General features: G+C 66.2%; 56 protein-coding genes and 1 pseudogene (1 of these 57 cut by a window edge). 29 read left to right on the top strand and 28 right to left on the bottom strand.

Going from position 1 to position 55864, the window contains the following annotated elements; genetic code table 11:
* Both secD and J0J01_RS26335 read left to right on the top strand, forming a co-directional pair.
* A protein-coding gene (gene secD, locus J0J01_RS26340) for a protein translocase subunit SecD (protein WP_296386199.1) crosses the window boundary here: on the top strand, nt 1-814 show its final stretch. 1778 nt of this gene lie to the left of the window's left edge; the window shows 814 of its 2592 coding nt (coding positions 1779-2592); its start codon lies off the left edge, out of view; its stop codon occupies nt 812-814.
* An 83-nt stretch (nt 815-897) separates the two neighbouring features.
* On the top strand, nt 898-1020 hold the full coding sequence (locus J0J01_RS26335; RefSeq protein ID WP_296386378.1) for a hypothetical protein: 123 nt from the start codon (nt 898-900) through the stop codon (nt 1018-1020).
* A 199-nt stretch (nt 1021-1219) separates the two neighbouring features.
* Here J0J01_RS26335 and J0J01_RS26330 read toward each other — a convergent pair whose 3' ends face one another.
* Both J0J01_RS26330 and J0J01_RS26325 read right to left on the bottom strand, forming a co-directional pair.
* Entirely contained in the window at nt 1220-1507 is a 288-nt protein-coding gene (locus tag J0J01_RS26330) for a DUF1330 domain-containing protein (protein ID WP_296386197.1), read from the bottom strand.
* 325 nt (nt 1508-1832) lie between these two features.
* Entirely contained in the window at nt 1833-2135 is a 303-nt protein-coding gene (locus J0J01_RS26325) for an antibiotic biosynthesis monooxygenase (RefSeq protein ID WP_296386195.1), read from the bottom strand.
* 324 nt (nt 2136-2459) lie between these two features.
* On the opposite strand from J0J01_RS26325, the gene J0J01_RS26320 reads away from it, so the two are divergent.
* Nucleotides 2460-4241 carry an adenylate/guanylate cyclase domain-containing protein gene (locus tag J0J01_RS26320; RefSeq protein ID WP_296386193.1) on the top strand — a complete coding sequence of 594 codons (1782 nt, stop codon included), beginning with the start codon at nt 2460-2462 and terminating at the stop codon, nt 4239-4241.
* An 11-nt stretch (nt 4242-4252) separates the two neighbouring features.
* Here J0J01_RS26320 and J0J01_RS26315 read toward each other — a convergent pair whose 3' ends face one another.
* On the bottom strand, nt 4253-4876 hold the full coding sequence (locus J0J01_RS26315; protein WP_296386192.1) for a 2-hydroxychromene-2-carboxylate isomerase: 624 nt from the start codon (nt 4874-4876) through the stop codon (nt 4253-4255).
* A 228-nt stretch (nt 4877-5104) separates the two neighbouring features.
* On the opposite strand from J0J01_RS26315, the pseudogene J0J01_RS26310 reads away from it, so the two are divergent.
* The 3 genes and pseudogenes from J0J01_RS26310 to J0J01_RS26300 form a co-directional block, all read left to right on the top strand.
* Nucleotides 5105-5254 (top strand): annotated as a pseudogene (locus tag J0J01_RS26310) (IS256 family transposase); the annotation flags it as partial.
* Nucleotides 5255-5843: 589 nt separating this feature from the next.
* Nucleotides 5844-6092 carry a hypothetical protein gene (locus J0J01_RS26305; RefSeq protein WP_296386190.1) on the top strand — a complete coding sequence of 83 codons (249 nt, stop codon included), beginning with the start codon at nt 5844-5846 and terminating at the stop codon, nt 6090-6092.
* Between the two features lie 395 nt (nt 6093-6487).
* Nucleotides 6488-6691 (top strand): hypothetical protein, encoded by a 204-nt coding sequence (locus J0J01_RS26300; protein WP_296386188.1) that lies wholly within the window; start codon nt 6488-6490, stop codon nt 6689-6691.
* Nucleotides 6692-6950: 259 nt separating this feature from the next.
* On the opposite strand, the gene J0J01_RS26295 is transcribed toward J0J01_RS26300, so the two are convergent.
* From J0J01_RS26295 to J0J01_RS26270, 6 genes are read right to left on the bottom strand one after another with little or no spacing between them, the layout of a single operon-like run.
* Nucleotides 6951-7268: a hypothetical protein gene (locus J0J01_RS26295; protein ID WP_296386186.1), complete on the bottom strand. Its 318-nt coding sequence runs from the start codon at nt 7266-7268 to the stop codon at nt 6951-6953.
* Between the two features lie 16 nt (nt 7269-7284).
* The gene (locus J0J01_RS26290; RefSeq protein ID WP_296386184.1) at nt 7285-8109 is read right to left on the bottom strand and encodes a hypothetical protein; all 825 of its coding nucleotides are present in this window, start codon (nt 8107-8109) and stop codon (nt 7285-7287) included.
* A gap of 4 nt (nt 8110-8113) precedes the next feature.
* Nucleotides 8114-9733: an efflux transporter outer membrane subunit gene (locus tag J0J01_RS26285; RefSeq protein WP_296386181.1), complete on the bottom strand. Its 1620-nt coding sequence runs from the start codon at nt 9731-9733 to the stop codon at nt 8114-8116.
* Nucleotides 9734-9762: 29 nt separating this feature from the next.
* The gene (locus J0J01_RS26280; RefSeq protein WP_296386179.1) at nt 9763-13002 is read right to left on the bottom strand and encodes an efflux RND transporter permease subunit; all 3240 of its coding nucleotides are present in this window, start codon (nt 13000-13002) and stop codon (nt 9763-9765) included.
* 15 nt (nt 13003-13017) lie between these two features.
* Nucleotides 13018-14217, bottom strand: a complete 1200-nt coding sequence (locus tag J0J01_RS26275) for an efflux RND transporter periplasmic adaptor subunit (protein ID WP_296386177.1) — start codon at nt 14215-14217, stop codon at nt 13018-13020.
* A gap of 53 nt (nt 14218-14270) precedes the next feature.
* The gene (locus tag J0J01_RS26270; RefSeq protein ID WP_296386175.1) at nt 14271-14984 is read right to left on the bottom strand and encodes a response regulator transcription factor; all 714 of its coding nucleotides are present in this window, start codon (nt 14982-14984) and stop codon (nt 14271-14273) included.
* Nucleotides 14985-16015: 1031 nt separating this feature from the next.
* On the opposite strand from J0J01_RS26270, the gene J0J01_RS26265 reads away from it, so the two are divergent.
* A complete protein-coding gene (locus J0J01_RS26265) occupies nt 16016-17230 on the top strand; it encodes a CoA transferase (protein ID WP_296386173.1) in 1215 nt (404 codons plus the stop codon).
* A gap of 131 nt (nt 17231-17361) precedes the next feature.
* On the opposite strand, the gene J0J01_RS26260 is transcribed toward J0J01_RS26265, so the two are convergent.
* Nucleotides 17362-18243, bottom strand: coding sequence for a CoA ester lyase (locus tag J0J01_RS26260; protein ID WP_296386171.1), 882 nt, complete (start codon nt 18241-18243; stop codon nt 17362-17364).
* Between the two features lie 2 nt (nt 18244-18245).
* A complete protein-coding gene (locus J0J01_RS26255; protein ID WP_296386169.1) occupies nt 18246-19181 on the bottom strand; it encodes a glyoxylate/hydroxypyruvate reductase A in 936 nt (311 codons plus the stop codon).
* Nucleotides 19182-19279: 98 nt separating this feature from the next.
* Here J0J01_RS26255 and J0J01_RS26250 point away from each other — a divergent pair, with 98 nt between their 5' ends.
* Nucleotides 19280-20242: an amidohydrolase family protein gene (locus tag J0J01_RS26250; RefSeq protein ID WP_296386167.1), complete on the top strand. Its 963-nt coding sequence runs from the start codon at nt 19280-19282 to the stop codon at nt 20240-20242.
* On the opposite strand, the gene J0J01_RS26245 is transcribed toward J0J01_RS26250, so the two are convergent.
* Nucleotides 20214-21056, bottom strand: a complete 843-nt coding sequence (locus J0J01_RS26245) for an N-acyl homoserine lactonase family protein (RefSeq protein WP_365738376.1) — start codon at nt 21054-21056, stop codon at nt 20214-20216. The genes J0J01_RS26250 and J0J01_RS26245 overlap by 29 nt on opposite strands.
* Nucleotides 21057-21300: 244 nt before the next feature.
* Here J0J01_RS26245 and J0J01_RS26240 point away from each other — a divergent pair, with 244 nt between their 5' ends.
* The 4 genes from J0J01_RS26240 (at nt 21301) to J0J01_RS26225 (ending at nt 25986) form a co-directional block, all read left to right on the top strand.
* Nucleotides 21301-22584 carry an aminotransferase class III-fold pyridoxal phosphate-dependent enzyme gene (locus J0J01_RS26240; RefSeq protein WP_296386165.1) on the top strand — a complete coding sequence of 428 codons (1284 nt, stop codon included), beginning with the start codon at nt 21301-21303 and terminating at the stop codon, nt 22582-22584.
* On the top strand, nt 22577-23587 hold the full coding sequence (locus tag J0J01_RS26235; protein WP_296386163.1) for a phosphotransferase: 1011 nt from the start codon (nt 22577-22579) through the stop codon (nt 23585-23587). Before J0J01_RS26240 ends, J0J01_RS26235 begins: the two co-directional genes overlap by 8 nt.
* Before the next feature lie 379 nt (nt 23588-23966).
* A complete protein-coding gene (locus tag J0J01_RS26230) occupies nt 23967-24944 on the top strand; it encodes a tripartite tricarboxylate transporter substrate binding protein (RefSeq protein WP_296386162.1) in 978 nt (325 codons plus the stop codon).
* 70 nt (nt 24945-25014) lie between these two features.
* Nucleotides 25015-25986: a tripartite tricarboxylate transporter substrate-binding protein gene (locus J0J01_RS26225; protein WP_296386160.1), complete on the top strand. Its 972-nt coding sequence runs from the start codon at nt 25015-25017 to the stop codon at nt 25984-25986.
* A 188-nt stretch (nt 25987-26174) separates the two neighbouring features.
* Here J0J01_RS26225 and J0J01_RS26220 read toward each other — a convergent pair whose 3' ends face one another.
* Genes J0J01_RS26220 through J0J01_RS26190 form a run of 7 tightly spaced genes read right to left on the bottom strand, consistent with a single transcriptional unit; the run spans nt 26175 to nt 33645 of the window.
* Nucleotides 26175-26879 carry a nitroreductase family protein gene (locus J0J01_RS26220; RefSeq protein WP_296386158.1) on the bottom strand — a complete coding sequence of 235 codons (705 nt, stop codon included), beginning with the start codon at nt 26877-26879 and terminating at the stop codon, nt 26175-26177.
* Nucleotides 26876-27262 carry a nitrile hydratase accessory protein gene (locus J0J01_RS26215; protein WP_296386156.1) on the bottom strand — a complete coding sequence of 129 codons (387 nt, stop codon included), beginning with the start codon at nt 27260-27262 and terminating at the stop codon, nt 26876-26878. Before J0J01_RS26215 ends, J0J01_RS26220 begins: the two co-directional genes overlap by 4 nt.
* Nucleotides 27259-27921 carry a nitrile hydratase subunit beta gene (nthB, locus tag J0J01_RS26210; protein ID WP_296386155.1) on the bottom strand — a complete coding sequence of 221 codons (663 nt, stop codon included), beginning with the start codon at nt 27919-27921 and terminating at the stop codon, nt 27259-27261. Before nthB ends, J0J01_RS26215 begins: the two co-directional genes overlap by 4 nt.
* Nucleotides 27918-28532 (bottom strand): nitrile hydratase subunit alpha, encoded by a 615-nt coding sequence (gene nthA / locus J0J01_RS26205; RefSeq protein WP_296386153.1) that lies wholly within the window; start codon nt 28530-28532, stop codon nt 27918-27920. Before nthA ends, nthB begins: the two co-directional genes overlap by 4 nt.
* Nucleotides 28533-28557: 25 nt before the next feature.
* The gene (locus J0J01_RS26200) at nt 28558-31512 is read right to left on the bottom strand and encodes a trifunctional glycosyltransferase/class I SAM-dependent methyltransferase/polysaccharide deacetylase (protein ID WP_296386150.1); all 2955 of its coding nucleotides are present in this window, start codon (nt 31510-31512) and stop codon (nt 28558-28560) included.
* Entirely contained in the window at nt 31506-32471 is a 966-nt protein-coding gene (locus J0J01_RS26195) for a glycosyltransferase family 2 protein (RefSeq protein WP_296386148.1), read from the bottom strand. Before J0J01_RS26195 ends, J0J01_RS26200 begins: the two co-directional genes overlap by 7 nt.
* A 46-nt stretch (nt 32472-32517) precedes the next feature.
* Nucleotides 32518-33645 (bottom strand): LLM class flavin-dependent oxidoreductase, encoded by a 1128-nt coding sequence (locus tag J0J01_RS26190; RefSeq protein ID WP_296386147.1) that lies wholly within the window; start codon nt 33643-33645, stop codon nt 32518-32520.
* Between the two features lie 118 nt (nt 33646-33763).
* Here J0J01_RS26190 and J0J01_RS26185 point away from each other — a divergent pair, with 118 nt between their 5' ends.
* From J0J01_RS26185 to J0J01_RS26160, 6 genes are read left to right on the top strand one after another with little or no spacing between them, the layout of a single operon-like run.
* A complete protein-coding gene (locus J0J01_RS26185; RefSeq protein ID WP_296386145.1) occupies nt 33764-34405 on the top strand; it encodes an outer-membrane lipoprotein carrier protein LolA in 642 nt (213 codons plus the stop codon).
* 31 nt (nt 34406-34436) lie between these two features.
* A complete protein-coding gene (locus tag J0J01_RS26180) occupies nt 34437-34961 on the top strand; it encodes a GNAT family N-acetyltransferase (RefSeq protein WP_296386143.1) in 525 nt (174 codons plus the stop codon).
* Nucleotides 34962-35002: 41 nt separating this feature from the next.
* Nucleotides 35003-35260 (top strand): type II toxin-antitoxin system Phd/YefM family antitoxin, encoded by a 258-nt coding sequence (locus J0J01_RS26175; protein ID WP_296386141.1) that lies wholly within the window; start codon nt 35003-35005, stop codon nt 35258-35260.
* Nucleotides 35260-35673 (top strand): type II toxin-antitoxin system VapC family toxin, encoded by a 414-nt coding sequence (locus J0J01_RS26170; protein WP_296386139.1) that lies wholly within the window; start codon nt 35260-35262, stop codon nt 35671-35673. The genes J0J01_RS26175 and J0J01_RS26170 overlap by 1 nt, the downstream gene beginning before the upstream one ends.
* Before the next feature lie 2 nt (nt 35674-35675).
* The gene (locus J0J01_RS26165; protein ID WP_296386137.1) at nt 35676-37211 is read left to right on the top strand and encodes an AMP-binding protein; all 1536 of its coding nucleotides are present in this window, start codon (nt 35676-35678) and stop codon (nt 37209-37211) included.
* Nucleotides 37211-38146 (top strand): DMT family transporter, encoded by a 936-nt coding sequence (locus J0J01_RS26160; protein WP_296386134.1) that lies wholly within the window; start codon nt 37211-37213, stop codon nt 38144-38146. The genes J0J01_RS26165 and J0J01_RS26160 overlap by 1 nt, the downstream gene beginning before the upstream one ends.
* Here the strand turns inward: J0J01_RS26160 and J0J01_RS26155 are convergent.
* Nucleotides 38118-38450, bottom strand: coding sequence for a YkvA family protein (locus J0J01_RS26155; protein ID WP_296386132.1), 333 nt, complete (start codon nt 38448-38450; stop codon nt 38118-38120). The two genes, J0J01_RS26160 and J0J01_RS26155, sit on opposite strands and share 29 nt — an antisense overlap.
* 79 nt (nt 38451-38529) lie before the next feature.
* On the opposite strand from J0J01_RS26155, the gene J0J01_RS26150 reads away from it, so the two are divergent.
* From J0J01_RS26150 to J0J01_RS26140, 3 genes are all read left to right on the top strand, one after another.
* Nucleotides 38530-39291 carry an SDR family NAD(P)-dependent oxidoreductase gene (locus tag J0J01_RS26150; protein WP_296386130.1) on the top strand — a complete coding sequence of 254 codons (762 nt, stop codon included), beginning with the start codon at nt 38530-38532 and terminating at the stop codon, nt 39289-39291.
* Nucleotides 39292-39736: 445 nt separating this feature from the next.
* Nucleotides 39737-40381, top strand: a complete 645-nt coding sequence (locus tag J0J01_RS26145) for a hydrolase (RefSeq protein ID WP_296386368.1) — start codon at nt 39737-39739, stop codon at nt 40379-40381.
* A 37-nt stretch (nt 40382-40418) separates the two neighbouring features.
* Nucleotides 40419-41096, top strand: a complete 678-nt coding sequence (locus J0J01_RS26140; RefSeq protein WP_296386128.1) for a hydrolase — start codon at nt 40419-40421, stop codon at nt 41094-41096.
* Between the two features lie 23 nt (nt 41097-41119).
* On the opposite strand, the gene J0J01_RS26135 is transcribed toward J0J01_RS26140, so the two are convergent.
* Both J0J01_RS26135 and J0J01_RS26130 read right to left on the bottom strand, forming a co-directional pair.
* Complete coding sequence (locus J0J01_RS26135) at nt 41120-42034, bottom strand: LysR family transcriptional regulator (RefSeq protein WP_296386126.1); 915 nt, start codon at nt 42032-42034, stop codon at nt 41120-41122.
* Between the two features lie 103 nt (nt 42035-42137).
* Entirely contained in the window at nt 42138-43577 is a 1440-nt protein-coding gene (locus J0J01_RS26130) for an alginate export family protein (RefSeq protein WP_296386124.1), read from the bottom strand.
* Nucleotides 43578-43746: 169 nt separating this feature from the next.
* Here J0J01_RS26130 and J0J01_RS26125 point away from each other — a divergent pair, with 169 nt between their 5' ends.
* Together J0J01_RS26125 and J0J01_RS26120 are read left to right on the top strand one after the other, a co-directional pair.
* On the top strand, nt 43747-44043 hold the full coding sequence (locus tag J0J01_RS26125; RefSeq protein WP_296386122.1) for a putative quinol monooxygenase: 297 nt from the start codon (nt 43747-43749) through the stop codon (nt 44041-44043).
* A gap of 30 nt (nt 44044-44073) precedes the next feature.
* The gene (locus J0J01_RS26120; protein ID WP_296386120.1) at nt 44074-44925 is read left to right on the top strand and encodes a pirin family protein; all 852 of its coding nucleotides are present in this window, start codon (nt 44074-44076) and stop codon (nt 44923-44925) included.
* Nucleotides 44926-44978: 53 nt separating this feature from the next.
* Here J0J01_RS26120 and J0J01_RS26115 read toward each other — a convergent pair whose 3' ends face one another.
* From J0J01_RS26115 to J0J01_RS32780, 6 genes are read right to left on the bottom strand one after another with little or no spacing between them, the layout of a single operon-like run.
* Nucleotides 44979-45629 (bottom strand): hypothetical protein, encoded by a 651-nt coding sequence (locus tag J0J01_RS26115; protein WP_296386118.1) that lies wholly within the window; start codon nt 45627-45629, stop codon nt 44979-44981.
* Nucleotides 45630-45642: 13 nt separating this feature from the next.
* On the bottom strand, nt 45643-46611 hold the full coding sequence (locus J0J01_RS26110) for an ornithine cyclodeaminase family protein (protein ID WP_296386116.1): 969 nt from the start codon (nt 46609-46611) through the stop codon (nt 45643-45645).
* Entirely contained in the window at nt 46611-47537 is a 927-nt protein-coding gene (locus tag J0J01_RS26105) for a hypothetical protein (RefSeq protein WP_296386114.1), read from the bottom strand. The genes J0J01_RS26110 and J0J01_RS26105 overlap by 1 nt, the downstream gene beginning before the upstream one ends.
* 5 nt (nt 47538-47542) lie before the next feature.
* Nucleotides 47543-48916: an MATE family efflux transporter gene (locus tag J0J01_RS26100; protein ID WP_296386112.1), complete on the bottom strand. Its 1374-nt coding sequence runs from the start codon at nt 48914-48916 to the stop codon at nt 47543-47545.
* A 3-nt stretch (nt 48917-48919) separates the two neighbouring features.
* Nucleotides 48920-49375: a chromate resistance protein ChrB domain-containing protein gene (locus J0J01_RS26095; RefSeq protein ID WP_296386110.1), complete on the bottom strand. Its 456-nt coding sequence runs from the start codon at nt 49373-49375 to the stop codon at nt 48920-48922.
* Nucleotides 49372-50310 carry a Fe-Mn family superoxide dismutase gene (locus J0J01_RS32780; protein WP_365738359.1) on the bottom strand — a complete coding sequence of 313 codons (939 nt, stop codon included), beginning with the start codon at nt 50308-50310 and terminating at the stop codon, nt 49372-49374. The genes J0J01_RS26095 and J0J01_RS32780 overlap by 4 nt, the downstream gene beginning before the upstream one ends.
* A 117-nt stretch (nt 50311-50427) precedes the next feature.
* Here J0J01_RS32780 and J0J01_RS26085 point away from each other — a divergent pair, with 117 nt between their 5' ends.
* From J0J01_RS26085 to dmeF, 6 genes are read left to right on the top strand one after another with little or no spacing between them, the layout of a single operon-like run.
* Nucleotides 50428-51396: a chromate resistance protein ChrB domain-containing protein gene (locus tag J0J01_RS26085; RefSeq protein ID WP_296386108.1), complete on the top strand. Its 969-nt coding sequence runs from the start codon at nt 50428-50430 to the stop codon at nt 51394-51396.
* Between the two features lie 2 nt (nt 51397-51398).
* Entirely contained in the window at nt 51399-52766 is a 1368-nt protein-coding gene (chrA, locus tag J0J01_RS26080; RefSeq protein WP_296386106.1) for a chromate efflux transporter, read from the top strand.
* Between the two features lie 15 nt (nt 52767-52781).
* Entirely contained in the window at nt 52782-53486 is a 705-nt protein-coding gene (locus tag J0J01_RS26075) for a superoxide dismutase (RefSeq protein WP_296386104.1), read from the top strand.
* Between the two features lies 1 nt (nt 53487).
* A complete protein-coding gene (locus J0J01_RS26070) occupies nt 53488-54480 on the top strand; it encodes a hypothetical protein (RefSeq protein WP_296386101.1) in 993 nt (330 codons plus the stop codon).
* 31 nt (nt 54481-54511) lie between these two features.
* On the top strand, nt 54512-54751 hold the full coding sequence (locus J0J01_RS26065) for a DUF3297 family protein (protein WP_296386099.1): 240 nt from the start codon (nt 54512-54514) through the stop codon (nt 54749-54751).
* A gap of 12 nt (nt 54752-54763) precedes the next feature.
* Nucleotides 54764-55717: a CDF family Co(II)/Ni(II) efflux transporter DmeF gene (gene dmeF, locus J0J01_RS26060; RefSeq protein WP_296386097.1), complete on the top strand. Its 954-nt coding sequence runs from the start codon at nt 54764-54766 to the stop codon at nt 55715-55717.
* Nucleotides 55718-55864: the final 147 nt, after the last annotated feature.

The raw sequence follows: 55864 nt of genomic DNA, 5'->3' as shown, positions 1-55864 counted from the left end.
CGGCGGAACGCTGGTCGAGGTCCGGACCGAGCAGCCGGCTCGGCTGGACACGCTGCGGGCAGGCTTGTCGAGTCTTGGGCTGGGTGAGGTCGCCTTGCAAGAAGCGGGGTCGCCCCACCAGGTGCTGGTGAGAATCGAGCGTCAGCCCGGCGACGACAAGGCTCAGGTCGAAGCCACCGAGCGCGTCAGAACGGCCCTCTCGGAAGTCGCTCCCGCTTCATCGATCGAGCGGGTCGAGGTCGTCGGTCCGAAAGTGAGCGGGGAACTGATGGAGGCCGGCATCCTGGCCGTCGTTCTGGCGGCGGTTTCGATGCTGATCTACATCTGGGTCAGGTTCGAATGGCAGTTCGCCGTCGGCGCCATCGTCACCCTCGTACTCGACGTGACGAAAACGGCCGGGCTGTTCGCCATCACGGGCATGGATTTCAATCTGACGGCAATCGCCGCGCTGCTTACCCTGATCGGCTACTCAGTGAACGACAAGGTCGTGGTCTACGACCGCATGCGCGAGAACTTGCGCGTCCACAAGAAGATGCCGCTGCGCGAGCTGATCGATCTCAGCATCAACTCGACGCTGGCGCGCAGCCTCTACACCTCGGCGACCGCACTGCTGTCGATGCTGCCGATGGCCTTGGCCGGCGGTACCGCTGTCGATAACTTCGCCATCGCCATGGTCTTCGGGATCGTGGTCGGAGCGAGTTCATCGGTCTTCATCGCCGCGCCCATCCTGCTTTTCCTCGGCGAGGGGCGCCTGCGACCAAGACCAACCGATCCGGATCGCCGGTCACGGGTCGTGTCCCCAGTGGTGGTGTAACTGTGGGAGCAAGGCCGCGCGCGAGCGCGCTATCCACTAGCGCCGGCCTTTGCGAAGACCAACCTGCAACCGAGAGACCACCGATGACCGATGAGATGATGAACCTGCGCACGCTGGTGGAGAAGACCCCGGACGCCGATGTTTTGCGCGAGATGATCGGCTTTGCCGCCGAGCGGCTGATGGAGATCGAGATCGGCGCGGGCTGACGGCGACGAGCTTGGCTTGCCGACTGGCTGCGGCCAGCGCCGACCGACACCACTTCGGCGCGGTGCGATGTCAGTTCCCGATGGCAAACCGGACACGACGCCGAGACGCCGTGATGTCGGCACGTGACCCAAGGCAGACGTCACAATCCTGGAAGTGCCATTGAGCCGCTAGGAAAGACGATGGCTCGCTCGCCGAGCCTCAGATGCCTTCGACTGCCCAAACGTCGAGCACCGCCGCGTTCTCGCGCAGCTTCTTCACCGGAATATATTCCGGTGAATTCCAGAAGCCTTTAAGCGCCTCCATAGACGGGAACTCGAATACGACCATCCGTCGACCATCGTGCTTCCCCTCCAAGGTTTCGACTTTGCCGCCTCGTATGGTGAACCTGCCACCATGAGTCTCGATGAGCGGCACGACGGCCTTGGCATAGACTTGATATTGCTCCGGATCGCTCACCGTCATATGGACCATCAGATACGCCGACATTGCCCTCTCCCCTTGCTGTCTGATCCTTATCTTGCACGACGGTAACCCGCGAAACATCTCTCGAGAGTCTAGCTTCAGGGGCACAGCGGACATCAATTGGAGGGGCAGCAATGTCCGAAACCGACCCAAACCGGACATGGCTCCGGAGCTCCGGTCTAGCAGGGCAGTTGCCCTAGCAGGCTGTTGAAAAAGTCGTCGCGATCGCGCCCTGGCGAAAGAACCGAATCCGGCGGGCCTCGGCCTTGAATCGATCGTGCGTTTCCCAGACCGATGACGAATCGACATTGCCCATGGGAGGCCTCGAAAAACCTATTTCAACAGCCTGCTAGACGACCTCGCAGATCAGAACCTCACCATCGATGGCCTCGGGCGGTGATGCCAACAGTGGCCCAAGATTTTCCCTGATCCACGGCATGAGCTTTGCCGTGGATCCTTCCGCGACGGCCTTGTTTGAGTAGAGCGAGACCGCGATGACCGTGTCATCGCTCCCGCTGACAAGATAGTAGCCCTTGAAGCCGTCCATGGCCTTCATGGCGGGCAATGCTCCGGCCTTGACGCGCTTTGCAAATTCCCCCGCCATGCCAGGCTTGCACTTGCCTCGTCTAATCGCGGCGTACAATCCGGCCATGCTGCCCCCCAAAGTTGCCGAGAAGCGACCATGCCGGCACCCAGACGGATTCGCAACAGCTACGTCGAGTGCTCCGTCAAGGTCGCACGTCGAGCGGTCGCATCGTTCAGTGTGTATGCCCATGCGCTACTATAGCGGCCGGATTTGGCCCATCGCGCCGGTTTGTGGCGCGCGCCGGCCGGGCAGCTGTCGGGGATGGACCGGACCAACGCCGAGGGCGCTGCAACTGACGCGAATGACCCGGAGCTGACATTGGTCCTAGCCTAAGAGCAACGCCCTATGCTTTGATATGTCGGACGGATCTACCGATTTCGGGAGGCCGTTTTGGCCGACAATCGCGTGGAACGGCGGCTTGCGGCAATTTTGGCGGCGGATGTTGCCGGATACAGCCGCTTGATGGGAGCGGACGAAGAAGGGGCGCTGGCTCGGCTCAAGGCCGTCAGAAAGTCTCTTATCGATCCCGCCATCACGGCGCATCGCGGATGGATGGTCAAGACGACCGGTGACGGTATGCTGGTCGAGTTCGCCAGCGCCGTTGATGCAGCGCGATTCGCCATCGAGGTCCAGCGCGGTATGGCTGAGCAAAATGCCATGGTGCCGCAGGTCAACCGGATCGAATTTCGCATCGGCATCCACGTCGGCGACATCATAGTCGATGAGAACGATATCTTTGGGGACGGCGTCAATATCGCCGCCCGCCTTGAAGGGATCGCGGAGCCCGGTGGCGTCTGCATCTCCGACGACGCGCAACGTCAGATTCGCGGCAAGGTCGATATCGCCTTTGAGGATATGGGGCCGCAGCACCTGAAAAATATCATTGAGCCGATGCGCGCGTGGCGATTGGCGAAAAGCGCGAGCGCTTCTGGGGCAACGTCGACAAAGGTGGTTGTCGAGACCACCCAAGCTCTGACGCTCCCCGACAAACCTTCCATCGCCGTCCTGCCGTTCCAGAACATGAGCGGCGATCCGGAGCAGGAATATTTCACCGACGGCATAACCGAGGACATCATTACCGCGCTCTCCAAATGGCGCTGGTTCTTCGTGATAGCGCGCAATTCAAGCTTTACCTATAAAGGCCGAGCTGTTGACGTGAAGCAGGTCGGGCGCGAACTTGGCGTGCGCTATCTGCTCGAAGGAAGCATCCGCAAGGCTGGACACAGAATTCGACTCAACGCCCAGCTGATCGACGCCACCAGCGGGGTTCACATCTGGGCCGAGCGATTCGATCGTGATTTCACGGACGTGTTCATGGTCCAAGATGAGCTGACACATCATGTCGCCGCCGCTATCGAGCCCGCCCTGTCGAAGACCGAAATTGAGCAAGCCAGACGAAAGACCCCGCCGCAGATGGCAGCTTGGGATCATTACCTGCGAGGCATGTGGCACTATTACCAGTTTACGGAGGAAGAGGTTTCCAACGCTCTTGCTTCATTCAAACGCGCAATCGACCTCGATGAATCATTTGCCGATGCGTATGCCGCTATGGCCCGAGCACTGATGGGCCGCATGATGTACTACGCCCTGGCAGAGCGCGAAGCAGGCATTGCTGAGGTGCTTCAGGTCGCAAGAAAGGCGCTATCGTTCGACAGCCAGAATATCAATGCCTACTATATCCTTTCGATCGCTAGCTCGCATTCGAACGACGCTAATGCCGGGCTTCAATTTGCGCAGTGTGCGATCCAGCTCAATGACAACTTTGCTCCAGGCTATTTCGCACTGGCAATTGCGTGCTTGTATCTGGGCCAACCAGACGACGCCTTGACTGCGATCGACCAAGCGCTGCGCCTCAACCCCAACGATCCGCAGACCTTCACTTGGCGGTCAACGAGAGCGTCGGCCCTCTACCTTCTCGAACGCTATCTCGAGGCGATCGAGTCTGCACGACAGAGCCTCGCGCTGAACCGGTATCACACCGCGATGCGCGTGCTCGCAGCCAGCTACGCGCAGCTCGGTGTGATGGACGAAGCGCGCAACGCAGTGCGCGAGCTGCTGGTATATGGGCAGGCGGATAAGACCATCGCTGCTGTCATCAAGCCGTTCATGCGTGCTGCCGATCGAGAGAGGTGGACGGAAGGGCTCCGCGCGGCTGGATTACCAGATGCTTGACTATCGATGGCCTACCCGCGCCGGACTTGGCCGTGGCGGCACCAGCTGATCGCGTCCGCCAGACGATCGTCACCCCAGAAAAGTTCGGGGCCTACCGAGAACGTTGGCGAACCAAAGATGCCCAGTTGCCGCGCGGCCCGTGTCTCGGCCGAGAGGAGGTCACTTGTCTCGTCCGCGTTGGCAATATGGAGCACCCGGTCAGGATCCTGTCCAATATCGCGCAAGCTTGAGGACAGGTTGGGTTCGCTACCCGTTTCCTCTCCCCGCTGAAGCCAACGCCGGTAAGCAGCTCGCACGAAGTCGGCGCCCCACCCCTCGTTCATGCCCACAGTCGCCACGAGATTGGCCATGATCGACTGCTTCGCCGGATAAGGTGCCGGAAGCGCAGTCGGGATCCCATACATCGCCGCCCGGCGCCCAAGGTCGCGCCACATGTACCGCATCTTCGCCGGCTTGTCGGCAAAGGGAACATGATTCATTTCCTGGAGAATCAAGAGCAGATGGAATGGACGCCATCGAAACGACAGGCCGGTCGACTGCTCCACTTCCCTGAGGCGCATCACGCTCAAGTAGGAATACGTGCTGCCCATCGAGAACCAGAAGTCGATGTGAGTGCCAGCCATGTCGATGCTCATGCGCGTCTTGCAAGTTTACGTCGGCCGACGGGGTTCGCAATGCTCATACTCATACCTCACATCTAAGCGGCACTGGCGGAGGTCTGGGGACTTGGGAGGTGGGAGGGTCGTGTCCCCAGTGGTGGTGCAACTGTGGGAGCAAGGCCGCGCGCGAGCGCGCTATCCACTAGCGCCGTAGCGAGGGAGCGGCCCTGTTGCGAAGACCAACCTGCAACCGAGAGACCACCGATGACCGATGAGATGATGAACCTGCGCACGCTGGTGGAGAAGACCCCGGACGCCGATGTTTTGCGCGAGATGATCGGCTTTGCCGCCGAGCGGCTGATGGAGATCGAGATCGGCGTGCTGACCGGAGCCAGCCATGGCGAGAAGAGCGCGGCCCGCACTCACCGCGAGAGCCTGACACGAACCAGACACCGAACGGCCGACAGCGACGATCGAACCGCCGGCCGCTCCGACCGCTGCGTCACTGCCGACCGCCGCGCCATCCCGCTCGTCCGCGGCGGCCTCAAAAGCCACCGGGCAGTGCAAACCAACCGTCTCATCGGCCGCTCGATGCCAAATCGACTGGCCTCCGAAATTCGGTGAGATATCCGGGCTAGAGCGATTTCCGAGCAGATGGAACCGCTCGCGGTTCCATCTGCTCGGAAATGCGCGCCCGGGCGTTGCTGGTTTCAGCGGGCACATTCCGTTCGGCTGATTCCAGCCGAACGGAATGTGCTCTAACGGTTCCGTTCTATCGGTTGCCGCATTCTCTTCCTTACAAAATCCTTTCAAATCAGGCTCTTGGCCTACCGAAAAGCCAAATTCCTATGCGATTCCTATGTGAAAACGGCGGCCATAAGACATAGATACGGCATGGGAAGGCAACTCATCCCTCGTACAAGCAGTGCGATCTTCGGCGGGTCGGTGGAGACGATGGGATATGGCGAGAGAAATACCACGATGGCCGCCGGATTTGGCGTGGATGATCGATGCCCTGGACTCGATACCGAACGACGCCACGTCGACCACGTTGAAGGGGCGGCTCGAGGCGGACCGCTCGAGCTGGCTGCGCCTCCAGGCATTGGCCCGCTTAGAAACGTCGTTCACCTACGGTAATGTCGTCGTCACGTTTGCTTCGCCGCCGGTTGCCGTGGAACGGTCGGCACAGCATTCGGACATGATGCCTCCGCGCTACCGAGTGTCCTTGGAGCTGACAGTCAGGAAGGATTGAGCGGTTGGTTCAAGCCTGAGCGCAATTGAGGATTAGGCGAAGGCAAAGCGCTCTAACGGGGCAACGACGCCGAGCGTGGCCCGGAAATGGCCGTTTGCGAGGTCAGCCGTATCTCTTGCGCGAAGTGCTTGGAAACTGGCTGCGGCGCGCTGTCCTGAATCATCGGGACCCCAACCCGGACCGCTACGCCGTCACGACCGAGTCCTGTACCGGCTGGCGTCGGACTATACAGTCGGCGGTGTCTTCGGCCTGCCACCCCTACCTCGTTGACGGGCAGCAGATTGATGTTTTGCACTTCGGGAGCAGAGGTCGCGTAAGGTTCAGGCAAAGAAAATTCCCTCACACGGCCTTTTTCCGGTGCCAGAACATGGACCGGGGAGATCTTGGAGGAAGCCATGCACCGTATCTGCTTGACGTTCTCCGTGTTGCTGCCGGGCGGCCGAAAGCCTGCCCGCCTGGGCGCAATCGAACGAGGCCACCAGCGCGATGCCAGGATCGACGCCGCGATCGTCCAGTGCCCGACGAACGGCGCGGCGGCGATTCCTGTGCTCGAGCGAGCGCTGCAGGACGCCAAGGTCGACCTGTCATCGCGCAGTTGAGGAGCCAGGGATGAGGTTGGCGGTTCTTGTCTGTATGGTTCTCGCCCTCGTGGCGTCGGCAGCGGTGGCGGCGGGATGCCCTGCCGGCACCAAACGGTACTGCCTGCAGACCAAGTCCGGCGTGCAGTGCTTCTGCCGCTAGAGCGGTTTCCGGTTAGATGGAGCCGCGCGGCTCCATCTAACCGGAAACGCGCGCACCGGGATGCCTGTTGCGGCAGGCACATTCCGTCCGGCTGATTCCAGCCGGACGGAATGTGCTCTAGAGGGCGCCGCGTCTCTCCGTCGTGTAAGACAAAAGCTTGCCGTCCAGAAAATCGAGGCGCGTCCGGGTGAAGAAGGGCGAGTCGGGCCCGTTCCATTCGACGATGGCGTAGTCTGCCGTGCTCGGGCCGCGCGCGGTCACGACCGTACCCGGGCAGCGCATGACCTGCACCGTCTCGTCGTAGGTCATGCCACGGCGCAGCGCAGCCAACTTGTCGGCGCTGGCACTGCACGTCGTGGCGCAGCCCGAAACCGAAACGGAGCTGCCGAGGACCAGCAGCCCCAGCGCTGGCATCAGCAGCCGCTTCGTCGTCATGTTGCGCGCTCCATCGTCAGCGGCTGCCGAAGGCAATACCCAGGCGTGCCATGATCGCCAGGTTGGCCTGCGGATCGGCCGTGCCGACGTAGGTCACGGCGAAATTGTTGGATATCGCCGTGACCACGCTGCCGGGCCGAAACTGCAGCTCGGCATTCAGCCCGAACAGGAGCGGTAAGCCGTCGCCGAGGTTGCCGACCGGTATGCGCAGGCCCAACCCCACGGTAGGATCGACGCTGAAGCGGCGGTTCTCGCCATAGAAGCCCTGCTGACCGGGGGCATTCGCCTCGCCGCCCTGCAGCACCTGGCTCCAGCTATCGAGCGTCAGGCCGCCGTAGATGTCGAACAGGGCGGCCGGAGGGCCCGAACGATCGCCGACGGGCACAGTGACTCCAAGCAGCACGGGAATCTGAAAATATTCTCTGATCGCGCGGGAGCCGAAATCGGCGGCGGTCGCGCTGGTGTTCTGGAACGACTGGTTGAAGGAGTCCCTGCCGAATCCCGATTGCAGGCCCGTCTCGACGAAAACGCCGAGCCCCAGGTGTTGCTCGTCCCGCATGTACCAAAAGAGCGGCACATGGACGCGCGCGCCCAGCAGAGGCTTGATGGAGGACGCACCGCCGGACCGGCCCGAGGTCGCACCTGGAACGTCCATCATGTCGACTGCGGTCACGCTGCCGCTTCGCGCCAACGGCGCGAAGACGCCGCCAACCGCATAGAGCTGCGTGGACAGCAGGTCGCCGGCGCGCAGGGTGCCCTGGTTTTGCGCACCGGCCGGGCAAGCCGATGCGACCGCAACCAGGCAGCTGCCGAGAGATAGCAAACGTCCGATCAATGCCATGGCGTCACCGTCCGAAGATCGAGCCCCAGGAGGATCTGGAAGGTTGGGTTGGCGCCGCGGCGCCGGGGCCGGGCGCGGCGGCCGGCGTCACGTCCGGCTCGGGCGCGGCTCGCGGCTTGTTGTCGGGCCAGGGTTGTGGCTTGGGCGGATTCTTGGGCGCCCTGCAGATCGCACGCCTGGCGGGAGTCGGATTGCCCTCGACGTCGCGGTTCCACCATCCGCCGCCCAGCGCCTGGAACAGCGCGGCGGTATCGGAGAACCGCGCGGCCCGCGCCTGGACCAGGGCGAGCGAGGCCTGCTGATAGGTCACCTCGGCGTTCAGCACCTCGAGGATGCCGGCGTCACCGGCCACCTGGCGGTTCCGCGTGATGTCGAGGCTGAGCTTCGCCGCCCGTTCCGCATTGGCCGCGGCCCGCAAGGTGAGCGCATCCGACTCGAGCGTCCGCATCGTGTCGGCGACGTTGCGGAAGGCCGTCAGGGCCGTCGATCGGTACACCGCCTTGCTCTGCTCCCAGGCCGCGATCGCGGCGCGCCGGCGAGCCAAGCTGGCGCCGCCATCGAGGACGGTCTGCGCCAAGCTCGCGCCCACCGTCACCGTCGGTCCGAGAGCATCGCTGAACAGCATGTCGAACGACGTCGCCGTCGAGCCGTAGGTCAGCCCAAACGTGAACTGGGGCAGCAGCGCCGCCGTCGTCACGCCGACCTGCGCCCCGGTGGCATGCACGTTCGCTTCCGCCGAACGGATGTCGGGCCGCTGCTCGACCATTCGCGACGGCAGGTTGGCCGGCAGCTCCTGCGGCAGGGCCAGGCTGGCAAGGTCGAAGGTCTCGGCCGGCACATGCGCCGTCGTCCGACCAGTGAGCTGCGCCAGGAGATGCCGCTGCTGGCTGAGCTGGTTGCGCAGCGGCGGCAGCGTCGCCTCGCTAAGGGCGAGAGCCGCCTCCTGCGTGGCGACGTCGGCGCGGGAGGCCTGTCCGATGGCAAATCGCCGTTGCAGCAGAGCCAGCGACTCGCGCTGGATCGTAATGGTGCGTTCGGCCGTCGCGATCTGCCCGCGCAGCGACGCCTCGGTGACCGCGGCGACGACGACGTTCGAGGTCAGCGTCAAGTAGGCGGCTTCGAGAAGGAAGCATTGCGACTCGGCCGTGGCGTCGAGGGATTCGGCGGCACGACGGGTGCCGCCCCAGATGTCCAGCAGGTAGGTGATGTTGAGCAGCCCGGTGAACAGCCCGAAGACCGAGCTGCCGCTGGCCGGCGTCGGCGACAACACGGTCGATTGCTGGTTGTGGGTGCCCGACCCCGTGGCGGTCACGAGCGGAAAGAGCGCCGCCCTCTGCGCCTTCGCATTCTCCTGCGCCAGCTTCAGGGACTGCATCGCCGCATGGATATCCGGATTGGCGACGAGCGCCTGCTGGATCAGGTCGTTCAGCGGCCGTGACTGATAGACCTGCCACCACTGGGCCGGAATATCGAGATCGGTAACGAAGCGCTGCGCATCGCCGCCGAGAACGTCCGGGATCGCGGCCGTCGTGTCCGGCGACGGCCCCGAGAGGTAGGTCTTGTCCCGCGGCGGGTCGGGACGCACGAAGTCGGGGCCGACCGTGCAGGCCGAAAGCGAGAGCATTGTACTAGCGATGAGGGAGCGACAGAGAGTCATTCCTCCACCTCCTCTTCAACGACGCGATCGGCGCTGCGCGTATACGCCTTGAGGAAGACGCTGCGCAGCGCGGGGCCGACCACAAGCAACATGATCGGACCGAGCAGCATGCCGCCCACCACCACGGTCGCCAGCGGCCGTTGCACCTGGCTGCCGATACCTTGCGAGATCGCCGCCGGAAACAAGCCGACGCCCGCGGACAGTGCCGTCATGAGCATCGGCCGCATGCGCTGCTCGGCACCGTTGAAAATGGCCTCGCTGAACGACTGCCCGCGGCTCAGCAGCTCGCGGAAATAGGTGATGTTGACGATGCCGTCCATCACCGCCACGCCGGCCAGCGAGATGAACCCGATGGCGGCCGAAACACTGAACTCCTCGCCGGCCAGATAGAGCGCGATCACGCCGCCGGCCGCCGCGAAGGGAATGCCGGCCAGTGCGACGAGGCTGTCGCGCAGCGTGTTGAACAACCCGTACAGCAGGACGAGGATCAAGATGAGCGTGATCGGGATGATGATCTCGAGGCGCTGCTTGGCCTTCTGCAGGTTCTCGAATTCGCCGGCCCAGAGGATGCGATAGCCGGTCGGCAACTGGATGTTCCGCGCGATGCGGTCCTGCGCCTCAGCGACCGTGCTGCCGAGGTCGCGGCCGCGGATGCTGAACTTGATGGGGATGAAGCGCTGGCTGCTCTCGCGGTAGACGAACGAGGCGCCGGTATCCACCGAGATGTTGGCGACCTCGCCCAACGGGACATAGGCGTTGCCGCCGCTCGGCACGGAATAGGTGACCTTGACGTCGCGAATCGCATCGATCGTATCGCGGTAGGGGCCCTGCAGGCGCACCGAGACGCCGAACTGGCGATCGCCCTCGAGCACGGTCGTGGCGTTGGTGCCGCCCATCGCGGCCTGCACGACCGTGTTGATGTCGCCGGCGTTGAGCCCGTAACGCGCCGCCTTCTCGCGATCGACGCGGATGTTGAGATTGGGCTGGCCGACGATGTGGAAGATACCGAGATCGGCGACGCCCTGGATCTGGGCCATCTCATTCCTCACCCGCTCGGCGAGGCTCTCGAGCACCTCGAGATTGGGCCCGACGATCTTGATCGAATTGGCGCCCTTAACGCCCGACAGCGCCTCCTCGATGTTGTCCTGGATGTACTGCGAGAAGTTGAAGCCGATGCCCGGCAGCTCGTCCTCGAATTCCTTCTGCAGGATGTCGGTGAGCTTTGCCTTGTCGAGGCCGGGCGGCCACTGGTCGAACGGCTTCAGGGGAGCGAACAGCTCGACGTTGGAGAACGGTGACGCGTCGCTGCCGTTGTCCGGGCGGCCGTGCTGGGAGACGACGGTCAGGACCTCGGGATGGCGCAGGAGGATGTCGCGCATCTTCTTCGAGGCGTCGATTCCGGCCTGCAGGCTGATGGTCGGCGGCATCGACGCCCTGATCCAGAAGTTGCCCTCTTCGAGTGCCGGCAGGAACTCGCTGCCCAGGCGCGTCCCGGCAAGGCCCGCCAAAACCAGGAAGGCGACGCCGATGGCGATCGGAACCGCGACCCGATTCAAGGCCCATCGCAGCACCGGCGTGTAGACGGCGCGGATGAACCGAACGAACCGCGTCTCGACCTCATCGACGTGCTGCGGCAGGACGATGGACGCGAGGACCGGCGTGACCGTGAAGGTGGCAAGCAGCGCACCGGCGAGCGCATAGGCGTAGGTGCGCGCCATCGGACCGAATATCTGCCCTTCGACGCCGCTCATCGTGAACAGCGGCAAAAATGCCGTCACCGTGATGAGGGCGGTAAAGAACACGGCGCGATCGACCTGAAGCGCGCTGACGAAGATCAGCCGCAGCCGCTCGTTCCAGAGATGCGCGCTGCCGTGGCCGCTGGTCGATGCCGTTGGATCCGGCCCCCACAGCCCCTCGCTCAGATGCGAGAGCAGCCGGCGCCGGTTGCCCTGGCTGCTCTGGAAATTGCGGAAGACGTTCTCGACCAGGATGACCGCCGAATCGATGATGATGCCGAAGTCGACCGCCCCCACCGAGAGCAGGTTGGCGTCCTCGTTGCGCGCCACCATGATCACCACGGCGAAGAACAGCGCGAACGGGATGTTGGCGCCGACGATGATCGCCGATCGCAGATCGCCCAGGAATATCCACTGGATCAGGAAGACCAGCAGGCAGCCGAAGACCAGGTTGTGGATGACGGTGCTGGTGGTGACATTCACCAGGGTGCTGCGATCGTAGTAGGGCACGACCTTGACGCCGGGCGGCAGCGTGCCGTCGGTATTGATCCGGTCGATCTCGGCCTCGACCTTGGGCAGCACCTCGTTGGTGTGCTGGGTCCGCCCCATGACGACGATCGCCGCCGCGATGTCGGGATCGTGGTCGCGCCCGGCGATGCCCAGCCGTGGCACGACGCCCACCGACACCCTGGCGACGTCCTTCACCAGGACCGGCACGCCATTGCTCTGCGACAGCACCACGTTCTCGATGTCGGTGACGCGGCGGCCCTGCGTGAGGTCTTCGCTGCCGCCGCTGTCGATCAGGCCCACGCCCCGGATGTTGACCGACTGCTGGCCGATCGTGATCTCGCGACCGCCGACATTGATGTTGGCGTTGCCGAGCGCCGTGATGATCTGCGGGATCGAGGTGCCGTAGGCTTCCAGCTTGGCGAGGTCGGCATCGACGTTGAACTGCTTGGTCGTGCCGCCCCACGAGTTGATCTGCACGACGCCCGGAATGGTGAGCAGCCGGCGCGCGACCACCCAGTCCTGCACGGTCCGAAGGTTCGTCAGCCCGAAATTGGGCGGCCCGGCGATCTGGTACCGGATGATCTCACCGACCAGGCTCGATTGCTGGATCTGCGGCACCTGGTTGCCCGGCAGATTGACGCCCTGCTGCATGTAGACGGACGCATTGGCGTAGGCGGTATTGAAGTCGATACCGTACTTGAAGGTGACGCGCACGAAGCTCAGGCCGTAGAACGAGGTCGAGCGGATGTTGACCACGCCGGGCGTCGGGTAGAGCGCGATCTCGATCGGGATCGTGTAGTACTTCTCCATCTCCTCGGCCGAAAGGCCCGGCGCCTGCGCGGTGATCTCGAGGATCACGGGAGCGGGATTGGGGTAAGCCTCGATGTTCAGGCGCGTGAACGCGAAGACGCCGACGCCCAGGAAGACCAGGACGGACAGCACGACGATCGGCCGACGCGTAAGGCCGAAGACCAGGATCGACTTCAACACGGCCGACCCCCACGCTCAATCGCTGGCACCGGCAACTCCAAACGCTTTGTTGCTGACGAAGATCGCCCCATCCGTGACCACCAGTTCGCCCGGCTGCAGACCTTCGGTGATCTGGGTCATGCCGCCCTGCTGTACCCCGGTCCGCACGGACCGCTTCTCGAAGCGGCGACGATCGGTCGTCAGCCAGACCGACATGCTGCCATCGCCCTCGCGGACGACCGCTGCGCTGGGAACGGCTATGTCCTGGAGCGGGGCGGCAATGCGGATCGTAAACGTCGCGAACATGCCGGCCCGGAGCAGACGGTCCGGGTCGCGAATCTCCGACCGCACCAGCAGGCGCCGTGTCGCGGGATCGACTTGGGCGCCGACCACGGTGATCACGCCGGCGAACTGACGATCGCCGTAGGCCGTCACGCGGACCTCGACGTCCTGCCCCGCCCGCAGCAAAGGAGCGTCCGCCTCGATCACGTTGGCAAGCATCCACATCGTCGAGGTATCGGCGACGGTGAAGGGCGCGGGCGCGTTTCCCGGCTGAACCAGCAATCCCGGCGCCGCTGTTCGCTGCGTGACGATGCCGGAGATCGGGCTGCGCACGATCAGCACCGAATCGGCCTTGCGTTCCTGGACGATCTGGTCGATCTCCTCCTCGGTCTTGCCGAAGATGCGGACCGTGTTGCGTGCCGCCCGCAGGTTGCCCTCGGCCGTTTGCTGGTCGGACCTGACCTGATCGACGTCCTTCTGGGCGCCGCCGCCGCCGCGAAAGGTCTCCGTCAGGCGCTTGAGATTGGCGTTCTGCAGCACCAGGACGCCCGCCGCCTGGATCAGGTTGGAGGTGGCCGTCAGGAGGTCCGGGCTGTCGACGGTGAACAGCACCTGCCCTTTCTCGACACGGTCCCCGACATTGGCGAAGGTGGCAATGATCCGCCCTTGATTGGGGGTGAAGACCTGCACCAGCATGTTCTGGTTGAAGTCGATGTTGCCGACCGCGCTGCGCGTCCGCTCGAAGCGGGCTTGCCCCACCGCGGCGATCTTCAGGCCTGCAACCTGCTTCTCGCTCAGGGCGACCTCGACCTTGGTCCGCTGGATATCCGCCCGCCGGCTCCGATTTTCCTTCTGTGCGGGCGCAGAGAAGGGCGGCAAATCCAGCCACCACAATGCACCCAGGCCAACAATTACGATGGCTGCTGCGCCGACTAACCTCCGACCATCGATCATGCGACGGACGAGGTGCGGTTGCCTTGACTCACTCATGTACCGAACTCACACCGCTATTGCTTGTCGATCCGGGAGGCAACCTGTTCGGCGCCGGATCCCGACCCCACAAGCATGAAACCAACGCCTCGGATCGTGTGTATAACCACGGTCGCACCCATGTCAGAGAGTTGTCGCCGCAATCGATGGATGTGCACATCGACGGTGTTGGCATCGGCCTTCGCGTCGAATCCATAGAGCTGATCGAAGAGAAACCCCCTTCGAACAACGTGCCCTTCGTGGCGCATCAGCACTTCGAGAATGAGAGCCTCGCGCAGTCGGCCTACGAAGCGATGGCTGCCGATGTTGACCTGCCGGCTCTCCGTATCGAGCGAGACATTGCCGGCATGCAGCACCTCGCCGACCATCGTGCCAGGACGGCGTGTTATGGCGTGTAGCCGCGCAATGAGCTCATCGACGGAAAATGGCTTCGCCAGATAATCGTCGGCACCCACACGCAACCCGAGCACGCGATCGTCGAGCCCGTGACGGGCGCTGATGATCAGAATCGGAAGCGCATTCCCGGCCTGCCTGAGTCGGCGCACCAGGTCCAGCCCGTCGCCATCGGGCAACCCAAGATCCAGGATGACGGCTGAGTAAGGCAGCGACGCGATCGCCTGCTCCGCTTCCTTGACGGTCTGCACGTGATCGGAAGCGATAGCCGACTTTCTCAGCTGTCCCTGAAGGACCTGCGCAAAGGCAGTGTTGTCTTCTGCGATGAGGATTCTCATCGACCCGTCTCCAATACGCGAGTCGATTAACAGCGGTGCCGATGGGGAAGCAATGAGGCAGCAGGTAAGATTCGCGTAATTCGTTAGCCGTCGTAAGATTCAAGAAAGAGTGCGCGTTGTCAGATTTGCGTAAGCCTCACTGGCGCATCGAGATCAAGCGATTCACTTCCCGGCAACGGCCGAGTGGCCGCGTCGCATTTGTCCGGCATAGGGATCAAGTGCCGGCACGCCTTCAAGCGCACGGGCAGTGGGGATACGACCTGATTACGCGCAATGCTCGACGGCATCGCAGGCCCGCCGGCACCGTTAGGTTGGCCGAGCTAACGAGTGGCAGTCCTCAATCGCGCGCACGTTTGCCAAATGCGCTGTTCAAGTGACGCCGCATGTCTTCGAGATCGGTGAAGCGCTGGGCAAAGCCCCTGAAGACATAGGTATGGCCGTCGATCTCGACCAAGTCGCCAGCCAACAGCCAGAGAGGAAACTCCAAGGGCCGAGGTCTTGACCATAGCCATTGCGGAAACACGGCGCTTAACCTTCATCCCGTCTGTCCCGAAGGTGAAGTGGTCGAGCCGAACGCTCCGTGCGAACGGCCTCACGTACCATCGCTCGATAAATCTCTGCAGCGAGCGCGTAGTTTTCGAGAGGCCGAAATTGCGCCAGCGCCTCAGCGCCCGCCTTGAGCATGGTCGGCGACACGACAATTCGGGTTCGGGAATGGTCGTCCATCCGATCAACCCTATGCAAGCACCCTTACGCCAGACTGACGAGTTGCCATGATGGAGTACGCGCGTTGTGGCGTCCCTCCGGCGCAGGCACACGCCGCGCGAGAGTAGTCAGGCGCCGAACCGCGGAGCGAATTCTCAATGAGGGTCCGATGCGGCGACCCCGGTGAAGCGAGCCGTGATAGGGTAGACGTATCGCTCTTGCCGAAAGTGACGTGCGCATTGGGAGGTGCCGCAGGGGCTGGCCAAGCTCTGCCTGCCTCAGCAGTCTGCCAGCTCGCGAAGTAGAAGTAGATAAGGAACCGCGTCGTGTCCGACAGTGCTCCCAACAACCGCCCGCTCGCCGGGCTACGGGTGATCGACATAGCCACCTACATCGCAGCGCCGTATTGCGCGACCATCATGGCGGAATTCGGCGCGGAGGTGATCAAGGTCGAGCAGCCCAAGGTCGGTGACCCGTGCCGCAGGCTCGGCACGGTCAGCGCATGTGGCGACACGCTGGTTTGGCTCTCGGAAGCGCGCAACAAGAAATCGGTGACGCTGAATCTCAAGTCGCCCAAGGGTGCGGCGATTCTCAAGAAGCTCGCCGCGAAGGCCGACGCGCTGACCGAGAACTTCCAGCCGGGCACGCTGGAAGGCTGGGGTCTCGGTTGGGACGTGCTGAGCGGCGTCAACCCGCGCCTCGTGATGCTGCGCGTCTCCGGCTACGGCCAGACCGGGCCCTACAGCCACAAGCCCGGATTCGGGCGGATCGGCAACGCCTTCGGCGGCATCTCCTTCCTGGCCGGCGATCCCGGCGGGCCGCCGGTGACACCGGGCTCGGCCACGCTCGCCGACTACATGGCCGGACTCTACGGCGCGCTCGGGGTGATGATGGCGCTGCGCGCACGCGATGCCGGCGGCCGGGGCCAGCAGATCGACATCGGGCTTTACGAGCCGATCTTCCGCATCCTCGACGAGATGGCGCCCGCCTATGACAAGGTCGGCTTCATCCGCCAGCGGATGGGCGCGGCGGCCCCCAACGTCTGTCCGCACAGCCATTACCAGACCGGTGACGGACGGTGGATCGCCATTGCCTGCACCAACGACAAGATCTTCGCGCGCATGGCCCGGCTGATGGGCCGGCCCGAGGTGGCGGGCGACGGCATCTACGGCACCGTCGCCCAGCGTGAGAAGCAGCGCGCCGCGGTCGACGGCCTCGTCGCCGATTGGGCGAAGAAGCACACGCAGCAGAAGGCCGTTCGCCTGTGTGAAACCGCGGAAGTGCCGTGCGGTATCGTGGCGTCGGTCGACGAAATCTTCCAGGACCCGCACTACGCGGCGCGCGGCAACATCGCCCGTGTGAGCGACCCGCGCGTCGGCGATCTCGCCGTTCCGAACGTGGTTCCTCGCCTCACAGGCACGCCGGGCGGTATCGATTCGCTCGGCCCCGGCCTGGGCCAGCACAATGCGGAGGTCTACGGCGGTCTGCTGGGCATGAGCGCCTTGGACTTGCGCGGCCTGGAAGCCGAAGGCGTGATCTGACGGGGCGCAGGCGACGCGCGAGCAGAATCACCTCACCCTGAGGAGCGTCGCGAAGCGGCGCGTCTCGAAGGGTGGGCCATGAACACGGTGCGTGTTGCCGCCCTTCGAGACGCCGCGCTTCGCGCGGCTCCTCAGGGTGAGGAGGTCGCCTCGTCGGCGGCGCGGACCAGGTCGAGCGTGCGCTGCGCCTTGTAGACGATCGGATAGTCGATGAAGAAGCCGTCGAGCTGGATCGACGAGGAGCCGTCGCGCTCGGCTTTCTCGAAAGCAGCGACGACGCGTCTCGCAAAGGCGATCTCCGTCTCGGTCGGCGTGAACGCGGCGTTCACCCGCTCGACTTGCGGCGGGTAGATGCACATCTTGCCCTGGAAGCCGAGCTGCCTGGCCCGCTTCGCGGAGCTCGCGAGGCCCTCGAGGTCGTTGATATGCACCCACACGGTGTCGATCGGCGCTTCGAGGCCGGCGGTGCGGGACGCCACGACCATCTCGGCGCGTGCATGCTCCAGCTCGCTCTCGGCGAGCGTCCACTCCATGTTCACGTCGAGGGTGTAGTCGCCGGCGCCGAAGGCCATGCGCTTCACCCGCGTGCCGGCGGCGGCGATGGCGCGCGCATGGGCGATGCCCTTTGCCGTTTCGATGATCGGGATGATGTCGACGCCGCCGGGCGGCAGTCCGCGCTCGCGCTCGAGCGCGCCGACCAGCCAATCGAAGGCTGCGATCTGCTCGCGGCTCTCGACCATCGGCAGGATGATGCCATCGAGGCCGGGACCGACCACCGCCACGGCGTCGCCGTAACAGAACTCGGTGTTGAAGGCGTTGACCCGGATGTATGCGCCGCCCTTGTGCGGCCTTTTCAGCGCCTCCACGACGCGCGCGCGGGTCGCGACCTTCTCGGCTTTGGCGACGGCATCCTCGAGGTCGAGGATCACGTTGTCGGCGCCGCAGTCGAAGACCTTCGCGACCTTCCGCGCATGGTTGCCGGGCGCGAACAGGAAGCTGCGGTACGCCGGCACGGTCAATAGCCTTGCGTGACGTCGATTTCCTGCAGGAGCCGTCCTCCCGCCTTCAGGCTGCGGATGTTGGCGGCGACCTCGGTGACCAGCTGGCTCACGGTCGGCCGCCGCGCCACGTGCGGCATGATCGTGACCTTGGGATGGAGCCACAGCGGGCTCTCCTGCGGCAGCGGCTCGGGCCACAGCGCGTCAAGCGCGGCGTACGAGAGCTGGCCCGAATCGAGCGCGGCGATCAGGTCTTTCTCGACCACGTGTTTGCCGCGCCCGATGTTCACCAGCATGGCTCCCTTCGGCATCAGGGCAAACGTGCGCGTGCAGAAGATGCCCTCGGTTTCCGGCGTCAGCGGCAACAGGCAGACAGCGATGTCGGTCTGGCCGAGGAATGACTCAAGCTGATCGGGGCCGTGGAAGAGGGGGACCTCTGCGGCCTCACGCGGTGAGCGAACCCACGCGGAAACCTTGAAGCCCAGCGACTGCAGGACCAGCGCCGGCGCCTTGGCCATCATGCCGAAGCCCAGGAAGCCGACGCGCCGTTGCTCCGGCCGCACGATCGGTACCCTGCGCCACTCCTTCCTCGCCTGGGCCGCCTGGTAGGCCGGCATGTCGCGATGGAGGCGCAGGACGTGCATGACGGTGTACTCCGTCATCATCGGATCGCCGCCCGATGGTTCCACCTTGCCGAGCGGGACCTTCGGCAGCTTCGGATGCTGGACGAAGCTCTCCACGCCGGCCGAACGGCTGAACATGGCCTTCAGGTTCGGGAAGGCGGGGAGCTGGTCGAAATCCGGATGCATGAACGCGAGGTATTCGATGTCCTTCAACTCGCCGGCATCGGGCCAGAAGCGAATCGGCAGATCGGGAAGCTGCTCCTTGAATGCATCGCGAAATGCCTGGGCATTGCCGATGACCTTGTCCAGGTTGACGATGAGCAGCGCCATGCAGCCTCCGGAGTGACGCCAAAGGCGACGTGTCACTCTCGATGATGATAGTGGAGAAGACTGATCGACCCAAATCGCGAGTTCCCGGAGAAACGGTCATGAGGACAATCAGGGGCGAATGGAACGAAGCGCCCGGCGCCGTCACGCTGATCGACGCTCACCACCACCTCTGGGACCTGAAGGCGAACCGTTATCCGTTTCTCACCGACCGGCCCGAGCCTCACTTCTTCCTGGGTTCGTACGAGGCGATCAAGCGCAACTATCTCCCGGAGGACTATCTGCGGGATTCATGCGCCCACAACGTCCTGACGACCGTGCATTGCGAAGCCGAGATGGATCGCACGCAGCAGGTCGCCGAAACGCGGTGGCTGACGGAAGTGAATGCACGCCACGGATTTCCCGGCGCCATTGTCGCACATGCATGGTTCCACACCGAGAATGCGGAAGAGATCCTTGCCGCCCAGTCGCAGTTTCCCCTGGTGCGCGGGATCCGGTCGAAGCCGGTGACGTCCCTCCGTCCGGGCGCCGCGACGCCGGGTGCGCCCGGCACCATGCAGGACGACAAGTGGCTGCGCGGCTTCGCACTGCTCGAGAAGTACGGGCTGTCCTGGGATCTCCGTGTCCCTTGCTGGCACCTCGCTGAAGCCGCCGAGGTTGCCCGGCAATTCCCGCGCACCCCGATCGTGCTGAATCATACCGGCTTCCCGTGGGATCGCACGGACGAGGGCCTTGCTGCATGGCGGCTAGCGATGGAGATACTGGCTCGCGAGCCGAACGTTCATGTCAAGGTCTCCGAGTTCGGCTTGAAGGACAGCGCTTGGGAGTACGAGTCAAACCGGCGCGTCGTCATGGAAGCGATCGCGATTTTCGGCATGGAACGGTGCATCTTCGCGAGCAATTTCCCGGTCGCCGGATTGCGGGTCGATTACGGCACGCTCGTCAGCTCTCTCGATCGGATGCTCTCGGGCTATTCGCAAGCCGATCGAGACCGCTTCTTCTGGAAGAATGCCGCGGCGTTCTACCGTCTCTCGGTCACGAAACCGGCGGCACATCAAGTCTGACAACGACGCCTTCGAGGTCCTTCGAGGGCGCCGGATAGCGTTCCATGACCAGCGGATCATGGCCCGGGATGATGTGCTTCGGAGACTCGGCAAGCGCGCGAAGCTTGTCGTAGCCTTCGACCATCTCGCCGACATGGAACGCGGTCGGGAAGACCCGGCCGGTCTCCATATGCTCGTAGTAGTGGCTGGTGTCCGAAGCCAGCACGACCCGGCCGCGGGCGGTCGCGACCCGCACGCACTGCAGCCCGGCCGTATGGCCGCCGATATGATGCACGCTGATGCCCGGCACGAGCTCGGCCGATCCGCAGTGAAAGCGGACGCGATCCTTGAAGACCAGCTTCACCATGCCGACGACGTCATCGACTTCGTAGCCGTGGTTGAAGCGGCCATGGCGCATGTACCGGCCGGTCGCGTAGCTCATCTCCGCATCCTGGAGATGGAATCGCGCTGCCGGAAAATCGAAGAATGTGCCCACATGGTCGTAGTGCATGTGGGTGATGATCACGTCCTTCACGGTCGCGGCCCGGACACCCAGGAGGGCCAATCCCGCACTCGGGGTTCGGAGGAACGTGCGTTTGCGCTGCTGCGCCATGGCCGCGCTGAAGCCGGTGTCGACGACGAACGTCCGCTCTGCATTGCGGATCGGCCAGACGAAGTAGTCCATCGGCATCGGCGCATCGTGCGGATCGCCGCCGATGAAGTTGCCGCTGCGCGTCCCCTCGCGCGTTGCGTACTTGATGGCATAGACCTCGTAGACTTCCCGACTCATGGCGGTCCTTCGAGCGGCCCGGCTTGACCAGATCTCCAGCACCACCGGGTCGATCGTACAGGCTATTGCCGGCCTTCGCGAACGCGAAGGACCGCGAGCGCGCGAAATTCATTGGGAAGTGCTGCCCTCGACGCAAAGTCTGTGGAGCGCCGTCGAGCGCAAGGACGTGCCGGGCGTGGTTGCGCCGGTCACCGAAGGGCGATCGTCGCGCCCGCTTGAAGGACTCATGTTCCGGCTTCCGGCAGTGCTATGGTCGCGCCCGCCGTCGATGAGAAACCAAGGGCCGACCATGAGTTCAGCGACACTTGCCGTTCGCCGTGACCGCGCGTTGGGGGCCGGCGCCCCGCTGTTCTACGACGCGCCCCTGCACATCGTGCGGGGCGAGGGCGTTTACGTGTACGATGCCGACGGTCGCCGCTACGTCGACATGTACAACAACGTGCCCTGCGTCGGTCACGCCAACCCCGATGTCGTCGAGGCGATGGCCCGCCAGCAGGCCACGCTCAACGTCCACAGCCGCTATCTGCACGAAGGCATCGTCGCCTTCGCCGAGCGCCTGGCGGGTCTGCACGGCCCCACCATCGAGAGTGTGATCTTCAGTTGCTCCGGCACGGAAGCCAACGAGGTGGCGCTCCGCATGGCGCGGCTCGCGACCGGAAAGACCGGCATCGTCTGCACCAACGCGACCTATCACGGCAACAGCGAGGCGGTCGCCAAGCTCAATCGGATCGGTGTAGGCCGCAACGCGGCCGGCGACGTCTGCGCCATTCCCTTCCCGGAGATGCTGCGCCCGCTGGTGCCCGGCGCCAGCGAAGCCGACCTCACGGAGGCCTATCTCGACCGCCTGCGCGAGGCGATCGCGACTCTCGAGAAGGACGGCGCGGGCTTCGCCGGGCTGATCGTGTGCTCGATCCTGGCCAACGAGGGATTGCCCGACATCCCGCGAGGCTTCATGCCGCGCGCCGCGGAGATCGTGCGCGCCGCCGGCGGCGTGGTGATCGCCGACGAGGTCCAGGCCGGCTACTGCCGCACCGGCCGCTGGTGGGGCTACGACGTCACCGGCTTCACGCCCGACATCGTCGTGACCGGCAAGCCGATGGGCAACGGCCTGCCGCTGGCGGCGACCGCCGCGAGCCGCGCGCTGGTCGAAGGCTTCCGCAGTGCCACGCGCTATTTCAACACCTTCGCCTCGAGCCCGTTGCAGGCGGCGGTCGGCATGGCGGTGGTCGACGTCATCGAGCGCGACGGCTTGGCCGAGAACGTCGCCAAGGTGGGGGCGTTCCTGAAATCGGCGCTCAGCCAGCGCAAGGGACGCTTCGCCTCGGTCGCCGATGTCCGCGGCCACGGCCTCTTCATCGGCGTCGAGATCGCCAAGACCGACGCGGCCCGGACACCCGATATGGACAAGGCGGTCGAGGTCATCAATCGCCTGAAGGACAGGGGCTTCCTGACGAGCAATGCCGGCGCGTTCAAGAACGTCGTGAAGATCCGGCCGCCGCTGGTCTTCGCGCAGCGCGATGCGGAGGAATTCCTCGGCGTCTTCGACGCAACGATGGCCGAGCTCGATGGATAAGGAGGCCATCGGCCGGACCTTTACGCCGGCCGCCGAAGCCGCCCTGAAATCCTTCCCGATCGACTCAGTCGATCTCACGCTGGTTTCCCTCGCCGAGAACGTCACGTTCAAGGTGACCGACCGGCGCGATGGCCAAGTTTACGTTCTTCGCCTCCATCGGCCGGGCTATCACACGCTCGACGAGCTGGTCTCCGAGCGCGCCTGGATCCGCGGCCTGGCCGACGCCGGCATCGATGTCCCGCATGCGGTGTCCGCACGCGACGGCCGCGACTATGTCCCGGTAACGATTCCGGCCACCGGCGAGCAGCGGTTCGCCGGCATGCTTCGCTGGACCGAAGGCCGCCTGCTCTCCCACGTCCTGGCCGAGACCAGCGACGACAAGGCGGTCGAGGATTACTTCGCCCAGCTCGGCGCCCTCACTGCCGCGATGCACAATCAGGCGAGCGCCTGGCGGCCGCCGACGGGCTTCATGCGCCATGCGCTCGATAGCGACGGCCTGATGGGCGATGCCCCGCATTGGGGGCCGTTCTGGGAGCACCGGTCGCTGACGGCCGCCGAGAGCCGCCTTCTGCTCGACGTCCGGGATCGGATGCACGAGGAGCTGTCGCGTCTCAGCCGGGAGCCTGCCGGCTATAGTCTCATCCATGCCGACATGCATCCCGGCAACATCCTGGTCGACGGCGACCGGCTGACGGTCATCGACTTCGACGATGCCGGCTTCGGCTGGCATCAGTACGACATCGCCGTCGTGCTCACCTATTGGCAGAGCAAGCCGAACGCCGCCGAGATCGAGCGCGCCTTCCTCGACGGCTATCGCGCCACCCGACCGGTGCCCGACGACGCCTTGGCGGCGATCCCGATGTTTCGCCTGGTCCGGTGGATGGCGTCGATCGGCTGGTTCCATCAGCGCCCCGAGCTCGAGCCTTCCGCTGTCTTCGAGGAGCGCAAGGCCTGGGTGCTCGACCGGTGCGCCGCCCTTCAGCGCGGCAAGGGGATCGGCTGACTGCGCTGCCTCTCGATGTCCGGCGCTCTGGCTGCCATCGACATGCAGGATCGCGCCGGCGACGAACGAGGCGGTTTCCAGGCAGAGGGCCGCGCCTGGCGTATTCGATCGCCGGCGAGAAGCCAGGCGGCCGGCATGTCGCGCAGATCACCACGACGCTCCGGTGATGACGGACTCCTTCGACAACGCCTGGAGTCGACGAGCACATGAAGGCGGTGGCGTGGCAGCGAAACCCACGCGATGCCTCTCGGTGTGAAGGCGAAACTCGCGAAACCCGAGCGAGCCCGCCGATGCAACTGCTCGATTTACGGGCGGTGCGGCTGCGTCACGATGCCTGAGTGAAGTGGAGGACGGCATGACGCTTGCGGTATCGCGTGTCTTGTCGCGTCGGGTTTTCTGCGCCCTGCCATTGATCGCGGCCGGCACGCCGTCGCGCGCCGAGCCCGAGCGCACTGCGCCGGTCTGGCCACGCCGCCCCGTTCGGTTGGTGACACGCCCCGCCGACGGTGTGCGCAACGATGCGATGGCGCGCACGCTCGCGGCGGCGCTGTCGCGGCGCTGGCGCCAGCCGGTGCTCGTCGACTATCGCCCGGGCGGCGACGGCACGGCCTCGGTCGAGACTTTCCTCGCCGCGCACGACGACCATGCGCTGCTGCTCGGCTCGACCGGCGTATGGACCACGCTGCACCTGACGCACGACAACCTGCCGTTCGATCCCGAGCGCGATCTCGTACCGCTGGCGCCCGTCGTGCAGGACTACATCGCCATCGCCGTCGCGCCGGCGCTCGGCCTGGCCACGCTGGGCGAGGTCATCGACGCCGCGCACCGCAACCCAGGCAAGCTCACCTGGTCGAGCTCCCTGCACGCGCCTTATCTCGCCTTCCTGGCCTTCCTCAAGGCCGTGCAGGCCGAGTTCCGCTTCGCGCCGTGCCGCAATCCCCTGGGCGCGGCGGCCGATCTCGCCGAGGGCCGGGTGGACCTCGCCTTCCTGACCCTGCCGCCGACGATCGGCGCAACGCAGCCCGGCCGGATTCGTCTGGTCGCGGTGACGAGCACGGAGCGGGCGCCGAGCGCACTCGACGTGCCGACCGTCGTCGAGGCCGGGTTTCCGGCGCTCGCGATGCAAAGCGGCTACAGCCTGTTCGGCCCGCGCGACATGCCAGTGCCGCTGCGCGCGCGGATCGCCGACGACGTCGCCGCCGCCGTGCGCGATCCGGTGGTCGCTCAGCGGCTCGCGCTGATGGGCTACCGGCCGCAGCTCGGGTCGCCCGCCGCCTTCCAGGCCCTTCTGCAGCGCGAGCGGGCGCACTGGAGCGAGCTGGCGCACGCCTCGTACGCCACGACCGCCGCGCAGTAGCTCGCTTTTCCTCCATCGTGCAGCGCGCCGTGTTAGCGTGACGCGTTGCGTGGCTTTGGGAGGGAAAGCAATGAAGCGGGTCACGAAGGTTCTGCGAGCCATGGCGTCGACGATCGGCCTGTTGGCTCTGCAGTCGCCGGCGATTGCCCAGGACTATCCGAACCGGGCGATCACCATCGTCTGCCCGTTCGGGCCGGGCACGGCCATCGACATCATCGGCCGCCAGCTCGCCCAGCACATGACGGCAACGCTGGGGCAGAGCGTGATCGTCGACAATCGCGCCGGCGCCACCGGCAACATCGCCACCGACTACGTCGCGAAGGCGAAGCCGGACGGCTACACGATCTACATCACCAGCACGAGCATCATCCTCAACCAGATCGTCAGCGCGCCGGGCTACAACCTGCAGCGGGATTTCGCGCCGATCGCGCTCAGCGGCGTGCTGCCCTACGCGCTGGCGGTGCCGTCGTCGCTGCCGGCGCAGAACGTCCAGGAGCTCGTCGCGATGGCGAAGGCCAAGCCCGGCAAGCTGAACTACGTGGGCTATGTCGGTGGCGTGCCGCAGTTCCTCGGCGAGATGCTCAACCGCGCCGCCGACATCAACATCGCGATGGTGCCGTACAAGAGCACGACCGACGCGGCGAGCGATTTCGCCTCCGGCCGGGTCGAGGTGCTGTGGACGCCGGTGCCGTCGAGCCTGCCGTTCGCGAGCAACAAGCAGGGGAGGGTGCTCGGCGTGACCGGCAGCAAGCGCGCCACCATCCTGCCCGACGTGCCGACGCTCAAGGAGGCGGGCTATCCCGACCTCACGGTCGAGGTCGGCTACTGGTTCCTGGCGCCGGCCGGCACGCCCAAGCCGGTCGTCGAGAAGCTCGGCAGCGCCATCAAGGCGGGCCTGCGCGACGACAAGGTCTGGGCCGCCCTGGCCCAGCAAGGCGTCGAGAAGAAGGAGGGCGGTCCCGAAGAGACCGGCGCCTATCTCGCCGGCGAGATCAAGAAGTGGGACGCCATCGTCAAGCAGTCGGCGCCGGCCACTCGCTAGGGCGATGCTCCCGCACGGGCAAAACTATTTGCAGTCTGCCGTCCGTCGCGTCCGCCGCGTCCGCCGGCGTCCGGCCTGGGGGGGTGGCGCCGGATTCCGGATTCTCGACGAAAACCCTTATGGAATCGGCATCGGATGTGTCCGGCGTCCGGCCGGACGTCGCGCCGGACGGACTGCGCGCTCGGGCATCAGCCCGGCCAGCGCGTTCCCCAGCGGTCGGCGAAGGTGACGTCGGCGACCGGCTTGCGGGTGAGCGGGCCGTACTTGCGCGTCGGCCAGCCGATCGGCATCAGCGCGAAGGTGGCGACGTTCTCCGGGATGCCGAGGACGGCCTTGACCTCGTCCTCGTAGAGGATGTGGTTGGTCGTGATCACCGTCCCCAGTCCCAGCGCGCGGCAGGCCAGGATGATGTTCTGGATCGCGGGATAGATGCTCGAGCCGCTGATGCGGAGCGTATTGGCGAGGTGGGCGTCGTAGCGCGCCTGGACCCGCTCGGGCAGGGTCGCGCGCTCGGGCGGATCGCGCTTGGCGAGGCAGGCGATGAGGATGACCGGCGCCTCGGCCAGGTGGTCCCACAGATGGCCGCTGTTGGCCAGGAACTGGCGGTACTGCTCGTCGGTCAGATGCTCGGGCCTGGGCCGAGACGAATAGATCGCGCTCGCGTAGTCCGAGGCCTTGCGATAGAGCGCGGCGAGCTGCTGCTTTACCTTCGCGTCGCGCACCACGACGAACGACCAGTGCTGGGTGTTGCCGCCGCTCGAGGCGCGGATGGCGGCGTCGATCACCTGGGTGATCAGCGTCTCGGGCACCGGGTCCGGCTTGAAATGACGCAGCGAGCGGGCGGTGTACATCGCCTCGAACAGGCCGATGTCGCTCGACGGTGGCTTGCTCACGTGAAGTCTTCGGGCTTGAGCTCGATCGGCTGGCCGTGCGCCGTGCGGTCGGCGGCGTGGTCCCAGGCGTCGTAGTAGCGCGTGCGCTGCGCGGCGCTGGCGATGCCCTTCTCCTCGACGAGACGTTCCAGCGCGGCCAGCCAGTGGCGGTAGTAGGTCTCGCCGGTGTCGGGGTCGCCGCTGGCTTGCGCGCGCTTGATCTCGGCGCCGAGCGTCGCGGCCCATTCCGGCCAGGTGAAGACGCCGCGCGCATGCAGCGCCAGCGCCATGGCAAAGGCCTGCGCCTCCCACGGCTCGCGGAAGGTCGGGCCCTCGGCGTCGCAGGGCACGCCCGGCACCGCCCGGGCCGCGTCTGACGCGGCCTGCGGGTCGATGTCGGTCACTGCGCCACCTCGAGGTAGGGCTCGAAGGCGTCGACCGAGACCTTCACGGTCGGGTCGGCGTCGTCGCCCCACAGGTCGCGGCCGGAGAACACGACCGTGTAGAGCCATTGCGGGTTCTCGCCGCGCAGATGCGCCTGCGTGTCGGGGAAGACGTGGCTGCCGTTGATGCGCTCGATCGTGCCGACATGGCCGCGCACGTAGCGCGGCAGGCGGGTGTGCGTCGTCGGGTTGAGGTTGCGCGCGCACACCTTGTCGCCGAGCTTGAAGTTCGGCGGGTTGGCGACGTCTCGGTGGAAGGAGCCGCGGGTCATCACCCGCACCACGTCCTTCTTCTCGAACGGCCCGCGCGGCAAGGTGGCACCGCTGCGCAAGGAATGGCCGGCGGCGATCTCGTCGGCGCCGACCAGCTTGTTGTCGAGCAGGGTCTTCACCAGGCCCAGGAACCATTTCTGGTAATAGGACGCCGACAGGTAGGTCGCGGGCGGGATCGACTCGCGCGAGAAGCGCTGCATGTCGATGTTGAAGCCGGCATTGGCGCCCATGGCGCGGACCATCGCCATGACCCGGCTTTCCCACGGCTCGTGGAAGGTCGGCTCGTTGGGTTCGACCTCGACCTTGCCGAAGCCGTCCATGCCGCCCATGTCGTGCACGCCGTTCATGTGGTCACCGTCGGCAGGCCGGTGCCGATCATGCTGTCGCGGGTCACGATCTCGGCGAGCCGGTCCTCGCTCCAGCCCTCGGTACCGGCGGGCCGCATCGGCAGCACCAGGAAGCGCGTCTCCGCCGTCGAATCCCAGACCCGGATCTCGGTGGCCGCCGGCAGCGTCACGCCGAAATCCTTCAGCACGCCGCGCGGATCCTTGACCGTGCGCGAGCGGTAGGGCGCCGCCTTGTACCAGACCGGCGGCAGGCCGAGCATTTCCCACGGGTAGCAGGAGCACAGCGTGCAGACGATGACGTTGTGGCGCTGCGGCGTGTTCTCGACCGCGATCAGATGGTCGCCGACGCGGCTGAAGTGGCCGAGGGTCGCGATCGCCTTCGAGGCGTCTTCCAGCAGCGCCGCCTTGAAGGCCGGATCGGTCCATGCCTTGGCGACCACCCGGGCGCCGTTGCGTGGGCCGATCTTGGTCTCGTAGGCCTCGACGATGGCGTCGAGCGCGGCCGGATCGACGTAGCCCTTCTCGGTCAGGATGGTTTCGAGCGCGCGCACCCTGAGCTGGGTGTCAGACAGCTCCGAGCCGTGATCGTGCCCATGGTCGTGGTCATGCATGGCGTCATCGTAGCGCCGTGCGGCGCTACCGCAAGGCGTCGACGAACTGCTCCAGCGACCAATCGCCCAGCACCTCGATGCGCGGCAGGCGCAGCGCATCGCCGTCGAGATGGGCGAAGCCCGGCTCGACCGTGACGCCGAGCCGATAGCCGCACCGGCGCGCGATGCGCACGAAGCGGTCGCTGGCCTCGCCGAAGGGGGCCGCGATCGCGAGGCAGGGCGTGCCGGTCACCCGCTCGATCAGCGCCCGCGACAGCGCCGCCTCGCGCACGATGGCGCGGCTCGACAGCGCGTTCATGTGGCTGTGGCTCGCCATGTGGCTGCCGAAACGGATACCCTCGGCCGCAAGGTCGCGGATCTCGCGCCAGCCCATCAGGGCGGCGGGCGCGCCGTGCCCGGCGTCCCACTGCGCGGCATCGCCGACATGATCGGTGGTGATGAAGACCTCGGCGGTGAAATCGTGCGCCTGCAGGATCGGCCAGGCCGCGTCCCGGAAGTCGCGATAGCCGTCGTCGAACGTCAGCATCACCGGCCGGCCGCGCAGGGGCCGGCGGCTTGCGAGGTGGCCGATCAGGTCGGCCGAGCCCACCGCATGATAGCCGTGGCGCCGCAGCCAGCGCATCTGGGCACGGAACGCCTCGGGCGAAGTGCGATAGCGCGCCAGGGTGGCCGGCCCGTCGGACGCAATACGGTGGTAGTTGAGAATCGGCACCCGCTCGACGCTCTCGCGTGCCTGGACCTCGGCACGGCGGGCCTCGGCGCCGTCCCAGACGATGCTGCGGGCATAGGCTGGTTCGGGTGGCGGTCCGAGCTCGACGGTGTCGATATGCGCCGCGGGTGCCGTGTCGACCTTGCGCAGGAGGTCGATGCGGTAGAGCTCGGTCTGCAGCGAGCGCACCAGCGCGAGGCCGGGCGTCGTGGCGAAGGTCTCGGCGATGACGGCGCCGCCGAACGGCGCGTCCCAGTCGAAGCCGGTGCGCGAGGGATCATCCTTCAGGAGATGCGCGTGGGCGCTCACGAGATGGCCACCCGGCTTCAGCGCGGCCGCGAGCTTGGCCGCGAGGCGCTGCAGCGCCGCCTTGTCCTCGAGGTCGTAGAGGACTTCGGAGCAGACCAGCAGGTCGAGATCGCCCGGCAAGGGCTCGTCGAAGAAATCGAGGCGACGGTAGTCGATGCTGCCGCGGCCGATGCAGCGCGCGCGAGCCCGCTGGAGCGCGGTCTCCGAGATGTCTGAGGCGATGAGATGGCCGACGCGCGGTGCCAGCAGCACCGTGAACCATCCCTCGGAGCAGGCCACTTCGAGCGCCCGGTCGATGGGACCCGGCGGCAGCAGGTCGAGGGTGCGCCGGTACTTGAGCTGCTCGTAGGGCGAGCCGTAGGCCCAGGGATCGGCGGTCGTGTAGACGCTCTCCCAGTAGCCCCGGCGATCGCCCGAGGGGCCGCCATCCGCCGCGGCCGAAGAGGCGGGCTTGGCGGGCGGAAGATCGATCGACTGCGCTTCGCTCCGCGCTGCCTCGATCGCAGCCGCGAGCGCCCGGTCGTTCGATGCCGTCGCGGCCGGACCGAAGGCCGCGAGCGCCGCCGCGCCGACGATGCGCTTGAGATGGTCGCGCCGAATGCGGGGGCGCGTCGTGATCGCCTCGATCACGAGCCGCATCCAGAAACGGGGACGCTTCAGCACGCCCGACGCCCTGAGGAAGATCGACAGGCTCACTGCGTCGATAGCCAGGCCGGCGAGCTCGCGCGGCGACAGGGTGGCAAAGACCGGCACCTCGATCGATCCGGCGGCGCGGCCTGCGCGCTGGAACTCGAGCTGCAGCGTATCGACGTCGGCGGGAACGGCGATCGCGGCAAGCTGCGCCAGATCGCGCCGCGCCAGCAGGACGTTGCCGACGGCGAGCTGTCGGGTGAGTGTGGCCGGCCGGAAGATCTCGGGTTCGAGGCCGAACTCCAGGACGCGCGCGAAGCCCGTGCGGTTGGCGGCCCGTTCGACCTGCAGCAGCAGATCGCGCACGCGTGCGAGGAAAGCGGCATCGTCGCCCAGCGGCTCATCGGGTTGTTTGCGGGCTCCGGCACGCAGGCCGGCAAGCAGGGTGAGCCGGCAGCCTTCGGCCAGGCTGCCCCAGGCATCGGGCAGCGGCTGCACCAGGTCGATGCCGTCGCCGCCGGCACCGATATCGAAGGCGGCGCACCACAGCGCGAAGTAGCCGATGGCCATCTCGCGACTGCCGAGGCCGGGATCGGCGCCCCGGGCATGGCGCGGCGCCGGCTGGCGCACACGCGAGTCCGCCGCGAAGGCACGATCGACGACACGGCGGGCGTCGGCGAGCATCAAGCGGGCGTCGCTCGACAGCGACTGCTGCTGCAGGCGGTAGAAGGCGACGGCGTCGGCCACCGGATGGAAGGCGACGCCGGTGCGCGCCAGGCGATGCCAGAAGTCCCAGTCCTCGCAGGTGCGCAATTCGGGATCGAAGCCGCCGATCTCGTCGATCAGCGAGCGATCGAGCACGAAGCCGTGGATGACCACCGGGCATTGCCGCGCCAGCACCTCGAACGGTGCGCGCGCGACCTCGCGGCTCAGCCACAGCGGCCCGGTGTGACCGTCGGGGCTGACGCGGCGGCAGGCGGAGAAGGCGACGCGGCCCCCGGCTCGCTCGAGGACGGCCAGCATCTTGTGCAGGAAGCCCGCCTCGACCCAGTCGTCGGCGTCGAGGAACAGCAGCCGGTCGCCGCGTGCAGCGGCGATGCCGCGGTTGCGTGCGGCCGAGGCGCCTTCGGACGCGCGGCCGTCGCTCAGCACGGTGATTCGCCGATCGCGCTCGCTATAGCGCCGCACGAGCGCGGCCGTGCCGTCGGTCGAGCCATCGTCGACGACCACTGCCTCCCAGTCGCCGCGCGTCTGGGCCAGCAGCGAGTCGAGCGTCTCTCCGAGGGTGCCCTGGGCGTTGCGCGCCGGGATCACCACCGAGACCGTCACCACACGACCTCGCTGTAGAGCGGGAACACGTCCTGCCGCCCGAGCCGTCGGCGGATGCGGCCGGCGGCGATGGTGACGGCGGCCTGCAGCAGATAGCGCGTGGTCGCAGCCGGCTGGTCGGCGAAGCCCTCGCGCAGCAGCCGCGCGGCCTCGGCCCAGCGGCCGCTCGCGCCGGCGCGATAGGCGAACCAGGTGCGCGAGTCCTGGAGATGATGGGCGATCTCCATCGCATGGCCGGGGTGGCGTTCGAGCAGTTCGGCCAGGCCCAGCGCGGTCGAGCGGAACATCTGCAGCGATTCGGTCGACATCGACGCGGGTGTCTGGCGGTAGCCGACGAAGTAGCGCGGCACGACCCGGAACTCGGCATGCTCGGCGACGCGGAGCGCAATCAGCAGGTCCTCGGCGCCCTCCGCACCGCGCGCCCGCAGCGCCGGATCGTAGCCGCCTGCCCGCTCGAAGGCGGCGCGGCGCAGCAGCAGCGCCGAGCCGTTGCCGATCCAGTTGCCATGGCAGAGTTCGCGCAGCGCATCGCCTTCATGCAGAGGCTGCGGGCCGAACGAGACCACCCGACCGCTGAAGTCGATGCTGGCGAACCAGCAATAGGCGAGGCCCGCGGCGTGCCCTGCGTCCCGCAAGGCCGCGAGCTGGCTCGCGATCTTGCCGGGCGCCCAGACATCGTCGGCATCGATGAAGGCAAGCCACGCTGCGCCGGTCGCGTCGGCACCGGCATTGCGCGCGGCAGCGACGCCGACGCCGGATTGCCGCACCATGCGTACCCGCGGGTCGCGCCGCGACCAGTCGTCGACGATCGCCGCCGAACCGTCGGTCGAGGCGTCATCGACCACGATGATGTCGAGCGCAGCATGGGTCTGGGCGCAGATGCTGGAGAGCGTCGCCGCAACGGTGCGCTCTGCATTGTGCATCGGAACGACGACGCCGACCGCCTCTTCGTCAATGGCCATTCTCTGCGAGGCCGGCCTCCCTTTCGGGGACCTATAGCGCGATCCGCTACTCCGCCGCGATAGCGAAACGGTGTCCAAACCGATGATCGGGTAACGGCGTGGCGCGATCGATCGGCGCCCCGGCATCGAATTTTTGCAGTTCCGGCATCACCGTGCGGGCGAACAGCCGCACGTTGCGCGCCGCCTCCTCGTGCGGCATGCCGGCATAGGAGAACACGCCGACGAAGCCCGAATTGCCGGTCTGCCGGTGGATCTCCAGGATCTTGCCGTGGACCTGCTCGGGCGTGCCGTAGACCTGCAGGTCGGCGAAGAACTCGATCGCCTTCTGGTCGCCGTAGACTGCAAGCTTCTCGTTCATTTTGGCATAGTACTCGTAGCCGCGCTGGTTCTTCATGTGGGCGCCGGCGAACTGGTAGTGGTCGAGCACGGTCCGGTAATAGCCGCCGATGTAGCGCATCGCCATGTCGCGGGCGCGCTCCTCGCTCTCGTCGACGAACACCCAGCCGGCCGAGATCGGCTGCGGCGCATTGGTGCCGTTGATCTCGCGATAAAGCGTGTTGTACTCGCGCAGTTCTTTCTCGACCTCGCGCCACGGCTTCTGCGGGATGATCAGCAGGCCGACCCCGAGCTTGGCCATGATGCGCGCGCTCTCGGGGCTCACCGCGGCGGCATAGGTACGGCCGCGGAAGCTCTTGAACGGCGCCGGGCGGATCGCCGTGGCCGGCTGCCTGTAGTGCTTGCCGGCATACTCCATCACGCCGCTCTCGAGGCCCTTGAGCAGCGCCTCGCCGTATTCGACGAACAGCTCGCGGCTGTCGCCCATGTCGAGGCGGAAGCCGTCGAACTCGACCTTGCCTGCGCCGCGGCCCAGCCCGAGGATCATGCGGCCGCCCGAAAGCTGGTCGAGCATGGAGATCTGCTCGGCGACCCGCATCGGGTCGTGCCAGGGCAGGACGACGACCATCGAGCCCAGCTTCAGGTTCCGCGTCCGGCCGGCCATGTACGACAGGAACTGCACCACGTCGGGGCACATCGTGTAGTCGGTAAAATGGTGCTCGACCGACCAGATCGATTCGAAACCCAGCGGCTCGGCCATGTCGGCCAGCGCCAATTCGTTGAGATAGATCTGGCGGTCCGAGACGATGCGGCCGGTGTTCTGGAAGACGGTCGCCATTCCGACATGCATGGACGGTTCCTCGCGCTGTTTGTCGCATGGTAAACGGCCGTTCACATCGTTGGGAAGAGGCGCCGCTTACTTGAAACAGCCGCAATCGGGCGTCATATGCCGGGCCATGCGCACGCTCCTTGCCGCCTTCGCCACCGTTCTCGCCCTCGCTTTCGCCGCCGCCGGGGCCCAGGCCCAAGGTCAGGGGCAAGCCCAGGCGGGCGTCCAGGAGGTCGAGCGCTACATCAATTCGATCCGGACGGCGCAGGCGCGGTTCGTGCAGAACAATCCCAACGGCAGCGTCGTGCAGGGCACGCTCTACATCAGCCGCCCCGGCCGCATGCGCTTCGAGTACGACGCCCCGTCGCAGCTCAAGGTCGTCGCCGACGGCACCCAGGTCACGATGTGGGACCCGGCCAACCGCGATTTCGGCCAGTGGCCGATCGGCTGGACGGCCGCCTCATTCCTGGTCAAGGAGCCGCTGCAGCTCTCGGGCGACATCACCGTTGAATCGAGCCAGCGCACTCCGGACGGTCTGCGCGCCCTGACCCTGGTGCAGACCCGCAAGCCGCAGGAGGGCAAGTTCATCATCCGCGTGTCGGAAAATCCGACGCAGCTGCGCGGCTGGAGCATCATCGACAACCGCGGCAACAAGGTCGACGTCACCCTGACCAATCTGCAGACCGGCATGCAGCTCGCCAGCTCCCTGTTCAAATATGACGGCCCCGACGCCGGAAAGATTTTGGGTGGTGGCGGCAACCGCAACTGACCGGCTGGATTTGCCGCTATAGTCCGCTCCCATGAGCGGACTTGTCGTGAGGGCCTCGACCGAGGCCGATGTGGCGCGCTGCGCCGAGATCTACAGCCATCACGTGCTGCACGGCACGGCATCGTTCGAGCTCGATCCGCCCGATCTCGCCGAGATGAAGAAGCGCCGCGCCGGGGTGCTCGATCTCGGCCTGCCGCATCTCGTCGCCGAGCTCGACGGCCGGGTCCTGGGCTACGCCTATGCGGGGAACTGGCGGCCGCGGCCGGCCTACAAGTTCTCGGTCGAGGATTCGATCTACATCGACAAGGACGCGGTCGGGCAGGGCGTCGGCCGCGCCCTGCTGCCGGTGCTGATCGAGCAGTGCACGGCGCTGGGCAAGAAGCAGATGGTGGCGGTGATCGGCGATTCAAGCTCGACGCCGTCGATCCGGCTCCATGCCTCCTGCGGCTTCCGCATGGTCGGCACGCTCGAGAATATCGGCTTCAAGTTCGGCCGCTGGCTCGACAGCGTGCTGATGCAACGTCCGCTGGGATCAGACGCATTGCACAGGTCCTAAAAAGGTTCTAGACTAGTCAGGTGACTAGTCAGGAGGTGACGATGAAGTCATGGGCGGTGCAAGATGCCAAGGCCCGATTCAGCGAGATGCTCGAGGCGTGCCTGCGCCAGGGACCTCAGCTCGTGACCAAGCGCGGAAGTGAAGCGGCTATCCTAGTCCCGATCGACGACTGGCGCCGCCTGACAGGTGCGCCGGTAAAGACCTTGAAAGATCTGCTGCTGACTGACGAGGCGCGCGGAGACTTGAAGCTCCCCGCTCGTGGTCGGCACCCGCGTCGGCCGATGCTGCCTTTCGATTGATGAGCTTTCTTCTCGACACAAACGTCGTATCGGAACTCAGGCGCCGTCGTCCGCACGGCGCGGTGACGGCGTGGCTTCGAGCTACGGATCACCGGCTGTTGAGCCTGTCGGCCTTCTCGCTGGGCGAGATACAGGCGGGTATCGAGCTGACGCGCGATCAGGACCCGGGTCGCGCCGCTGAGCTCGAACGGTGGGCCGACGAAGTGGCGAGGACGTACGAGATCCTGCCCATGGACGCTGCCGTCTGGCGGACGTGGGCAAAGCTGATGCATCACAAGTCTGATACGCTTGCCGACGACGCGCGCATTGCAGCGACAGCGCTCGTTCACGGATTGATCATCGTCACCCGCAATGTCCGTGACTTCCAACTGTTCGATGTGCAGACTTTCAATCCGTTTACGGCTCGACCCTGACCATGCGCCTGATCGACTATTTCGACCGCGGCGCCGATCTCTTCCCGCAGCGCGACTGCCTGCACGACGGCACGCGCGGCTGGACCTATGCCGACGTGCGCGGCACGACGCACAAGGTCGCCAACGGGCTGCTGGCCGCGGGCCTGAAACGCGGCGACAAGGTCGCGGTCTACAGCCCCAACCATGCGATGGCCTATGCGGCGCTGCTCGGCATCCAGCGCGCCGGGCTGATCTGGGCGCCGGTCAATGCGCGTAATGCGATCGAGGAGAACCTCTACATCCTCGCAAACACCGACGTGTCGTTCCTGTTCTACCATTCGAGCTTCGCCCACTACCTGCCGCGCCTCAAAGAGGGCTGCCCCAAGATCAGGACCTTCCTGTGCATCGATGCGCCCGAGTTCGAGGCCTGGCTCGCCAGCCAGGGCGACACCGCGCCCGACCTCGGCGATGCGACGGACGAGGTCGCGATCCTGATCAGCTCGGGCGGCACCACCGGCCGGCCCAAGGGCGTGCAGATCACCCATCGCGTGATCGAGACCATGAACTCGATCTTCTGGGCGACCATGCCGATCGAGGCGCCGCCGGTGCATCTGATGGTGGCGCCGATGACCCACGCGGCGGGCGTCTGCTCCTTCCCGCTGCTGCCCTACGGCGGCACCAATATCTTCATGGGCACGTCCGATCCCGGCGCGATTTTGGCCGCGATCGAGAAGCACAAGGTCACGCACATCTACATGCCGCCGACCTTGATCTACATCCTGCTGGCCCATCCCGACATCGGTAAATACGACTACGGCTCGCTGCGCCGGCTGGTCTACGCGTCGGCGCCGATGTCGGTCGACAAGCTCGTCGAGGCGATCGAGGTGTTTGGCCCCGTGCTGACCCAGACCTACGGCCAGGCCGAGGCCTGCATGATCGCCACCGTGTTCTCGCGCGAGGACCATGTCGCGGCGCTCGAGACCAACAAGCGCCACCGGCTGGCGAGCTGCGGCCGGATCTCGCCGCTGATGCGGCTCGAGGTGATGGGCGACGACGGCCGCATCCTGCCGCGCGGCGAGCGCGGCGAGATCGTGCTGCGCGGCGGCCTGGTGATGGCCGGCTACTACAAGAATCCACAGGCGACTGCCGAGGCCTCGGCCTTCGGCTGGCACCATACCGGCGACATCGGCGTTATCGACGAGGACGGCTTCGTCTATATCGTCGATCGCAAGAAGGACATGATCATCTCCGGCGGCTTCAACGTCTTCCCCAGCGAGGTCGAGCAGGTGCTGTGGAGCCATCCCGCGGTGCAGGACTGCGCCGTGATCGGCGTGCCCGACGAGAAGTGGGGCGAGGCGGTCAAGGCAGTGGTCGAACTCAAGCCCGGCACCGCGGCGACCGCCGACGAGCTGATCGCGCTCGCCAAGGACAAGCTGGGCGGCGTCAAGGCGCCGAAGTCGGTCGACTTCATGGCGACCCTGCCGCGCAGCCCGGTCGGCAAGGTGCTGAAGAAGGATCTGCGCGCGACCTACTGGGCCGGCCGCGAGCGGAAGATCTAGTGCGGCTGGCGGTTGCCCAGCTGCGGCGCCTGCCGCCCAACATGCAGGGCGCGTTGTGGCTGGTCTCGGGCGGATTCATCTTCACCTGCAACGGCGTGATGATCCGGCTGCTGTCCGACCAGGTCGAGAGCGTGCAGACCGCGTTCTTCCGCGCCTTCTTCTCGGTCGTGCTGCTGCTGCCGCTGATTGCGAGCGGCAAGGTCAAGCCGTGGCATTCGACGCGCAAGGTCGGTCACTTCTGGCGCACGGTGATGGGCACCGCCTCGATGGTGCTGGGCTTCTACGCGGTGTCGATGCTGCCGCTCGCTGACGCCACGGCGCTCGGCTTCTCGCAGCCGCTGTTCTCGGTCTGCGTCGCCGCGCTGATCGTGGGCGAGAAAGTGCGCTGGCGGCGCTGGAGCGCGACCATCGTCGGCTTCATCGGCGTGCTGGTCATGGTGCGTCCGGGCGCGGGGACCTTGCAGCCCGGCGCGCTGGTGGCGCTCGCCAACGCGGCGACGGTCGCGCTGTCGATCCTGCTGGTGAAGCGGCTGTCGGACTCCGAGACCCCGCTGATGATCCTCACGCAATTCGCGATCTGGTCGACGTTGCTGCTGGCGCTGCCGGCGCTCTGGGTGTGGCGCTGGCCCGACGCCTGGGGCTGGACGCTGGCGGTCGGCGTGTCGGCCTCGGCGACGGTCGGCCAGTATTTCTGGGTGCAGGCCTTCAAGGCCGGCGAGATGTCGGCGGTGGCGCCGTTCGAATACCTGCGCCTGCCGTTCGCGGTCTTCATGGGCTGGCTGGTGTTCGGCCAGATGCCCGAGGTCTGGACCTATGTCGGCGCGGCCATCGTTATCGCCTCGGCGCTCTATATCGCCCAGCGCGAGGCCCAACTCGCCAGGGAGCGCAAGCGGGCGGCGTTGATCGCTACGCCAGCGGCGAAGCCTGCGCCTTGAACAGCCAGTCCCGCGCCTTCGCGCGGTGGTCGTCGGTGATGTAGGTCTTGCAGGCGGTGAAGGCGGCCAGCAGCACCGCAGCGTCGTCGGTGTAGCCGATGCCGACCAGGAAATCGGGCACCACGTCGAACGGCAGCACGAAATAGGCGAGCGCGCCAAACAAAGTCGCACGTACCGCGAGCGGCGTGGCGTTGTCGGTGGCGCAATAGAACGCCGCCACCGCGTCCGCGCTGAAGGGAATGCGGCCTAGGGTCTGGCGGGCCTTGGCCCAGAAGCCGTCCCGGACGATCTGCTCGTCGCTCATGCGGCAAGAAATGTGCGCCGGGCGGCCGCTTGGCAAGAGGGCGCCGCGTGCTAAAAGCGGCGCAACCAAGGAGGATCGAATGAACGTCAAGGGTCAGGCCGTCATCGTCACCGGCGGCGCATCGGGCCTGGGCGGAGCCACCGCGTCGGCGCTAGCCGCGGCCGGGGCCAAGGTCGCGGTCTTCGACGTGCAGGACGAGCTCGGGAGCGCGAAGGCCAAGGAGCTGGGCGGCCTCTACGTCAAGACCAACGTCGCCGACGGGCCCAACGTCGAGGCCTCGGTCAAGACGGTGGTCGAGAAGCTCGGCGCCCCGCGCGTGGTGGTGAACTGCGCCGGCATCGGCCGCGCCGCCCGCACCATCTCCAAGAACGGGCCGCACGATCTCGGCATGTTCGCCCAGGTGATCCAGGTCAACCTGATCGGCACCTTCAACGTGATCCGCGTCGCCTCGTGGGCGATGAGCCAGGCCGAGCCGATGGACGACGGCGAGCGCGGCGTGATCGTCAACACCGCCTCGGTGGCGGCGTTCGACGGCCAGATCGGCCAGGCCGCCTACTCGGCGTCGAAGGGCGGCGTGGTCGGCATGACCCTGCCGATCGCCCGCGACCTCTCCAGCCTCGGCATCCGCGTCTGCACCATCGCACCCGGCCTGTTCCTGACGCCGATGATGATGGGTTTGTCGACCGAGGCGCAGAAGAGCCTGGGCGCGCAGGTGCCGTTCCCGCCGCGGCTGGGCGACCCCAAGGAGTACGCCCAGCTCGCCATGAGCATCGTCGAGAACCACATGCTGAACGGCGAGACCATCCGTCTCGACGGCGCCATCCGCATGGCGCCGCGCTAGAGCGATTTCCGGGCAGATGGAACCGCTCGCGGTTCCATCTGCCCGGAAATGCGCGCACGGGCGTTGTTGTTGCAGCAGGCATATTCCGTTCGGCTGATTCCAGCCGAACGGAATATGCTCTAGGATAAGAGAGCGAGGGCTTTGCGTGGGAAGCCTTCGATGCCGACGGCACGGGGCTTCCCAGCGGTTCTTCCCGCGAAAACACCCTCCCGCCCGCAGGGAGGGTCCGACTGCCGCATTTTGAAGCGCACCGCGACGTCGAGATCGCGCAGTACCGGCTGGTCGAACATCGCGAGCGGGAAGCGGTAGTCGGTCCTGTCCATTGGCTGGCCGCGCACAAGATCGCGGCGTGTTCGAACTTTCAGAACACAAGGTTCTGACCAATCAGGCTTCGGTGGCGAATGCTCGGCGCTACACTCCCGACACATCGGAAGGGGAGGACGTCATGGCGAGCGAACCGATCCGTGATCCTGCAAAGGACCACCTGCTGACACCGCAGAACGCCGCCTTCGTCATTATCGACTATCAGCCGGTTCAGGTGAACTCGATCGCATCGATGGACCGCCAGCTCCTGATCAACAATATCGTTGGCGCGTCCAAGGCTGCCGTGGCGTATGGCCTTCCGATCATCCATTCGACAGTCAACGTGAAGACAGGCTTGAACAAGCCGCCCCTCCCGCAAATCAGGGAGGTGCTCGGCCAGTGTCCGACCTACGACCGCACTTCGATCAATGCGTGGGAAGACGTCGAATTCCGCCAGGCCGTCGAGCAGACGAAGCGCAAGAAGGTGATCATGACGGCTCTCTGGACCGAGGCGTGCCTTACCTTCCCCTCCCTCGACATGCTCGCCGAGGGCTATGAGGTCTATGTTCCAGTCGACGCGGTCGGGGGCACGTCCATCGAAGCGCACAGCGCGGCACTGCGGCGCATCGAGCAAGCCGGGGGCAAGATGATCAGCGTGCCGCAGTTGTTCTGCGAGCTGCAGCGCGACTGGGCGCGTAAGCAAACTGTGCCGGCGTTCATGACTCTCTTCATCGAGACCGGCGGGACGGCGGGCATCCAATTTGGCTACGACAGAGCCGCCGACTGACCGCCTCGATCATCCATCGCATCACGGAGGCATCACTATGAGCGCTGCCAACTTCAACGGCCAACGACCGGTCATCGATGCCGATGATTCGGTGATGCTGCTGATCGACCACCAAAGTGGCTTGTTCCAGACGATCGGCGACATGCCGATGCCGGCGTTGCGCAATCACGCCGCCGCCCTGGCCAAGATGGCCACGCTTTGCAAGATTCCAGTAGTCACCACGGCGTCCGTGCCGCAGGGCCCGAATGGTCCGCTGATTCCGGAGATTCATCAGAACGCACCCCACGCCAAGTATGTGGCGCGCAAGGGCGAGATCAACGCCTGGGATAACCCCGATTTCGTGGCTGCCGTCAAGGCAACCGGCCGCAAGACCCTCATCGTGGCCGGCACCATTACCAGCGTGTGCATGGCCTTCCCGGCAATCGCCGCAGTGCATGAAGGGTACAAGGTCTTTGCCGTCGTCGATGCCTCGGGCACCTATTCCAAGATGGCGCAGGAAATCACACTGGCTCGCGTCGTGCAGGCGGGTGTTGTTCCCATGGATACCGCCGCGGTCGCGTCTGAGCTTCAGAAGAGCTGGCATCGCTCCGACGCCCAGCAGTGGGCGGAGGTCTATGCCAAGATCTTCCCGCCCTATGCGCTGTTGATCGAGAGCTACGCCAAGGCGCAAGAAGTAGCGACGAAGCACGAGAAGCTCGATTCCGAACGCGCATAGGAGGTCCAGGCCCTGCGGGCTCCTTATCGCCGACCGGATTGCCAGTCCGACTTGGCATGGAACACACCAACCAAATGGTCGATGACGACCCGTGACCGCGTCGACAGGCGGCCAGTGGGCGGGCGAATGGCGCAAATGACGTCGGATGTCGGGTGCGCATTCGGCATGGCATCGATGAGGCGTCCGTCATTCAATGCGGGCGCCGCAACGAACGTGGGCAACACGGCCAGTCCGAGGCCAGCGATCGCGCCGTCGCATAGTATTTCGGGGCTATTTGCGACTAGCCGGCTTCGCACCGATATCGACCTCGGCTTTCCGTGTCGCGCAGTCGACGCGAATTGCCATACCTTGGATGGCAGTACATTGGCATAGGTAAGGCATGAGTGTTTGGCGAGATCATCGATCGTTTTCGGCACTCCGAAGCGTTCCGCATAGCCTGGACTGCAACAGACCGCGCGGCTGCTGATCGCAAGCTTGCGCACGACGAGCGAATCGGACTTCGGAACGCCCATGCGAACGGTGATGTCGTAACCCTCGCTGAGCTTGTGATCGTAGATGCGATCGTCGAGCAGCAAAGTTACGGTGAGCTGCGGGTACCTCTCCGCCAAGATGATCAGGTTCGGTGCCAGACAGAGCCTGCCAAGTGACATCGGGCAGGCGATCTTGACCTCGCCCGCGATCGCCTCGCGGTCCTTCGATACCAGCTCGGAGGCCTGGTCCAGATCATTCATGATCTGGCATAGCCGTTGAGAGTATGCGGACGCATTCTCGGTCGGCGAAACCCGATGGCCCGAGCGGTGAAAGAGCTGGACGCCGAGTTCGGCCTCGAGGTCGGAGATTCGCTTGCTAATGACGGACTTCGAGACTTTGAGTCGTTCCGCTGCCGCGCTGACGCTGGACGTTTCAACGACATGCAGAAATGCCAGAAGATCGTCCATGCGGAATCTCATCGGTCGATAATAGCGAACAAAAGAGACACGGAACAGCGGCGCACCTTTCAACCGCAGACCGCCGACGGATGAGCCGCCGGCACCCGCGACGCTAGAATTTGTAAGTGGCTGCGAACATCGCGAAGTCGACGTCGCTGGCTCCGGCTGCACGCAAGGCGTCACCAACGGTGAAGTGGACATAGCTCGCCTCCAACGTTATGTGGCGATCCAGCTGCCAGGTGACCTCGAGGGCGATCTGGTGACCGATGAAGGCGGAGCCACGGCCGGCAGTTCCGGGCACTGCCGTAAACGGTGCGACATACACCGCATCCTGCGTGGTTTGCCGCCACAGAAAGTCCCAGCCGACGGTTATGGCGAGGTCCTTGCGGGGCTTTACTGTGACCGACGGGTGGATGTCGACGACATTGGCTGGTGCAAGAAGGGCCGCTTGGTTGAAGTAGGCCAGTTTAGGGAACAGGGCGTTGAATGTGCCGACAGTGCTGCCGCCCGGCGTCTCGTCGCCGCTTGCTATGTCCGCCTTGAGGCCGATGCGTGGCGTCCAGGGAACGTCGGCGAAGGTGTAGCCGGAGTTGGACGATGCCGTCCACGCGCGGATCTGCCGTCCGGCGAACGTGCCGAATTGCCACAGCGCCTCCCAGTCCCAATCGAACCCCGAAAAGCCGCCGGAAAACCGCGCGCCGATGGAATGCCGGGTCTCTTGGCCAGCGGAGCCGGCAAAGGCGGCCCGGCGATTGTCGAAGCCGAGATAATAGACATCCAGGCCGACGCGAGATCCGAGCAGAACGGTGCCGTATAGGCCCCACAGTCCCTGGTCCCAGGCCGACGGGTTGTCGAATACTCCGACATTCTGGAAGACCGGATGCACGGCAAGGCCATCGATGCGGATGTTTCCCATGGAGGCAATCAAGCGGAAGCCGTCGAAGTTCCTGTGCACGTTCGGGGCATCTCGAATAGCAACGATGCGCTGCGACCCGAGGGCGATCTCCTGTCGCCCAAAGCGAATGGTCGGCATCGGATCGCCGGGCAGCGCGAGCGGCAGCCGAAAGTCGACGAAGGCTTGCTGCAGGTCGAGGCGATCTTCGTATGGTGCTGCGGGATTGTTCTTGCTGATCGCGAAATAGCTGCCGAACTGCAGGAAGGCCCTGAAATATTCGCTCGCGTGAAGATCGCCATGGAGCAGGAGCCGATGCAGCACATAGGCATCGGCTGGGGCTCGGCCAAGCCCGAAGCTGAAGGGAGAATAGTACTCGACTCGTTCCCGCAACTCGCCACCCAAGCTCAGGTAGACCGGCGTGTCCCTGCCGATGGGGACGTATTTGATCGCATCCCAGAAGTCGCCATTCTCCGCGCCCTTGGCCAGGTACCGATAGTCTTCGTCATACCGGAAAAGCTTGTATCCAGGAGGACCTGCATCCTGAGCGATGGCCGTTGAAGCGGCCGTCACGACCATTGCCACGCCGAGGCTCAGCGACAGTGTCGAGCCGACATGCCGTCGACGGTGGTTGGCCACGCCGCTTGCGGGATTGGGCAACCCGGCCCCCAAAGCTCCATGCCCCTTCAGGCGGGACACACCAGAAAGGCAGTGGAAGCCCGAGGCGAGAACGCGGCAATCGCGATCGCGAGAACATGCTGTTCTCGGAAATCGAACGTCGCCGCGCCTACATTGACGGCGAACCAGGCCCGCATGCGGAAGGCGGCGAATGAGTGACTTGTTTGTGCTCGCTGTGCTGTACGCCAAGAGCGGCGAAGAGGGCAAACTGCGCAGCGACCTCATGGCGGTCGTCGAACCGTCGCGCAAGGACGAAGGCAATCTGCGGTACGAACTGTTCGTCGATCAAGACGACCCTCGACGGTTCGTGTTTGTCGAACACTGGGCGAGTTCGGCCGCTCAGGAAAGGCACCACACGAAAAGCGCCCACATTCTCCGATTCCAGTCGCACGGCATCAGTGCGGTGGAGAAGCTCGAAGTCTTTCACAAGCTCGATCGTATCGCCTGAGCGATCGGGGCCATCATTTCGGAGGGCAGGATGAAGAAGGTAGTCGGAACTTACGCCAATCGACGTCAGCACTGGGTCGGCGACGGCTTTCCAGTGCGAACTCTATTCAGCTACGACACCATGAGCTCCGAGCTCGACCCTTTCCTGCTGCTCGACTTCGCCGGACCTGTTAACTTCGACCCCGCCACCCGGCCGCGCGGCGTGGGTCGGCATCCGCACCGGGGCTTCGAGACGGTGACGATCGTTTACGATGGCGAGGTGGCACACCGCGACTCGACCGGCCATGGCGGCGTCATCGGTCGTGGAGACGTGCAATGGATGACCGCCGCCGGCGGCATTCTCCACGAGGAGTTCCACTCCCCAGCGTTTACCCGGAGCGGCGGGCCATTCCGTATGATCCAGCTCTGGGTGAATCTGCCGGCTAGGGACAAGATGAGCGCGCCCGGGTATCAGGCGATCGTCGATGCTGACATTCCCGCGGTCGAGCTGCCGGACGACGCAGGGAAGGTCCGAGTGATCGCCGGCGCCTTCGCCGGTACGAAGGGGCCGGCGAAAACCTTTACGCCGATCAATGTCTGGGACATGCGCCTTGAGAAGGGCACGCCGATCTCGCTCGACCTGCCGGCGGGGCACACCGCGGCTCTTGTCGTTCTTTCGGGCCGCATCATCGTGAACAACGAGGCGGCAGCCAACGAAGCCGAAATGGTGTTGCTCGATCGTGACGGCAGCGGCGCCGTAGTGCAGGCCGAGGGAGCGGCTGCGGTGCTGGTGCTGACGGGCGAGCCAATCGGCGAACCCGTCGTGGGACAGGGGCCCTTCGTGATGAATACGCAGGCTGAGATCCGGCAGGCCATCGACGACTTCAACAATGGCCGCTTCTAAAGAAGCTGGACAATGGCTCCGGCTACGGCAGCGGGCGGTTTCGGGGCGACCGCCTAAAGTGCTCCAATCCTCAGATCATCGAACCAGGTGACGCTGTCGGCCTTGGTCCACAGCGCCACCCGGCCGGCGCCCGCGAAGGTGGCGTCGGTCGCGGCGTAGAGGCTCTTGCCCTCGAAGAACACCTCGAAACGGTTGCCGCGCACCACCAGGCGCAGCTCCTGCCAGACGCCGCTCGGCACCTTGACGTTGGCGCCGGCGAACTGCTGGCGGTCGCCCTTGACCACCCGGTAGAGGCGCACGTTGTCTTCCAGCGCGTTGGCGCGCACGACGTAATAGTTGTCGCGGTCGATCAGGCGCACGGCGATGCCGGCGGCGCGGTCGACCTCGCCCGACACCGGCTTGAAGCGCGCCGCGACATCTAGATCGCGCAGCACCGGCTGGTCGAACACCGCGAGCGGGAAGCGGTAGTCGGTCTTGTCCGTGCTGGTCTGCGCCAGCACCTTCGGGCCGGTGGGCGCGCTCGGATCGTCGATCACGCTCCAGGCGACCGGGCCGCCCCTGCCGGTCAGCATCGGCTGGAAGGCGATCGGCGATTCGAAATCGAAGCGGGTCGTACGGCCGCCGCCTTGGGCGTGCAGGCCGGGGGCGGCGAACAGGACTGCTGCGCCGCCGATCACGGCGCGTCTCGATGACTGGATGGTCATGGCCGGGTCTCCTTCAGGCGAGGGAAAAGCGTTGACCGGCGCCGGCAGCGAGGGCGCGGCGGTAGACGGCAGTGGCTGCCGCCACGTCCTGCAACCCGATGCCGGTACTGTCGAAGAGCGTCACGTCGGCTGCCGATGCACGGCCGGCCTTGGTACGGCTGACCAGCTCGGCCAGCGTGGCGTGCACGTGCTCGCGGCTGACGGCGCCGCAGGCCAAGGCGTGGTGCAGGTCGCCGATCTCGGCCGCCTGCTCGAGCGAATCGACGGTGACGCGGCAGGCGGCATAGAGGTCGGCAGCGATCTCGTGCTTGTCGCGATTGTCGGCCCCGACTGCGGCGACAAAAGTGCCGGGGCTGACCAGCGCCGGCGTCAGAAAGGCCGTCCGGGCAGAGGTGCAGGTGACGATGATCCCGGCGTCGCGCGCGATGGCGAGATCGCGCGCCGGCCGGACATCGAGGCCCATGGCATCGGACATCTCGCGCGCGTAGCGCTCGGCCCGGTCGCCGTCCCGGTCCCAGACATGTACGCGCTCGAGCGTGACGGCGGCGGCGATCGCGCGGAGCTGGATGCGCCCCTGCACGCCGGCGCCGCATATCATCGCGACTCGGCAGTCCGGTCGCGCCAGATGCCGCGCCGCCAGCGTCGTCGCGGCGCCGGTGCGATTGATGGTGATCTCGATCGAGTCCATGAGCGCCAGCGGCCGGCCATTGCGCGCGTCGGAGAGATAGATCACACCCTGCACCGTCGGCAGGCCGTTGCTCGCCGGATTGCCGGGGAAGTTGGCGTTGATCTTGATGGCGACGGTGTCGCCCAGCAGCACGGCACCCTTGGCGTGATAGGAACCGCCCGGCACGGCGAAGCCCGTCGCCGGCGGGGCCAGTGCCTTGCCGCAGGCAGCGGCCCGGAAGCCTGCCTCGACCGCGTCGACATAGGCGGGAAAGTCCATCAGGCGGGCAACGTCGGCCCGCGAAAGGAGAAGCATCACGCCTCCACGCGGTATAGCGCGGCGCGGTGGCTCGCCGGCAGGAAGGCGATCAGCGAGTCGCCCGAAGGCGGGAATGCCGTGGTGTGGGCGCCCTTCTCGGTGGCGACCGACCCGAGGCTCTTCATCGTCGTCGTGTCGAACACGTCGACCGCGCCCGGGTCGCCGACCGCGACGTAGAGCTGCCGGCGCTTCGGGTTGAACCAGACGACGTCGGGCACGCCGCTCAGCTTGCCGTCGTTCAGGACCTTGCCCGAATCGGCATTCAGCGTGATCAGCACGCCGGCATCGCAGGCGCAGAACAGGCGGCGCGTTGCCGGATCGAAGTCGAGGCCGTGCGCGCCGTCGGCCGGGATGGGGATCGTGCGAGCGATCCGGTCGGGCGTGCGGGCATCGACCACGATGATCTGCGACGGCTGCATGATGTTGACGTAGAAGCATTCAGCCTCGGCGTCGAACACCGCCCAGCGGGTGCGGCCGGGCACCTCGATCGACGCGCGCATCGCTCGCGCGTCGAGATCGACCATCGACAGCGTGTAGGAATGCGGCACCGCCGGATCGCCGACATTGGCGGCCAGCACCAGCCGGCGCCTGGCGTCATAGGCGAGGCCGTTCGGCCGCATGCCGACGGCGATCCTGGTCACTTTCGGGTCGGGGCCGGGCGCGAACACGCCGATCGTGTTCTCGCCGCGATTTGACGTGAAGACGAGCTGGCTCTCGTCACTGACCAGCGCGCCGGCCACCGCGGGAAGGTCCGGCACCGAGAAGAGGTGCCGGCGCGCGACCGGGTCGAACACGTCGACCGCGTCGTTCGCCGTATGGGCGACGTAGACATGGCCGGTGCCGGCATGCACGGCGGCGTGGTCGAAGCCGCCGGTCTTGCGATGCTCGGGCAAGGTCACATGGCCCAGAAGATGCAACGTCATGGCACTCACCGCAGGTTTGCGTAGAAGCGGAACGCGATCGACTGCACGATGCCCCAGGCAGCGAGGCCGAGCGCGGTGGCGATGCCGAGCCCGACCAGGCCGGCCTGCAGGACCTCGACGGCGATCCATCCACCGATCACGACGACCAGCAGCCGGCAGGCCATCGACAGCAGCGGCCATTGCGGCTGGCGCGTCGCCTGGAAGGCCGACATCAGCGTGTTGCAGGCGACGAAAGGGTAGGCGAAGCCGACGACCGCCAGGTAAGCAGCGGCCGCGACGCGAATTGCCGGATCGTCGGTGAAGAAGCTCGTCCAGGCGTCCGGCGAGACGATCGCGAAAGCCCCGACGATCGCCATCACGCAGGCCGACAGGCCGACCGCCGTCCAGGCGATGCGCGCGGCTCGCGCGAACCGGCGGGCGCCGATGTTGGTGCCGACCATGGCCAGCACCGCCGCGCCGAGGCCGAAGTTCAGCGGATAGAGCAGATACTCCAGCCGCACCGCCGCGCCGAAGGCGGCGAGCGAGCTGACGCCGAGCAGGCCGGCATAAGCGGTGAGGGTGGCGAGTGCTGCGTTGTTGAGCACCGGCATCAGCGACATCGGCACGCCGACCCGCAGGATCTCTCCGAACAGGCGGCGCTCGAGGCGCCAGGATGCGAGGGTCGGCGCGAGCGCCGTTCGCCCCGTGACGATGTAGGCGGAGAGAGCGGTGCAGCCGACGATCAGCGAAAGCAGCGTGGCAAGGCCGGCGCCGGCGATGCCGAGCGCCGGCAGCGGTCCCCAGCCGAACATCAGCGCCGGCACCAGCGCGATGTGCAGGAGCTCCGCGCCGACATAGACATAGGCCAGGACCGCGGCCTGGCCGGTGCCGCGCACGATGCTGGTCAGCGCGCCGAGCAGCCAATAGACGATGGCGCCGGCGAAGATCACGTTGGAGTATTCCAGCGCCGCCGCCAGCACCGCGGCGCGGCCGCCCAGCAGCTCGTAGAGGGCGCTGCCGCCCAGCAGGAACACCGCGCTGAACAGCGCGCCCGCGGCAGCGGCGACGACCAGCGCATGGACGGCGAGCGCAGAGGCATCCTCGCGCCGGCCGGCGCCGAGGGCGCGGGCGATCGAGGCGGCGATCGCGCCGCCCATCGCCATGTTGGCCATCTGCTGCATCAGCATCATCAGCGGAAACACCAGCGCCAACCCGGCCAGGGCATCGAGGCCGAGGCGGCCGACGAAATGCGCATCGACGCTGGTGGTGACCGAGATCAGGACGACGTTGACCACCAGGTTGGGCGCCGCGATCTGCAGCAGGGTCGGGACGATCGGCCCTTCGAGCAGCCTGCGCGTCCGCGCCGCCGCGGCCGGCTTCGTGGCGGTGGTGTCGGTCATCGTTCAGTCCATCTTGGGCGGCCAGGCGTGCGTCTCGCCGACGAGATGGCGGCACCACGCATAGAGCGCGTCGTACATCACCATGCCGTGCTTCAGCATCTCGTGGTCGTCGGCGTAGACGTGGCTGAGGCCCAGCGAGATCGCGAACAGGCCATGGCTCTGCGGCGTCAGGTCGAGCCGCGAGGTGTCGGCGCCGCGCACGATGTCGGCCAGCTTGTCGAGGCCCGGCGCGTCGAGCCTGTACTCGGCGAGGAAGGCGTCGAACGAGCACTTCTCGCCGACATGGCTGAACTTCACGCCGGGGATGTCGTAGGGGATCGCGCCGGTCGTCTCGGCGGTCTTCAGCACCTCGGCCGGCGGCACGTAGAGGAACTCCGGTGCCTTGTCGATGAAGCGCGTGATGAGCCAGGGGCAGGCGATGCGGTCGATCTTGGGACGTTCGCGGGTGACCCACTTCATGGCTTGTCTCCTTCGCTGAGCGGTTCGGTGGGAAGATCATTGGCGCGCCAGGTGCCGATGCCGCCGACGATGCCGATGGCGTCGACGCCGTGCTCGCGCAGGCGCGCGGCACAATTGCCGCCGATCTCGAAGCCCCAGGCGCAGTACACCAGCGCCTTCCGGCCCTTGGGCAGCGATGCCGCGACCTCCGCGACCTTGTCGGGCGGCGCGCGGCGGGCGCCGCGCAGCCGGACCGGGACGGTCCTCGCGTCGTCGGCGAGCCGCGCGTCGATCACCAGCAGGTCGGGATCGGCGTCGAGCATCGCCTTGGCCGTCGGCGCGTCGACCGTGTGCGGGGCAGGTGCTGCGCTTTCGCCGGCGAAGCGGCCGGCGATCTTCGACCAGTCGATGTTCGCCATGAAGGCGTCGACGTAGGCCGCGGCGTTGCTGCCGAAGTCGATGTGATAGCTGTGCTCGTACATGTCGAGCGCCAGCAGCGGCGTGCCGCCGGCGAGCGCGTGGGTGTGGTCGGCCGACCAGACGTTGGCCAGCTTCCCGTCGCGCGGCGAGCGGGTCAGCACGACCCAGCCCGAGCCGCCGCCCAGCGCCTTGCCCATGGCGACGAACTCGGCGCGCCAGCGGGCGATCGAGCCGAAGTCGCGGGCGATCGCCTCGCCGAGGGCGCCGGACGGATCGCCACCGCCTTCGCCGAGGCTGCCGAAGTAGACCTCGTGCAGCAGCATCGAGTTGGTGGCGATCAGCTCCTCGCGCTTCAAGCCGTTGAGGCGGAAGCCGGGCAGGGCCGCCGGGTCGCTGGCCGCGAGCTCGTCGGTGATCGCGTTCAGGCGGCGAACCGCGCCGCCGTAATTGTTCTCGTAGTGGCTGGCCATCAGCCGGGCTGACAGGCCGTTCAGGCGCACCGGTTTGAACGAGATCGGACGAGCGTGGAATCGCATGTTTCTTTCCTTTGATACAAGCGTTTCATCATCAAGATACGCCGTTTCTCACGCCTCGCAAGAGAAAAATGATACGCCCGTTGCATTTACTATTTGTGGTGTGATACAGGTGAACTTATGGCAATCGATGCCGGTCCGCCCTGGCTGCTCCTGATCCACCAGCTCCCCGCCAAGCCCGCCTATGTGCGGGTCAAGATCTGGCGGCGGCTGCAGGCGCTGGGCGCCGTGACGGTGAAGAACGCGGTCTATGCGCTGCCGGCCAACGCCGACACGCGCGAGGACTTCGCCTGGCTCGCCAAGGAGATCGTCGAGAGCGAGGGCGAGGCGATCGTCTGCGAAGCCAACTTCATCGAAGGCCTGAACGATAGCGAGCTGCGTGCGCTGTTCGACGGCGCGCGCGACGAGGATTACGGCCGCATCGCCGGCGAGGTGCGCGAGCTCGGCGCCCGGCTGTCGGCCGACACGCCGGACGGCCCCTTGGCCGACATCGCCAGCCAGACCGCGAAGCTGCGCAAGCAGCTCGACCAGGTGGTCGCCATCGACTTCTTCGGCGCCGAGGGGCGCGCCGCTGCCGAGGGGCTGGTGTCGGGCCTCGAGGCGGCGCTCAAGCAGGAGGACACCATGGCCGACAGCAAGAAGCCTGCGCCGCCGCCCGGTCCGTTGCGCGACCGGCTGTGGGTGACGCGCCAGGGCGTGCAGGTCGATCGCATCGCCTCGGCGTGGCTGATCCGCCGCTTCATCGATCCCGGCGCCCGCTTCAAGTTCGTGCCCGGCACCGGCTACGGCCCGCAGCCGGGCGAGCTGCGCTTCGACATGTTCGAGGGCGAGTTCACCCATATCGGCGACCGCTGCACTTTCGAGGTGCTGCTGGACCACGCCGGCCTCGACGAGCCGGCGCTCAGGGCGATCGGCGAGGTGATCCACGACATCGACCTCAAGGACGGCAAGTACGGCCGCGAGGAGGTGGCGGGCGTGCGCACCTTGATCAACGGCATCGCCGCTTCGAGCAATGACGACGAGCGGCGACTGGCGCGCGGCTCGGCGCTGCTCGACGACCTCTACAGCTCGTTCGGTGGAAAGGCTTGACGATGAACGACCACGGCGTCCCGTTCAGCGAGGCGATGAAGGTGTGGGCGCGGGTGGCCGCGCTCTCCTTCGGCGGCCCGGCCGGCCAGATCGCGGTGATGCATCGCATCGTCGTCGAGGAGAAGAAGTGGATCGGCGAGCATCGCTTCCTGCAGGCGCTGAACTACTGCACGCTGCTGCCCGGCCCCGAGGCGCAGCAGCTCGCGGTCTATATCGGCTGGCTGATGCACAAGACCAAGGGCGGGCTGGTCGCCGGCATCTTGTTTGTACTGCCGGGTCTGATCGCGATCATGGCGCTCAGCTGGATCTACGTGCTGCTGGGCAAGATCACAGTAGTCCAGGGCCTGTTCTTCGGGCTGAAGGCCGCCGTGCTGGTGATCGTGATCGAGGCCGTGCTGCGGGTCGGCAAACGTGCGCTCAAGAACAACGTCATGCGCGGCCTCGCCGCCGCGGCGTTCGTCGCGATCTTCTTCTACGATGCGCCGTTCCCGCTGATCATCGTCGCGGCGGCGCTGCTCGGATGGCTGGGCGGCCGGCTCGGCTGGAAGCCGTTCCTCGCCGCCGGCGGCCACGGCAAGGTCGGCGACAAGCAGGTGGCCGACGCCGAATCGCTGCTGGGTGAGGAGACGCCGCCGCATGCGCGGCCCAACCTGCGCTGGTCGCTCGGCATCAGCGGACTGTTCCTGGCATTGTGGCTGGTGCCGGTGGCGCTGATCTGGGCGATGCTGGGCACGGACAACGTCTTCACCCAGATCGCGCTGTTCTTCAGCCAGATGGCCGTCGTCACCTTCGGCGGCGCCTATGCCGTGCTGGCCTACGTCGCCCAGCAGGCGGTCGATCACTATCACTGGGTCAAGCCGGGCGAGATGCTCGACGGCCTCGGCATGGCCGAGACCACGCCCGGGCCGCTGATCATGGTGACGCAGTTCGTCGGCTTCCTCGGCGCCTGGCGCTCGCCCGGTTCGCTCAATCCGGTGCTGGCCGGCACGCTGGGCGGTCTGCTCACCACCTGGGTGACCTTCACGCCCTGCTTCCTCTGGATCTTCTTCGGCGCGCCGTTCGTCGAGGCGCTGCGGGCCAACAAGGCGCTCGCCGCGGCGCTGGGCGCGGTGACGGCGGCGGTGGTCGGCGTGATCCTGAACCTTGCGGTGTGGTTCGCCCTGCACGTGCTGTTCGCCGACCTGCGTCCGCTCCAGTGGTTCGGCGCCCATCTTGAGGTGCCCGTGCTGGCCTCGGCCAACCTGCCGTCGATGATCCTTGCAGCGGCCGCGGCCGTCGCGGTGTTCCGCTTCAAGGCCGGCATGGTGCCGGTGCTGCTCGTCTGCTCGCTCGTGGGCGTCGCCTATTTCCTGATTGCGGGGGGTATTTAGCCGAAGGAGGTCGTCATGACTGCCGAACAGAACCGCCGGGACTTCATCGCTCTTGCCGCGGGTGTCACGCTTGCCGCCACGGCCACCGATGCGCTGGCACAGCAGCAGGCCAGTGCGCCCAAGCCTCAATTCGAGATCAGGAAGCTGCCGTTCGACCCTGCCAAGGTGAAGGGCCTGTCGGAGAAGCTGTTGCAGAGTCATTGGGAGAACAACTACTCGGGCGCCGTGAAGCGGCTGAACGCGATCGATGCCCAGCTCGCCGGGCTCGACTTCGCAACAGCGCCGGTGTTCGTCGTCAACGGGTTGAAGCGCGAGGAGCTGATCGCCGCCAATTCGATGATCATCCACGAGCTCTACTTCGACTGCCTGGGCGGCGAGGGTGACCCCAAGGGGGCGTTGGCCGAGCAGATGGCCAAGGATTTCGGCAGCGTGGCGCGCTGGAAGGCGGAGTTCGTCGCCACCGGCAAGGCGCTGGGCGGCGGCTCCGGCTGGGTGCTGCTCACCTGGTCGCCGCGCGACAAGCGGTTGGTCAACACCTGGGCGGCCGATCACACCATGACCCTCGCGAGCGGCCGGCCGATCCTGGCGCTCGACATGTACGAGCACGCCTATGCCATGGACTACGGCGCCAAGGCGGCGGCCTATGTCGATGCCTTCATGCAGGGCATCCGCTGGGACACGATCGCGAGCCGCTTCGAGACCTACAGCAAGCAGACCTGAGATGCGGCCGGGCCTCGCCGCGCTCGCCGTCCTTGCCGCGGCGTCGCTCGGCACGCCGGCTGCGATGGCTCAGCCGGCGCCGCTGACCCTCGAGGCGAAGATCCCGCTCGGCCCGGTGAGAGGACGCATCGACCACCTGGCGGTCGACGTCGAACGCCAGCGTCTGTTCGTGGCCGAGCTCGGCAACGACAGCGTCGGCATCGTCGACCTCGCGGCCGGCAAGGTCGCACACCGGCTCACGGGCCTCAGCGAACCGCAGGGTGTCGGCTGGCACGCGCCGACCGGGACGCTCTATGTCGCCAATGCCGGCGACGGCACGGTTCGGCTGTTCCAGGCGCCGGACTTCGCCTTCGCCGGCCAGATCACGCTGGGCGACGACGCCGACAACATCCGGTTCGACTCCCGGCGTGATCGGATCGTCGTCGGCTACGGCAAGGGCGCGCTTGCCTTCATCGATCCGGCGAGCCGACGCAAGATCGGCGAGGTGCCGCTCAAGGGCCATCCTGAGAGCTTCCAGCTAGATGAGCAGGGCGGCCGGATCTTCGCCAACGTGCCGGACGCGCGCGGGGTCGCCGTGGTCGATGTCGAGGCGCAGCGGCAGACGGGGAGCCTCGATCTCGGCGGGGCGCGGTCCAATTTCCCGATGGCCATCGACGGCGAGGCCCATCGCCTGATCGCGGTGGCGCGAAGCCCGGCGCGGCTGCTGGTCTTCACGACCGCGGACGGCAAGCTGATGACGGGTGCGGAGACGTGCGGCGACGCCGACGACGTCTTCGTCGATGCCGCACGCAAGCGCGTCTATGTCGTCTGCGGCGCGGGCTCGGTCGACATCTTCGACCGCACGAATGATGGCTATGCGCATGCTGCGCGCATTCGCACGGCCGCCGGTGCGCGCACCGGGCTGTTCGTGCCGGCAACCGGCCGCCTGTACGTCGCGGTGCGTGCCGGATCGGGCGAGCCGGCGGCGCTCTGGGTGTTCCGCGCCGGACCATGACGGCGCCCGGCGCCGATGCTAGAAGGCGGCCATGTCAGACATACCGCTTCCCGACCGCCTGTCCACCAATCCCAAGAGCCCGCACTACGACGAGGCCCTTCTCCAGAAAGGCGTCGGCATCAAGTTCGACGGCGAGGAGAAGACCAACGTCGAGGAGTACTGCATCAGCGAGGGTTGGATCCGGGTCGCCGTCGGCAAGACGGTCGACCGCAAGGGCAACCCGCTGACCATCAAGCTCAAGGGCAAGGTCGAGCCCTATCTGCAGAAATAGGAGACTGCGGCCATGCACGCTCATAGCCTTTCCGACTGGCGCCACGACCACGTCTTCCTGGGCGAGGCGCACGATCGCAACGAACGCCGCACCTGGATGGTGGTCGGGCTGACCGCTGCCATGATGGTGGCGGAGATCGCCGGCGGCATGATCTTCGGCTCGATGGCGCTGCTGGCCGACGGTTGGCACATGTCGACCCACGCCGGCGCGCTGGCGATCGCCGCCGGCGCCTACCGCTACGCCCGCCGCCACGCGCGCGATCCGCGCTTCGCCTTCGGCACCGGCAAGCTCGGCGATCTGGCGGGTTTCGCCAGCGCCATCGTGCTCGCCATGGTGTCGCTCGGCATCGGCTACGAATCGGTGACGCGCCTGTTCCAGCCGGTGGCGATCCACTACGGCGAGGCGACGGCGATCGCCGTCGTCGGCCTGGCGGTGAACCTGCTGAGCGCGCGCCTGCTGTGGGACGATCATCACCATCATCAGCACGATCACGGCGACGATCACGATCACGACCACGACCACGACCATCATCATCACCAGGACCACAATCTGCGCGCCGCCTACTGGCACGTGCTGGCCGATGCGCTGACCTCGATCCTGGCGATCGCGGGCCTGCTCGCCGCCTGGGCCTACGGCTGGACCTGGCTCGATCCGGCGATCGGCATCGTTGGCGCCGCCGTGATCGCCCATTGGTCGTGGGGCCTGATCCGCGGATCGGGCGCCGTGCTGCTCGACGCCGCGCCCAATTCAGCGCTCGAGCGGACGATCCGCGAGCGGCTGGAGCTGGGCCACGACCGCATCGCCGACCTGCATGTCTGGCGGCTTGGTCCCGGCCATCACGGTGCCATCGTCTCGCTGGTGTCGGACGAGCCCGAGTCGGTCGACGCCTACAAGGCGCGGCTGGCGGACGTCCCGGCTCTCAGCCATCTCACGGTCGAGGTGCACCGCTGCGACGGCGCCCATTGATCTAGCAGTTTGCTGAAGAACCTTCCGGTTTTTCAGGATTGATGATTCCATAGCGTGGTTTTTGCTGTGGAGCATGGGCAATGCGCGGTGAGTTCCGGGATCAGGGCGGTCTGTTCTCCTACATCGACCCCGAGAGCCGCATTCCGG

This window comes from Reyranella sp., from assembly GCF_017305915.1.
GTDB lineage: Bacteria > Pseudomonadota > Alphaproteobacteria > Reyranellales > Reyranellaceae > Reyranella.
This window is presented reverse-complemented; position numbering and strand designations above follow the sequence as displayed.

Excerpts from the sequence above, each read along its gene's own strand:
- J0J01_RS26190 (WP_296386147.1), bottom strand. The coding sequence starts at position 33,645 with ATGGCGACCGTCTTCCAGAACACCGGCCGCATCGTCTCGGACCGCCAG.
- J0J01_RS26075 (WP_296386104.1), top strand. The coding sequence starts at position 52,782 with ATGACTGCCGAACAGAACCGCCGGGACTTCATCGCTCTTGCCGCGGGT.
- J0J01_RS26335 (WP_296386378.1), top strand. The coding sequence starts at position 898 with ATGACCGATGAGATGATGAACCTGCGCACGCTGGTGGAGAAGACCCCG.
- J0J01_RS26095 (WP_296386110.1), bottom strand. The coding sequence starts at position 49,375 with ATGAAGTGGGTCACCCGCGAACGTCCCAAGATCGACCGCATCGCCTGC.
- J0J01_RS26285 (WP_296386181.1), bottom strand. The coding sequence starts at position 9,733 with ATGCTCTCGCTTTCGGCCTGCACGGTCGGCCCCGACTTCGTGCGTCCC.
- J0J01_RS26270 (WP_296386175.1), bottom strand. The coding sequence starts at position 14,984 with ATGAGAATCCTCATCGCAGAAGACAACACTGCCTTTGCGCAGGTCCTT.
- chrA (WP_296386106.1), top strand. The coding sequence starts at position 51,399 with ATGAACGACCACGGCGTCCCGTTCAGCGAGGCGATGAAGGTGTGGGCG.
- J0J01_RS26315 (WP_296386192.1), bottom strand. The coding sequence starts at position 4,876 with ATGAGCATCGACATGGCTGGCACTCACATCGACTTCTGGTTCTCGATG.
- J0J01_RS26175 (WP_296386141.1), top strand. The coding sequence starts at position 35,003 with ATGAAGTCATGGGCGGTGCAAGATGCCAAGGCCCGATTCAGCGAGATG.
- J0J01_RS26120 (WP_296386120.1), top strand. The coding sequence starts at position 44,074 with ATGAAGAAGGTAGTCGGAACTTACGCCAATCGACGTCAGCACTGGGTC.
- dmeF (WP_296386097.1), top strand. The coding sequence starts at position 54,764 with ATGCACGCTCATAGCCTTTCCGACTGGCGCCACGACCACGTCTTCCTG.
- J0J01_RS26325 (WP_296386195.1), bottom strand. The coding sequence starts at position 2,135 with ATGGCCGGATTGTACGCCGCGATTAGACGAGGCAAGTGCAAGCCTGGC.
- J0J01_RS26100 (WP_296386112.1), bottom strand. The coding sequence starts at position 48,916 with ATGACCGACACCACCGCCACGAAGCCGGCCGCGGCGGCGCGGACGCGC.
- J0J01_RS26105 (WP_296386114.1), bottom strand. The coding sequence starts at position 47,537 with ATGACGTTGCATCTTCTGGGCCATGTGACCTTGCCCGAGCATCGCAAG.
- J0J01_RS26165 (WP_296386137.1), top strand. The coding sequence starts at position 35,676 with ATGCGCCTGATCGACTATTTCGACCGCGGCGCCGATCTCTTCCCGCAG.
- J0J01_RS26330 (WP_296386197.1), bottom strand. The coding sequence starts at position 1,507 with ATGTCGGCGTATCTGATGGTCCATATGACGGTGAGCGATCCGGAGCAA.
- J0J01_RS26140 (WP_296386128.1), top strand. The coding sequence starts at position 40,419 with ATGAGCGCTGCCAACTTCAACGGCCAACGACCGGTCATCGATGCCGAT.
- J0J01_RS26305 (WP_296386190.1), top strand. The coding sequence starts at position 5,844 with ATGATCGATGCCCTGGACTCGATACCGAACGACGCCACGTCGACCACG.
- J0J01_RS26295 (WP_296386186.1), bottom strand. The coding sequence starts at position 7,268 with ATGACGACGAAGCGGCTGCTGATGCCAGCGCTGGGGCTGCTGGTCCTC.
- J0J01_RS26170 (WP_296386139.1), top strand. The coding sequence starts at position 35,260 with ATGAGCTTTCTTCTCGACACAAACGTCGTATCGGAACTCAGGCGCCGT.
- J0J01_RS26155 (WP_296386132.1), bottom strand. The coding sequence starts at position 38,450 with ATGAGCGACGAGCAGATCGTCCGGGACGGCTTCTGGGCCAAGGCCCGC.
- J0J01_RS26235 (WP_296386163.1), top strand. The coding sequence starts at position 22,577 with ATGGATAAGGAGGCCATCGGCCGGACCTTTACGCCGGCCGCCGAAGCC.
- J0J01_RS26150 (WP_296386130.1), top strand. The coding sequence starts at position 38,530 with ATGAACGTCAAGGGTCAGGCCGTCATCGTCACCGGCGGCGCATCGGGC.
- J0J01_RS26110 (WP_296386116.1), bottom strand. The coding sequence starts at position 46,611 with ATGCTTCTCCTTTCGCGGGCCGACGTTGCCCGCCTGATGGACTTTCCC.
- nthA (WP_296386153.1), bottom strand. The coding sequence starts at position 28,532 with ATGCATGACCACGACCATGGGCACGATCACGGCTCGGAGCTGTCTGAC.
- J0J01_RS26195 (WP_296386148.1), bottom strand. The coding sequence starts at position 32,471 with ATGGCCATTGACGAAGAGGCGGTCGGCGTCGTCGTTCCGATGCACAAT.
- J0J01_RS26145 (WP_296386368.1), top strand. The coding sequence starts at position 39,737 with ATGGCGAGCGAACCGATCCGTGATCCTGCAAAGGACCACCTGCTGACA.
- J0J01_RS26125 (WP_296386122.1), top strand. The coding sequence starts at position 43,747 with ATGAGTGACTTGTTTGTGCTCGCTGTGCTGTACGCCAAGAGCGGCGAA.
- J0J01_RS26300 (WP_296386188.1), top strand. The coding sequence starts at position 6,488 with ATGCACCGTATCTGCTTGACGTTCTCCGTGTTGCTGCCGGGCGGCCGA.
- J0J01_RS26225 (WP_296386160.1), top strand. The coding sequence starts at position 25,015 with ATGAAGCGGGTCACGAAGGTTCTGCGAGCCATGGCGTCGACGATCGGC.
- J0J01_RS26255 (WP_296386169.1), bottom strand. The coding sequence starts at position 19,181 with ATGGCGCTGCTCATCGTCAACCTGGACAAGGTCATCGGCAATGCCCAG.
- J0J01_RS26275 (WP_296386177.1), bottom strand. The coding sequence starts at position 14,217 with ATGATCGATGGTCGGAGGTTAGTCGGCGCAGCAGCCATCGTAATTGTT.
- J0J01_RS26115 (WP_296386118.1), bottom strand. The coding sequence starts at position 45,629 with ATGACCATCCAGTCATCGAGACGCGCCGTGATCGGCGGCGCAGCAGTC.
- J0J01_RS26135 (WP_296386126.1), bottom strand. The coding sequence starts at position 42,034 with ATGGACGATCTTCTGGCATTTCTGCATGTCGTTGAAACGTCCAGCGTC.
- J0J01_RS26070 (WP_296386101.1), top strand. The coding sequence starts at position 53,488 with ATGCGGCCGGGCCTCGCCGCGCTCGCCGTCCTTGCCGCGGCGTCGCTC.
- J0J01_RS26185 (WP_296386145.1), top strand. The coding sequence starts at position 33,764 with ATGCGCACGCTCCTTGCCGCCTTCGCCACCGTTCTCGCCCTCGCTTTC.
- J0J01_RS26290 (WP_296386184.1), bottom strand. The coding sequence starts at position 8,109 with ATGGCATTGATCGGACGTTTGCTATCTCTCGGCAGCTGCCTGGTTGCG.
- J0J01_RS26250 (WP_296386167.1), top strand. The coding sequence starts at position 19,280 with ATGAGGACAATCAGGGGCGAATGGAACGAAGCGCCCGGCGCCGTCACG.
- J0J01_RS26240 (WP_296386165.1), top strand. The coding sequence starts at position 21,301 with ATGAGTTCAGCGACACTTGCCGTTCGCCGTGACCGCGCGTTGGGGGCC.
- nthB (WP_296386155.1), bottom strand. The coding sequence starts at position 27,921 with ATGAACGGCGTGCACGACATGGGCGGCATGGACGGCTTCGGCAAGGTC.
- J0J01_RS26065 (WP_296386099.1), top strand. The coding sequence starts at position 54,512 with ATGTCAGACATACCGCTTCCCGACCGCCTGTCCACCAATCCCAAGAGC.
- J0J01_RS26180 (WP_296386143.1), top strand. The coding sequence starts at position 34,437 with ATGAGCGGACTTGTCGTGAGGGCCTCGACCGAGGCCGATGTGGCGCGC.
- J0J01_RS32780 (WP_365738359.1), bottom strand. The coding sequence starts at position 50,310 with ATGCGATTCCACGCTCGTCCGATCTCGTTCAAACCGGTGCGCCTGAAC.
- J0J01_RS26085 (WP_296386108.1), top strand. The coding sequence starts at position 50,428 with ATGGCAATCGATGCCGGTCCGCCCTGGCTGCTCCTGATCCACCAGCTC.